The organism is Dyadobacter sp. HNCC25DJ187 (genome assembly GCF_056895255.1).
The window spans coordinates 2536303-2593973 of the sequence record NZ_JBXHAT010000001.1 but is presented as its reverse complement, the minus strand read 5'-3'; the positions used below and the strand labels follow the sequence as shown (position 1 = coordinate 2593973).

General features: G+C 42.5%; 34 protein-coding genes (2 of these 34 only partly in view). 21 read left to right on the top strand and 13 right to left on the bottom strand.

Annotated features, from left to right (window positions below; all coding sequences use genetic code 11):
- The 14 genes from AC1XUE_RS10785 to AC1XUE_RS10720 all read left to right on the top strand — a co-directional run.
- A protein-coding gene (locus AC1XUE_RS10785; protein WP_483355941.1) for a SusC/RagA family TonB-linked outer membrane protein crosses the window boundary here: on the top strand, positions 1-2027 show its 3' portion. The gene continues 1285 nt to the left of window position 1, outside the view; the window shows 2027 of its 3312 coding nt (coding positions 1286-3312); the start codon falls outside the window, past its left edge; its stop codon occupies positions 2025-2027.
- 19 nt (positions 2028-2046) lie between these two features.
- On the top strand, positions 2047-3753 hold the full coding sequence (locus tag AC1XUE_RS10780) for a SusD/RagB family nutrient-binding outer membrane lipoprotein (protein WP_483355940.1): 1707 nt from the start codon (positions 2047-2049) through the stop codon (positions 3751-3753).
- Positions 3754-4047: 294 nt separating this feature from the next.
- Positions 4048-7494: a SusC/RagA family TonB-linked outer membrane protein gene (locus AC1XUE_RS10775; RefSeq protein WP_483355939.1), complete on the top strand. Its 3447-nt coding sequence runs from the start codon at positions 4048-4050 to the stop codon at positions 7492-7494.
- A 28-nt stretch (positions 7495-7522) separates the two neighbouring features.
- Complete coding sequence (locus AC1XUE_RS10770; RefSeq protein WP_483355938.1) at positions 7523-9157, top strand: SusD/RagB family nutrient-binding outer membrane lipoprotein; 1635 nt, start codon at positions 7523-7525, stop codon at positions 9155-9157.
- 200 nt (positions 9158-9357) lie between these two features.
- Positions 9358-10716 (top strand): PhoPQ-activated pathogenicity-related family protein, encoded by a 1359-nt coding sequence (locus AC1XUE_RS10765; RefSeq protein ID WP_483355937.1) that lies wholly within the window; start codon positions 9358-9360, stop codon positions 10714-10716.
- Between the two features lie 46 nt (positions 10717-10762).
- Positions 10763-12541: a purple acid phosphatase family protein gene (locus tag AC1XUE_RS10760; RefSeq protein ID WP_483355936.1), complete on the top strand. Its 1779-nt coding sequence runs from the start codon at positions 10763-10765 to the stop codon at positions 12539-12541.
- Between the two features lie 366 nt (positions 12542-12907).
- Positions 12908-16066, top strand: a complete 3159-nt coding sequence (locus AC1XUE_RS10755) for a SusC/RagA family TonB-linked outer membrane protein (RefSeq protein WP_483355935.1) — start codon at positions 12908-12910, stop codon at positions 16064-16066.
- A 20-nt stretch (positions 16067-16086) separates the two neighbouring features.
- On the top strand, positions 16087-17727 hold the full coding sequence (locus tag AC1XUE_RS10750) for a SusD/RagB family nutrient-binding outer membrane lipoprotein (RefSeq protein ID WP_483355934.1): 1641 nt from the start codon (positions 16087-16089) through the stop codon (positions 17725-17727).
- Positions 17728-17738: 11 nt separating this feature from the next.
- On the top strand, positions 17739-18305 hold the full coding sequence (locus AC1XUE_RS10745) for a hypothetical protein (RefSeq protein ID WP_483355933.1): 567 nt from the start codon (positions 17739-17741) through the stop codon (positions 18303-18305).
- Positions 18306-18538: 233 nt separating this feature from the next.
- Entirely contained in the window at positions 18539-19045 is a 507-nt protein-coding gene (locus AC1XUE_RS10740) for a GbsR/MarR family transcriptional regulator (RefSeq protein WP_483355932.1), read from the top strand.
- A 57-nt stretch (positions 19046-19102) separates the two neighbouring features.
- Positions 19103-19930, top strand: coding sequence for a DCC1-like thiol-disulfide oxidoreductase family protein (locus AC1XUE_RS10735; RefSeq protein ID WP_483355931.1), 828 nt, complete (start codon positions 19103-19105; stop codon positions 19928-19930).
- Positions 19927-20853: a TIGR01777 family oxidoreductase gene (locus AC1XUE_RS10730; protein ID WP_483355930.1), complete on the top strand. Its 927-nt coding sequence runs from the start codon at positions 19927-19929 to the stop codon at positions 20851-20853. The genes AC1XUE_RS10735 and AC1XUE_RS10730 overlap by 4 nt, the downstream gene beginning before the upstream one ends.
- A complete protein-coding gene (locus tag AC1XUE_RS10725) occupies positions 20853-21290 on the top strand; it encodes a hypothetical protein (RefSeq protein WP_483355929.1) in 438 nt (145 codons plus the stop codon). Before AC1XUE_RS10730 ends, AC1XUE_RS10725 begins: the two co-directional genes overlap by 1 nt.
- Positions 21287-22252, top strand: coding sequence for an MBOAT family protein (locus AC1XUE_RS10720; protein ID WP_483355928.1), 966 nt, complete (start codon positions 21287-21289; stop codon positions 22250-22252). The genes AC1XUE_RS10725 and AC1XUE_RS10720 overlap by 4 nt, the downstream gene beginning before the upstream one ends.
- Before the next feature lie 11 nt (positions 22253-22263).
- Here AC1XUE_RS10720 and AC1XUE_RS10715 read toward each other — a convergent pair whose 3' ends face one another.
- From AC1XUE_RS10715 to AC1XUE_RS10700, 4 genes are all read right to left on the bottom strand, one after another.
- A complete protein-coding gene (locus AC1XUE_RS10715; protein WP_483355927.1) occupies positions 22264-22608 on the bottom strand; it encodes a DUF1801 domain-containing protein in 345 nt (114 codons plus the stop codon).
- Positions 22609-22721: 113 nt separating this feature from the next.
- Positions 22722-23156, bottom strand: a complete 435-nt coding sequence (locus tag AC1XUE_RS10710) for a hypothetical protein (RefSeq protein WP_483355926.1) — start codon at positions 23154-23156, stop codon at positions 22722-22724.
- Positions 23153-23836: a tetratricopeptide repeat protein gene (locus AC1XUE_RS10705; RefSeq protein ID WP_483355925.1), complete on the bottom strand. Its 684-nt coding sequence runs from the start codon at positions 23834-23836 to the stop codon at positions 23153-23155. The genes AC1XUE_RS10710 and AC1XUE_RS10705 overlap by 4 nt, the downstream gene beginning before the upstream one ends.
- 53 nt (positions 23837-23889) lie before the next feature.
- On the bottom strand, positions 23890-29889 hold the full coding sequence (locus AC1XUE_RS10700; RefSeq protein WP_483355924.1) for an alpha-2-macroglobulin family protein: 6000 nt from the start codon (positions 29887-29889) through the stop codon (positions 23890-23892).
- 346 nt (positions 29890-30235) lie between these two features.
- Between AC1XUE_RS10700 and AC1XUE_RS10695 the strand changes: the two genes are divergently transcribed.
- A complete protein-coding gene (locus AC1XUE_RS10695; RefSeq protein WP_483355923.1) occupies positions 30236-31309 on the top strand; it encodes an efflux RND transporter periplasmic adaptor subunit in 1074 nt (357 codons plus the stop codon).
- 36 nt (positions 31310-31345) lie between these two features.
- Positions 31346-34447, top strand: coding sequence for an efflux RND transporter permease subunit (locus tag AC1XUE_RS10690; RefSeq protein ID WP_483355922.1), 3102 nt, complete (start codon positions 31346-31348; stop codon positions 34445-34447).
- Positions 34448-34508: 61 nt separating this feature from the next.
- On the opposite strand, the gene AC1XUE_RS10685 is transcribed toward AC1XUE_RS10690, so the two are convergent.
- The 4 genes from AC1XUE_RS10685 to AC1XUE_RS10670 all read right to left on the bottom strand — a co-directional run bounded on the left by AC1XUE_RS10685 (position 34509) and on the right by AC1XUE_RS10670 (position 39022).
- A complete protein-coding gene (locus tag AC1XUE_RS10685; RefSeq protein ID WP_483355921.1) occupies positions 34509-35639 on the bottom strand; it encodes a fatty acid desaturase family protein in 1131 nt (376 codons plus the stop codon).
- A 233-nt stretch (positions 35640-35872) separates the two neighbouring features.
- Positions 35873-37153, bottom strand: a complete 1281-nt coding sequence (gene metK, locus AC1XUE_RS10680; RefSeq protein ID WP_483355920.1) for a methionine adenosyltransferase — start codon at positions 37151-37153, stop codon at positions 35873-35875.
- A gap of 218 nt (positions 37154-37371) precedes the next feature.
- Positions 37372-38250 carry a lipoyl synthase gene (lipA, locus tag AC1XUE_RS10675; RefSeq protein ID WP_483355919.1) on the bottom strand — a complete coding sequence of 293 codons (879 nt, stop codon included), beginning with the start codon at positions 38248-38250 and terminating at the stop codon, positions 37372-37374.
- A 55-nt stretch (positions 38251-38305) separates the two neighbouring features.
- Positions 38306-39022, bottom strand: a complete 717-nt coding sequence (locus AC1XUE_RS10670; RefSeq protein WP_483355918.1) for a hypothetical protein — start codon at positions 39020-39022, stop codon at positions 38306-38308.
- 240 nt (positions 39023-39262) lie between these two features.
- Here AC1XUE_RS10670 and AC1XUE_RS10665 point away from each other — a divergent pair, with 240 nt between their 5' ends.
- Positions 39263-40513 (top strand): 3-deoxy-D-manno-octulosonic acid transferase, encoded by a 1251-nt coding sequence (locus AC1XUE_RS10665; protein WP_483355917.1) that lies wholly within the window; start codon positions 39263-39265, stop codon positions 40511-40513.
- Positions 40514-40550: 37 nt separating this feature from the next.
- Here the strand turns inward: AC1XUE_RS10665 and AC1XUE_RS10660 are convergent, their stop codons facing one another.
- Entirely contained in the window at positions 40551-41777 is a 1227-nt protein-coding gene (locus AC1XUE_RS10660; RefSeq protein WP_483355916.1) for an ROK family transcriptional regulator, read from the bottom strand.
- Positions 41778-42119: 342 nt separating this feature from the next.
- On the opposite strand from AC1XUE_RS10660, the gene rsgA reads away from it, so the two are divergent.
- The gene (gene rsgA / locus AC1XUE_RS10655; RefSeq protein ID WP_483355915.1) at positions 42120-43055 is read left to right on the top strand and encodes a ribosome small subunit-dependent GTPase A; all 936 of its coding nucleotides are present in this window, start codon (positions 42120-42122) and stop codon (positions 43053-43055) included.
- A gap of 2 nt (positions 43056-43057) precedes the next feature.
- Positions 43058-43474: a methylmalonyl-CoA epimerase gene (gene mce, locus AC1XUE_RS10650; protein WP_483355914.1), complete on the top strand. Its 417-nt coding sequence runs from the start codon at positions 43058-43060 to the stop codon at positions 43472-43474.
- 24 nt (positions 43475-43498) lie between these two features.
- On the opposite strand, the gene tamL is transcribed toward mce, so the two are convergent.
- The 4 genes from tamL to AC1XUE_RS10630 form a co-directional block, all read right to left on the bottom strand.
- The gene (gene tamL, locus AC1XUE_RS10645) at positions 43499-45940 is read right to left on the bottom strand and encodes a translocation and assembly module lipoprotein TamL (protein WP_483355913.1); all 2442 of its coding nucleotides are present in this window, start codon (positions 45938-45940) and stop codon (positions 43499-43501) included.
- Positions 45930-50897: a translocation/assembly module TamB domain-containing protein gene (locus tag AC1XUE_RS10640; RefSeq protein WP_483355912.1), complete on the bottom strand. Its 4968-nt coding sequence runs from the start codon at positions 50895-50897 to the stop codon at positions 45930-45932. The genes tamL and AC1XUE_RS10640 overlap by 11 nt, the downstream gene beginning before the upstream one ends.
- A 125-nt stretch (positions 50898-51022) precedes the next feature.
- Positions 51023-51736: a hypothetical protein gene (locus AC1XUE_RS10635; RefSeq protein WP_483355911.1), complete on the bottom strand. Its 714-nt coding sequence runs from the start codon at positions 51734-51736 to the stop codon at positions 51023-51025.
- Between the two features lie 347 nt (positions 51737-52083).
- On the bottom strand, positions 52084-54483 hold the full coding sequence (locus AC1XUE_RS10630; RefSeq protein WP_483355910.1) for a TonB-dependent receptor: 2400 nt from the start codon (positions 54481-54483) through the stop codon (positions 52084-52086).
- 415 nt (positions 54484-54898) lie between these two features.
- Between AC1XUE_RS10630 and AC1XUE_RS10625 the strand changes: the two genes are divergently transcribed.
- Together AC1XUE_RS10625 and AC1XUE_RS10620 are read left to right on the top strand one after the other, a co-directional pair.
- On the top strand, positions 54899-55930 hold the full coding sequence (locus AC1XUE_RS10625; RefSeq protein ID WP_483355909.1) for a quinone-dependent dihydroorotate dehydrogenase: 1032 nt from the start codon (positions 54899-54901) through the stop codon (positions 55928-55930).
- Between the two features lie 50 nt (positions 55931-55980).
- A protein-coding gene (locus AC1XUE_RS10620) for an FtsK/SpoIIIE family DNA translocase (protein WP_483355908.1) crosses the window boundary here: on the top strand, positions 55981-57671 show its 5' portion. 865 nt of this gene lie beyond the right edge of the window; 1691 of the gene's 2556 nt are visible here — the first part of the coding sequence; the start codon lies at positions 55981-55983; the stop codon falls past the right edge of the window.

Genomic DNA, 57671 nt, shown 5'->3' with positions numbered 1-57671 from the left:
GAGCTAACCCTTTGGAAGCGGCTTATCTGTTTTCACATATTGATATACGTGAGTTGAAGGACTATTGGAAACCAGGTGCTGAAGATGTGGCGCAGAGATCCCCGACAAGTGCCGATAACCCGTATTTCCTTGCTTACGGAGTCAATAACGGATTTACACGTGATCGTGCGTTCGGTAATTTGAAACTGGATTGGGAAATCCTCCCGGAACTGACAGCTTTTGCCCGCGTTTCACACGATGTATTTATGGAAAACCGTGAAACCAAAATTCCATTGAGCTATAGCCGCGTTAAAAATGGTGGTTATTTTAACCAGAATTTCTCTCGCCAGGAAACGAACACAGACTTTTTGCTAACGTACAAAAAGAGCATTAAGGATCTGGATTTCAGTGTATCAGGTGGTGGTAATATTATGAGACAGTCGGGAAGAGATATGTTTACCGGCGGTAGCACGCTTACAGTACCAGGTCTCTACAGAGTTTCCAACATACCGGCATTGGCACTTACGTATACCAATGGTTCTGACAAAAAAGAGATTTACAGTATCTACGGAACAGCATCTATTGGTTATAAAAACGCACTTTATCTGGATTTGACTGCGCGTAATGACTGGTCAAGTACACTTCCACGCTCTAATAGATCATATTTTTATCCATCTGCATCTTTGAGCTGGCTGGCCAACTATACCTTCCGTTTGCCGGAAGAGATTTCGCTACTTAAATTCAGAGCTGGCTGGGCACAAGTAGGTAATGATGCAAGTGCATACCAATTGCAGCCAACACTTGCTACGAGTTCTTATGGAAGCACAGTGGTAGGTAGTGTTCCTGCTAATTTGCTCAGTCCGAATCTTAAACCGGAAATCGCAACATCTCAGGAATTTGGTATTGATTTCAACCTGTTTCAGAACCGTTTGAGATTTGAAGGAACCTACTATTACACCGAGAATAAAAACCAGCTTTTGGATATAACCACTGCTGCAGAGTCGGGATATACAGGTCAGAAAGTAAATGCAGGCTTGCTCGCAAGCCGTGGATTTGAGATCATGTTGGGTGGGAGCCCGATTCGTGACAGAAATGGATGGAATTTGGATGTCAATCTGAATTTCACCAGAAACCGTACGAAGATCAAGGCTTTGACCCCTTCTATGGAATACTACCAATTGTGGGATGACAACGGTGGAGGAGCATTTACCTGGGTTGGCGAAGATATAGGAAATCTTTACAGCCGCGGATATGCCAAGGTTGAAGACCCAACTTCCCCTTATTACAAATGGCCTATTCTGAGCGCAAGTGATGGTCAGTGGATCGCATCGAACGATCGTACAGCCCGTGAAAAAGTAGGTAACTTTAATCCTGACTTCATGATGGGTATGCAGTTGAACCTTTCTTACAAGCGCTTCAATCTTGCAGCAAGTTTCGACTGGCGCGCAGGAGGTGAATTCCAGTCATATACCTATCGTTATCTGGAGTCAGATTGGAGAAGTCAGCGTCAGATCGACAACCTGATACCGGGAGGACAATATTCGACTGATGAACTTGTAGCTTTGCTAAAATCAGATCCTGAAAAATACATTATCCCTCAGAATGGAAACTTCCCGCGTGTGGGTGGCCATACAAAAGAAACGGGTGGATTTCCTTTTGATGGTGCCAACGACGGCGCCTTTGTTCCCGGAGTAATCAAAAATGCAGATGGAACGTACACTGAACATTTGGGAGGAGCTGGTACCGTGATAGCGCCTATAACAGATACCTATCCGTGGAGCTATAACAAACAGATTACTTTTGATGCTTCCTTTATCAAACTCAGAGAAATCTCTTTGGGATATAGTATTCCAAATGTAGGACCTTTCCGTAATGCAACGGTATCTGTATTTAGCCGTAACATTATGCTGTGGACAGCCGCAAAAGTGGGAATTGATCCGGAGAGAGCATTCCAGGCCGATGGAGGTAAGTTCAGACAAGGGATAGAGTTACAAAACGTACTGCCATGGACCATGCCGGTAGGTTTTAAGGTAAGCTTCAATCTATAATAGCCAAACTTTTTAACACATGAATATTCTAAAATTAATACCCAAATATACATTGGTGATCGGCCTGGCGATGATGTCGTCATGTAACGACCGGCTGGATGAGGTGAATGTGAACCCGAACGGAGTAGATCTTACAAAAGCGAATCCTAATCTGATTATGCCCACGGTGATGACTGGTGCGGCTATGGAATACCTTAAATTAGGTTATGGAGATGTGGGAGGAGTTGCCCAGCATATCCAGCATGACGGATGGTTTAGCAGCGTGAATTCCTATGACTGGGGACCTCAGGATTGGACAACCTGGTACAACTTGCTGAGAAATAATCAACTGATGCTGGAACGCGCCACAGCGATTGATTCCAAATTTCATATAGGTGTTGCATTGACGATGAAGTCCTTCATTTTTGGTCTGGTTACTGACCTTTGGGGAGACGCCCCATATACGCAAGCGCTTTCAGGAGCCAAATCTAATGGAACAATTACGCCGGTTTATGATAGTCAGGAGGTAATTTACAAGGGAATTATTGAAGATCTGAAACAAGCTTCTGCGCACTTTGCGACGAAGGACAATTCTGCATACCTGGCTAACTACGATGTGTATTATGCTGGTGATCCTGCGAAATGGCAGAAATTTGCAAACAGCCTTCTGTTGAGATACTATATGCGTATCTCCGCGAAGTTGCCGGACGTTGCAAAGGCAGGTGTTGAAGGTATTTACAGTTCAGGTGTTTATATCAAAACGCCGGCTGAGGATGCTGTTATGAATTACCTGGGTACTACAGCAGACTACTCATGGCCGGGTGCTGTGCAATGGGATGCTGAACAAACCAATTTCCGTAGAAAAAAACCGGCGCAAACACTCGTAGCCAAACTTTTAGCTAACAATGATCCCCGCCTTACAGTATGGGTAAATCCGGTTCATGTTCAGTGGGTGGCGGATGAAACGCTTACCACGGCATTGGATGAGTTCATTCGTAAAGATGGCGTAATTCAGACAGGTGTTAAGAGTTTAACTGATATTCAGTTCCAGACTCAGATTAAAGCAGGTGCGAAATTTACCCGCCATTTTAATCCTAAATTATATACAGGAACAGGTACTGACGCTATTAATACAGGGCTTTATGTAGGTATTCCTGCTGGTATGAGACAGCCGGATTTCTATAACCGCAACCCAACTACAGGTCAGGTTGTACAAAATCAGCACGTATCTCAATTGGCAGACGTATACCGAGGAAGCACCGGAGGTATCCTGAAAGCAAGGTTGATGTCGGCATCTGAAACTTCGTTCATTCTTGCTGAAGCTGCTCAGAAAGGCTGGACCGCCGGAACTGCGAAAGAACATTACGAGAACGGTATCAAAAACTCGCTTACAACATGGGGTGTCGACAGCAAGTATGCGACTTATATCGCTGAAAAGAATGTAGCATTCAATAATACGTTGTCGCAGATCATCGATCAAAAATGGATAGCGAGCTGGACTGTAGGAACTGAAGCCTGGTTTGACTTCCGTCGTACTGGTCTACCTGCTCTGGTTCCGGGAAATGCTTCGGATGAGTCGGTACTGCCAGTACGCTTCAACTACGGCGACAATACGCTGAATTTCAATTCGGTGAATGCAGATGCTGCTCTGAATAAGCTGGAAGTGACATCTCATTCAGGACTGAGAGGGAAAAACAGCCAATGGTCTAAGCCGTGGTTGGTACAGGGAACGGGTAAACCCTGGTAATTCAAATAGTTAGTATGTTTTTAAAACTGGCACGCCGAATCACGGCATGCCAGTTTTTTTATATAAACAGTAGTACATTATTGCGAAATAATAGTAATAAGTAAAGTGTTTGAAAGTTTGAATTCTCACCGGGTTCAATCGGGTTTTTTATAGTCGCATAATAGTATGCATACATAACAAAAGCATAATATAAGGAAGTAGGCTCAATAGAACTTCAGAGAGTAAAACTGGTATTGAAATACATCATCAATCACTTTACCGAACGCAATAATCGCTCACTTTTAACTTCACTATATGAGATCACCCGCTACAAACTTTATCAGGCAGATTCCCGGCATTGTTCTGGTTTCTGCGCTGCTCGTTGCTCCTGTTTCCGGTTTACCTCTGAACACAACGAAAATTGGCTTACAAAAAAACGTGCTGGACAGAACGGTTACCGGAACTGTAACCTCTAAATCGGACAACATCGGTATGCCCGGTGTAAATGTTATTCTGAAAGGAACACAAAGAGGAACCACCACCGACGCAGAAGGCAGATACAGTATAGACGTACCAGACGGGAATGCAACACTTATTTTCTCATTCGTGGGCTATCAGGCAACTGAAGCCGCTGTTGGTAACCGCAGTGTAGTGGATGCTTCACTTGCCGTCAGCAGTGAAAACCTGAATGAGGTTGTGGTAACGGCTTTGGGGATCAAAAGAGAAGAGCGCTCACTGGGTTACAACGTGGGGAAGGTTGAGGGCAAGGAGATGACAAAGGTAGTTCAGGAAAATGTTCTTAACTCAATTTCAGGTAGAATTGCTGGTGTAACTGTTAATGCAACAGGGGGAACAGGTTCTTCCGTGAGTATGGTGATTCGCGGTGCTACTTCCCTGAACAGCGACAACCAGCCACTTTTTGTAATAGATGGTGTGCCTATTGCCAACACCCTGAACAACGTGAGCCAGATCGGTAATAACAACCGTGTGGATTATGGGAATGCGATATCCGGTTTAAATCCTGAGGATATTGAGAATATTTCAGTGCTCAAAGGACCTAGTGCAGCGGCATTGTATGGTTCCCGTGCAGGAAATGGTGTGGTACTGATCACTACCAAAAGCGGTAGTAAAAATAAAAGGATGACAGTCTCCATCAATTCAAGTACTGTTTTTGATAAGCCTTATCGTTTTCTGAAATGGCAGACTCAGTTTGGATCCGGGCAGTTTTCAGGTATACCCGCTGATATTTCCGGCAATCCGTATAGCAATCCATTTGGCAAAATAATTGATGAGAGCGTGGGAGGCACAGGCGGAGGAGCACTGGATAAAGGTTATAAGGAAATTCAATGGAATAGTCCAATCGGACCTGATGGTAAAAAGATGCCGTTAGAACTGATTTCCCACGCTAACAATGCCGAAAATTTCCTGCAGACCGGTGTAACCTCGACCAACAACATAGCAATCGCTAACAATACGGATCTGGTTGCTTACCGGATTTCGTATAACAACATGCGTAACAAAGGGATTATCCCCAATACTGACCTGTTCCGCAATACATTAAACCTGAACGTTTCAGCCAAAGTGCATGAGAAAGTGAGATTAAGTACAAACCTTGATCTCAGCAGAAACAACTCGAATAACCGGCCGTCAGGAAATACAGGAAGCAATCCGCTGGAAGCCGTATATGAGCTTTCTCCGCATATAGATGTGCGTGAGATGCAGCAATACTGGATGCCGGGACAGGAAGGTTTGCAACAGCGTACACCCTATAATGGCGTTTTCAATAATCCCTATTTTCTCTCAAAGGAAATCAAAAACAGTTTCGTAAGAGACCGCGTTTTTGGGAATATTAAGGCTGACTATCAGATCACTCCAAAGTTGAGTCTGATGGGTAGAGTAGCGCTGGATACTTATAATGAACAGCGGGAGTCTAAAATTGCAACCAGTTATGTGAGTGATCCGCGCGGGGCTTACGGTCTGATCGGAATCAAAGGACTTGAAACCAATACAGATTTCCTGGCTACGCTGAAGGAAGATATTAAAGATTTCAGCTTCTCGATTTCAGCAGGTGGGAACTATCGCTACCAGACGGGATCAAGTGTTACGAATACTACCAAAGGTGGTACAGGGCCAATCGTTCCGGGTGTTTACACGCTTCAGAATATCCTGCCTGATAATCTGGCCTATTCGAGCAGCTTATCCAAAAGAGGAATATACAGCGTGTTTGGACTCGCCAATATTGGATTTAAGGACATGGTGTTTCTGGATGTAACTGCCAGAAACGATTGGTCGAGTACTTTGCCCAAAGGGAATAATTCCTATTTCTATCCTTCTGCTTCGTTGAGTGTACTGGTGAGCGAAATGTTGCCGGATATCAATGCGCTGAGTCTTTTCAAACTCAGGGGAGGTGTAGCACAGGTAGGTAATGACGCTTCTCCGTATCAGCTTGAAACAACATTAGCCAACGCAGGAACTTGGGGTTCTATTCCACGTTTGTCGGTTCCGAATAACTTGCTGATCAATAATTTGAAACCTGAGATTGCTACTTCTTATGAAGCAGGCGTTGATCTGAATCTTTTTCAGAACAGATTGAGAATGGCGGGAACTTACTATGTGGTGGAAAACAGGAATCAGATTTTAAGTACCAAATTGCCGCCTTCGTCGGGGTATATTGGTAAGAATATCAATGCCGGATTATTGGTAAGTAAAGGTGTAGAATTTTCACTTGGAGGAACACCCATTCAGACTGAAAACCTGAGATGGGATATCAATACGAACATTTCCAGAAACCGTACCCGCATTATGGAACTGGCTGATGATATTCCGTATTTCACATTGTGGTCGGATGCCAAAGGTGGTGCATGGACTTACGTAGGTGAAGAAATCGGTGATATATACGATGCGAAGCTTGTGACTGTTACGGATCAGTCGTCTCCCTATTACGGATATCCTTTGCTCGACAGAAATGGAAAATGGCAGTCTGTTGATGCTATTCAATCCAAAAATAAGATTGGGAATTTCAACCCGAAGTTCATCATGGGTATGCAGACCTCGCTCACTTACAAGGGAGTAAGCCTGAGCCTGTCGTTCGATTGGCGAAATGGTGGTGATTTTGTGTCTCAAACCTATCGCTATGGTGAGGAACATATGCGGTCACAGCTTTTCCTGGATAAGCTCATCAACCCGAATGGTATGAGCGGAGATGAACTTGAAAACTACCTGATTGCAAATCAGGAAACGATGATCAAAGTAAACGGGGGCAATTTCCCTGTAGTGGGCGGGCCTACACCCGACTACGGAAGTTTTCCTGTAAAATACAGCGGGATACCACTTCCTCACGGTGGTGCTTTTGTGCCGGGTGTAATTGCTAATTACGATGCTGCCGGAAATCTGACGGGCTATACCAAAAATCTGGGTGGCTCGGGGACAGTATACCAACCAATCGCAGGTTTGACGACCTGGTCATTTACGAAACCATTTACTTACGATGCTTCTTTTATCAAACTGCGTGAAGTGGCGGTTGGCTATGAACTGCCGACGAGATGGGTGAAGAGAATTGGTTTACAAAATGCAAATGTGTCGGTGTACAGCCGTAACATCATGCTCTGGACTGCAGCCAGGATTGGGATTGATCCTGAAACGGCCTTCCAGGTTGAGTCGGGTGTGCAGGGTAACGGGATGCAGTTTAAGCAAGGAATTGAAAGGTACAATGTAACGCCTTGGGTAATGCCTGTAGGGTTTAAAGTTGGTCTTACTTTCTAATACAAAAGCACATTAAAATTGATTGTTTATGAATCGTTTACATATAAAATCTATTGTTATCGCGATTGTCGGAATTTTCGTGGCTTCCTCGTGCAACGACATCACCGACCTGAATGATAACCCGAATGGCGTGAATCCGCTCACAGCTAATCCGAGCCTGGTGCTTTCGACAGTACTGACCGAAACCGGTCGTGCGATTGTGAATCTGGGTTATCAGGATGCTGCAGGTATTGTACAGCATACACAAAAGGACGGCTGGAGTGGTGGTCATAATGACTATGAGTGGAATCAGGAAAATAGCTGGTCGGGCTATTATGATATCCTTCGTAATAACCAGTACGTGTACGACCGGTCTGTGGAGCTTAATTACGAAATGCATCAGGGAATAGCACTGGTGATGAAATCGATGATTTTCGGATTGATCACAGATTTGTGGGGCGATGCACCGTACACAAATGCTTTAAAAGCCGCCGAAGGAGGGGCAGAGAATACCTTCCCCGCTTTTGATGCTCAGGAGAATATCTATACAGGAATTTTGAATGATTTGGAAAAAGCCAATGTGCTTCTTTCTAAAAATGCTTCGGAATATGCTGCAGTTGGAAGTGCTGATGTCTACTACCAGGGCAATCCTATCAAATGGAGAAAGCTGGCGAATTCATTGAAGCTTCGCTACTACATGCGTTTGTCTGCCAAAAAACCTGATTTTGCCAAAGCGGGCATAGAGGCTATTGTTGCAAATCCTACACAATATCCTATTATCACCGCCGCTGCTGACGATGCTTCCATGGCTTATGCAGGAAATAGCGTTTCAGACTCGTGGCCTGGAGCAGTTCGTTTCGATCCGGATTCCAGCAACTACCGCAGGATAAAAATGTGTGACACTTTCGTGAAATACCTGCAGGCTGTAAAGGATCCGCGTTTGGGTGTATTTGCAAACAAAGTGCAGATTCCATTGGTGGTGGATGCTACCTTGCCAGCCGGAACTGACCGGATCACAGGTGGGAAACGTTACCTGTCTCCGGACAAGGTTGCGGGTACAATTAATACTGATCCTGAATATGTAGGATTACCTGTGGCATTATTGGGAGGGGCTTCGTATAACATGAGTCCTACCGCAGCGCAAGGCGCGCGCAACCCACACGTGTCGTGGGTAAACAGTATGTACATGCAGCCTACAGGAGCTATGCTGAGAGCAAGAATTATGTCTGCTTCGGAAGTGAATTTCATACTGGCAGAGGCTGCACAAAAAGGATGGGCTGCGGGTAATGCTGAAGCGAATTATAAAGCAGCGATTCAGGCTTCTTTTGCAACATGGGGAACGACCACGGGACTGGCAGCATATATGACTCAGCCGCTTGTAGCTTATAACGGAACATTGAAACAAATCATTGAGCAAAAATGGATTGCCAGCTGGACTGCTGCTTCCGAGGCCTGGTTTGACTTCAGGAGAACCGGGTTCCCTGAAATGAAGACAGGTCCGCAAAGCAAAAGAGCAGCTTTGCCGCTTCGTTTTTACTATATGCTTGATGAGCGAAATCTGAATAAAGCCAATGCCGACGCAGCCATCGATAAACTGGAAGTGACCAGGTATTCTGAAGCGGATGGTAAGAACAGCGCATGGTCTAAACCCTGGTTATTGCAGGGGACTACCAAGCCCTGGTAGATGATCCGGTCTGCGCGACCCGGTCTGCACGACGCAGTCGGGCTGAACGGTTGGGACGACTTCTCCCTTAACCGTTCAGCCTCGAAATTGCTTTTTCTATTTAATTATATCTCTAACCGTTCAGCCTTCAATCTTTTTTAATTTAATAACAACCTCTAATCGTTCAGCCTCGCTGCGCGATGCAGACCGGATTTCAGCCCATGAAAACAAAAACTAAAAACCTCGCAATGATCTTGTTGCTATCTGTAGCGACACACTGTTTCAATCTGCAAGCGCAGATAATCACCCCACAAAATGCTTTGGAAAGCTATCTGAATAATGGCGACAAGAGCATGAAATGGGAGTTGAAGGATGAGTACGTCAAAGACAATCAGACGATTTACAACATCCTGCTTACTTCCCAGAAGTGGCGTGAGTTTACCTGGACGCACCAGTTGACTATTATAGTTCCAAAGGAAAACAAGCATAATGCCGCATTGCTGTTTATCACCGGAGGTTCTAATCAGGATGAAATGCCAAAATGGAACAGCAAAAAGGACGATAAGCTTATTGCCTCACTCGCCGGTATTGCCGCTGCCAATAAGGCTATTGTTGTTCAGCTCAGGCAAACTCCTAATCAACCTTTCTTCGGAGATCTTACAGAGGACGCACTAATTTCCTATACCTTACATCAATGGAAAAGAGATAAGGATTACAGTTGGCCACTTTTGTTTCCGATGGTAAAAAGTGCAGTCCGGGCGATGGATGTGGTTCAGGAATTTTCGAAGCAGAAACTGAATCATGAAGTGAAGGAGTTTGTGGTTTCCGGTGCTTCCAAAAGAGGATGGACAACCTGGCTCACTGGTGCCAGCGACAAAAGAGTAGCAGCCATTGCTCCGATGGTGATAGATATATTGAATATGCCGATCAGTCTGGATTACCAGATTAAATCCTGGGGTGACTACAGTATTCAGATCGAAGATTATGTAAAATTAGGAATTCCTCAATCGACCGGGTCCGTAGACGGCGAAGCCATTACAGCGATGATTGACCCCTATTCATACAGATCAAAACTGACGATTCCGAAACTGATTTTCATGGGAACGAACGATGAATATTGGGTCGTGGATAATGTCAAAAACTATTTGAAGAATATACCCGGAGAAAACAGTCTGCACTATGTTCCCAATGCGGGTCACGACCTCGGCGGAGGGCAACAGGCAATGGAGGCTCTGAGCGCCTTTTATGGATCAACCATTAATAAAACACCATTTACTGTTTGCGACTGGAAGCAGTCTGTGGAGAAGAAAAATATACGGCTGGATATTAAGGCGACGTCGGATGCACTGGTGGATGTGATTTTATGGTCGGCTACTTCTCCTGATCAGGATCTGAGAAATGATCAGTGGACAGGCCGTAGTCTGGGTATCAAAAATAAGCCTACAATAAAGGTGGTGGAACCTCTGCCCAAGTCGGGCTTTAAGGCGATGTATGTCGATTTAAAATATAAAAATCAGGCTGGTGCGACTTATACAGAGAGTACCAGGGTTTTTCTGGCCAACGAAAATGAGGTGTTGTGACCTTGTTTTCAATAGTCCCTTTATGATGTAAAGAAGTATTCAAAACATGAAATATATTACCCTGATTTTTAAATACGCCTTTGTTTTTCTGATTTGCCTGTCCTGCAAAAAGAATGCTGCACCGGTTGAAGGAACCGTAAAGGATGTGATTGATAATGCTGTTACGCGGCTTTACAAGCAATTGTCAGCGGCTGAACTTGATACGATTTCGGATGCATACATCCGGCAATTTCTGAGTACGGAGGAGAAGCAGGTCCTTGCTACCAAATTCTGGACATTTGATGTGAATGTACCAGTGACTGTTTCGCTGATGCGCGATACCGATCAGAAAATAGTGCCTTTCTGGATAGAAGACAGCGGATTCAAAAAGACAAATATGTTTGTCAAAAATGAAGAGTATACTTACGAGGTATGGCAACGCAGTTTTGACAAAGGAACAGTTGGCTTGGGTATTAATGGTTTTGATAAACATCGTCCTGTTTATTTTATCGGCGTAGCACCACAAAAGAAGGAAGATAGTCTTCAGGTTTCAAATGTATATCCGGCAGAATATAACCTGTCTGTTATGCAGAAAGGGGCTTTTACCTATCATGACTGGGATGGATTGGTATTAACCGAAGTACCTGCTGAACTTACAGGACAAGTTTTGTTCACAACCGTTCGTGGACGCGCACGTGAAGCACATCTCACAGGTGCTTTCAGAAAAACGAATACGCCGTCGTCCGACAAGCCCGATCAGTTATTGCTAACCTGGAGTGCCGATCCAAAAACTACTGTGAATGTACAGTGGAGAACAGGTATGGATGTGAAGGAAGGCATTGTTAAATATTGGAAAGTCGGTGGAAGTGATACACTCACCACTGCTGCGGGTGTATTTGAAATGGAAGACAGACTGCTTCAGAATGACCGGTATGTCAAAAGGTTCACAGCCAGATTAACAGGACTGACACCAGGTGCCGAATATGGGTATAACGTCGGGGCAAAGGACGGAAGCTGGTCAGAAGTTGAGCGTTTTCATACTGAGTCCAACAAACAAAAGGATTTCTCATTCATCTGGTTTGGTGATACGCATTATTCCAAAGCATGGGGAGATATGGCTCAGCAGGCATTTAAAAGGCATCCCGATGTAGCTTTTTATTCCATAGCAGGCGACCTGGTATCTACAGGCTTGCACCGTAATGAATGGGACGAACTCTGGAACCACTCAGCCGGTGTATTCAGTAAGAGGCCATTGATGCCAATACCTGGTAATCATGATAGTCAGGATGGGCTGGGAGCCTGGATGTACAAGGAAATGTTCAGTCTTCCTGAAAACGGACCTGAAAATTTACCGAAAGAAATGACTTATAGTTTCGTATACGGTAACGCTCATTATCTGATGATTGACGGAACATTACCTGTAAAAGCCCAAACTGCCTGGATAGAGAATCAGCTTAAAAAAAGTAAAGCGACATGGAAGTTTGCCATGTTCCATTTTCCTCCATACAATTTCGTAGAACCCTATGACGAGATTATGCAGGAATGGTGTACGCTGTTTGATAAGTACCACGTGGATATGGTAATGAGCGGGCATATGCATTATTACCTTCGTACGAAACCTATGTTTGCTGGCAAGGCTGTGGAGAAGCCTTCAGATGGAACCATCTATACCATGTCCATCAGTATTCCGGGTAAACAGAAGGAATGGCCAGCCGAAAATTACGCTGTTGTGCGTTATCCTGACGGACCTTTGTATCAGCATATCGTAATCAAAGGGAATAAACTCTTTTATCAGTCACTCGATCCTGATGGGAATATAAAGGATGAGCTGGTGATTGAGAAATAAAGCTCCGTAGTCAAATGTAACAGAAGGGGAGGTGACCGGTTCAGGTTATCTCCCCTTCTGTTTGAAGGGAAGGCAGGGCTATTTGGATGAAGAAGAGTAAACAGCACAATAACAGTTACTTATTGTATTTTATAAGTCAGTGTAATTGCAGTTACAATAATATATAAGTGTCATATTATGTAAAATATTATTCTTGATTATTATGTTAATGTAAAATAAATCATATTAATTAAAATTAAAATCAATATAAAATTTTGTGTTGATAATTCTGTTTTAAAATTGGCTAATTTTTGTAGTCTTAGCGTAGATATTGGTTCTTATTATTGCATAACGGTTATCATAACCAAGAACCTAACTTCTAATTTCATGAGAAAAAATCTACTGCTGAGCTTGCTTATGGTATGCTCCTGCTGGCTAACAGCTTTTGCACAGCAAAAGAAGGTGACGGGGAAAGTCACTTCTGCAGACGACGGGAGTGACCTTCCCGGAGTGTCTGTTATTGTGAAGGGGACTAATGTGGGAACCAACACAAGTTCCGATGGAAGCTATTCCATTGATGTACCACAGGGGGCAACTACCCTTATTTTTAGTTTTGTGGGGAGTGCGACTCAGGAAATTCAGATCGGGTCACGTTCCGTGATTGATGTGACGCTGCTGAATGACACTAAAAGTCTACAGGAAGTGGTTGTGACGGCGCAGGGAATTGCTAGAGAAAAGCGTGCTTTGGGTTATGCCATTGCCAATGTAGACAAGAAACTGATTGAGGACAGACCACAGTCCGATATTGGCCGTACTTTGCAGGGTAAAATTCCCGGAGTTAACATTACGTCTACTTCAGGTGTTTCGGGAACAGGAACCAACATCATCATTCGTGGTTATTCATCTATAACAGGTTCAAATCAGCCTTTATTTGTAGTAGACGGGGTTCCTTTTAACTCCAATACCAATTCCAGAGACGGATTTACAGGCGGTGGACAATCGGCATCAAGCCGATTTCTGGATCTCGATCCGAACAGTATTGAAAATATCAGTGTCCTAAAAGGTTTGGCTGCAACGGTATTGTATGGCGATCAGGGAAGAAACGGTGTGATTCTTGTAACTACAAAAAACGGAACACAGAAAAACAGACCTACCGAGGTTTCCATCGCACAATCCGTTTTCACGAACCAGGCACACCTTCCCAGCTATACTGACGTTTACGCAGGTGGGTTCAACCAGGCTCCGGGATATTTTTTTAGTAACTGGGGCCCTCGTTTTGATGAAGTCCCTGTGGGTTCACAACTTCACCCATTCACGTACCTGACAAATACATCGCTGAAAAATGCTTTTCCGGAACTGGTAGGTACGGTTTATGACTTCCGTCCTTACAGCGACAATGTGGAGAAGTTTTTTCGTAAAGGATTAATCTCAAACTCTTCACTGAACATTTCCGGTGGTGGTGAAAAGGTAAGCTACAATGCATCTGTAGGTTATAACAACGAGCAGGGATATATTCCTGGCAACAATCTGAAAAAGCTGAATATTGGTATGGGAATCAATGCGCAGCTGAGTAAGAAAGTCAGTCTGATTACATCATTCAATTTTGCTAATACGGATCAGATATCGCCTCCACTGAGTGCCGGACAGGGAAATAATACTTTAAATGGTTTTCCTTCCATTATGGCTAACGTGATGTATACGCCGCTGAGCGTAGACTTATGGGGAATGCCATTCGAAAGCCCGATAGACAACAGGAGTGTATACTTCCGCAGTGGAAATGACATCCCTAATCCGCGTTGGATGCTGAAATATTACAGCAATACAGGTAAAGTAAATCGTTTGTTCAATTCAACTTCACTTCGTGCTGAACTGACCAAAGATCTGACGCTTTTGTACCGTGTCGGACTGGATACTTACACTGAAAATCAGGAATACAAATACAACAAGGGTGGTGTTGATTTTGTAAATGGCTGGTATAGCACCAACGACATTACCAACACGATCTGGGATAACAGCGTAATCCTGTCTTATAATAAGCAAGTGAGCGAAAAATTCAGTTTTTCTGGAAAAGTGGGTGGTAATCTGCGTAATGACAGATTTCGTAGTGTGGCTACAACCAGCGAGAACCAATTGGCTTTCGGTCTGATGCGTCATTCTAATTTTATTTCTACAATTGCAAGAAACTCAGAGACTGAAGAAACCAGAATGGGTGTTTACGGCGAATTGACTGCTGATGTAAGCAATTATCTTTTTTTGAATGTCGCTGGCCGTCACGACTGGACTTCAACTGTAGAAAGAGACAACCGAACGATATTCTATCCATCAGGTAGTGTTTCCTTCGTACCCACTTCTGCCATTCCGGCCCTGGAGTCGAGTGTGCTGAATTATCTTAAACTAAGAGCTGGTGTAGGTACCTCTGCAGGTTTCCCCAGCCCATACAGAACCAGAAATATTCTGAACCAGGTTGCGAGAGGATTTGTGGATAAGGCCGGTAATGTTTCATCGACACATTCTGTAAACGATGAATTAGGTAATCCGAACCTTAAACCTGAACTGCTGACGGAGTATGAATTTGGTTTTGAAGCAAAGTTGTTCAACAACAAGATTGGTGCAGATTTTACAATCTACCGCCGTGACACGCGAAACCTGATTACCAGAACTCCCCTCGATCCTTCAACAGGATATACGTCTACAACCATCAACGTAGGTAAGTTACGTAACGACGGAATTGAATTGGGTCTTACTGCGACGCCTATCTCCGGCGAACGTTTCAGCTGGGATCTGAATCTGAACTATACCCGTAACAAGCCTTTGGTTAAAGAACTGGGCGGCGGTTTGAATGAGGTGCAGGTGACTGGTTTCGGTGGTGGTTTGGGTAATTACGCTATTCCGGGCGAACCCTTCAATATTATCAAAGGAACCGCTATCCGTCGAGATGAAGCAGGTAACCCAATCATTGCCAGCAACGGTTATTTGCTGCAGGAAGCTTCTCCACGTGTTTTAGGAGATCCAAATCCAGCCTTTACAACAGCGTTGATCAATACTTTCAACTACAGAGGATTCAGTCTTTCAGTGATGCTTGATTACCGTCATGGTGGTGCTATGTACTCAACCACTGCCGGTTCGCTGTTGGGACGTGGCCTTACAAAGGATCTGGATATTGATCGTGCGCAAGGATACATTTTCCCGGGTGTAACGCAGGAGGGGGTACCAAATACGACACAGATCACGTCATCAAATGTCTACTTCGACAACTATTATTTCTTCGGAGATGAAGGTCGTATGTACGATGGTTCGACGATCCGTTTGCGTGAAGCTTCTATTTCGTATTCTATTCCTAAATCGTTACTTGCCAAAACGCCTTTCAAATCGGCATCACTTTCTTTCTCAGGCAACAACCTGTGGTATAAAGCATTGCACTTTGAAAAACACCTGAACTTCGATACAGATAACCTGGGTCTGGGCGTGGGTAACGGGCTGGGTTTTGAGTTCCTGACAGGCCCTAGTTCCAGAAGACTGGGCGGAACGCTGAGAGTATCATTTTAACAGCAACTTACTGAATCATTATGATAAGGAAATTTAAATTGATGTGCCTCGCCATGTTCGCGTTGTGTGTCACGTCCTGTAAGCTCGACTTGCTGGATAACCCCAATGAGGTAACGACGAGCAATACCAATGTCAACTTTTTGCTCAATCGCATCCAGTTGAACTATGCTACATTTTTCAATAGTACCTCTAACATTGGTATGCGTCTTACCAGGATGCTTAATCAAGGCTCTGCTTTGTATGAAAATGCCTATGCTCCTGACGGTACTGATGCACTTTGGTCCAATTCGTATGCAAATATTCTGATAGACATACAGACATTGCTCCCGCTGGCTGAATCGTCCAATCTAAATATGCATGCCGGAATGGCCCGAGTGATTCGTGCTTACACACTGGCAACGCTGGTCGATTATTATGGAGATGTTCCATTGTCGCAAGCGCTTAGTTCATCTAACTTTAATCCTGGTCTTGATGGTGCCGCTTCGGTATATTCAGCTGCGATGAAGGACCTTGATGATGCTATTGTGAACTTTGCAGCTACTTCGGCAGCGGCACCCAATGACTTCTTTTACGGTGCAAATGCGGATAGCTGGACGCGTGCTGCCAAGACGATCAAGCTGAAACTGCTTTTCACAAAGAGACTTACAGACAACACAGCTGCCGCAGCTATTAACGCGCTCATTGCTGAAGATAAACTGATTAAAGACGGAACTCAGAATTTCTCTTTTAAATTCGGGACCTCGCTTACCAATCCGGACAGCCGTCATCCACGCTACGCCAGTCAGTATTCACCAACTGGTGGCGGAGATTATCAGGCTAACTTTTACATGTGGCATTTGTATGCAGGCAAAGGTTTTCCTGATCCCCGCATCCGCTTCTACATGTATCGCCAGACGATTACCAATACGACCACTACGAATGAGCTAAGCTGTATCAACAACCAGAAGCCTTCGCATTATGCCAACGATATGGTATTCTGTGTGCCTACTTCTGTGGGATATTGGGGGCGTGATCACCTGAGCAACGAAGGTATACCGCCAGATGGTCTGCGCCGCACTGCATGGGGTTTGTATCCTGCAGGAGGTTTGTATGACAATGACGCGGGGCGTCCGGTAGGGCAGGGAGTAGGTGCAGGTGGAGGCGGTATTCACCCGATCATGATGTCATCTTTTGTAGACTTTATGCTTGCTGAGTCCGCTTTGACGATCAGCACGACAGGTAACCCAAGAACTTTGCTGGAATCGGCAATAAGAAAATCAATGGCAGATGTAAGAGGTTTCGCTACTGCTACCATTGAGAACGCGTCTATTACGGCATTTGAAACCAGCAAATCAATCGTGTGGGCTCAGGAAGTGAATCAGTATGTAACTAAAGTACTTTCATTGTACGATGCAGCTGCCACAAACGATGCAAAACTGGATGTGATCGCACGTGAATACTGGCTTGCACTTTATGGAAATGGTGTGGAGGCTTACAATATGTATCGCCGTACCGGAAAACCATCTAAAATGCAGCCTGCTTTGGAAGCGAGTCCCGGTGCATTTGTACGCTCTCTGCTCTATCCCGCAGCTGTTGTAAACAGAAACAACGCGATTACACAAAAGAGCAGTATTGCTCAGCCGGTATTTTGGGATAATAATCCTGCAACACTGACTTTTTAACCTCAATCTATATGAAAAAGATATTTATAGCATTCATGTTGTTGGGTGTAATGTCCTGCAAAACTGAATTGATTGATAAAATAGACGTTTTCTCTTTGGAAACAGGTGCATATATGCGAACAGTGGCTCCGTGGCCCCTGAATGTGGCAAATGGCATTGTGTATTCGAAGGCCGCACTGGCATCTGGAAGTGTAAAATTGACGCTCGAAGCCGTTGATCCTCAGCAAGGATCACTATTTAGTGCATACGACCTGACCGTGAGATTTATTGACAATACTACCGCCAACGGTAATGCATCAAAACCTTACATAGCATTGGATTCTTACCCTGCATCCAGTTTTACAAAGGATGTGGTTACAGGATATCCGCGCAGAGAAATGACATTGACGGCAAGTGAACTGATGTCCAAACTGGGACTGACTGCTGCGGATGTTGCCGCGGGCGATGTGTTTGAAGTACATGCTGTTATGAAACTGGCTGATGGACGTAGCTTCACCGACACCAATTCGGGTTCTGAGATCAAAGGAGGTGCCTATTACAAATCACCGTTCTTTTACCGTATTACGGTGAATCCCTGACTTTATAATACTCATACTTGTATTTTGTTAAATCGTCCCGGTTTTTTACCAGGGCGATTTTTTTATAAAATTTTGCCGGAATCAGGAGGATTGAACGGACTGCTGTGCGGCGTGATCAGGTTCTGATCTCTGTGAGTAGCCAGAAATAAAGTAGGAATACCAGCATCAAAAATTAAATTTAAAATAAACTTTCAGTATTGATTGAAAGTTTAAAAACTTATTTATCTTTGTCTATGGAATTGACAGAAGCAAAGCAAAAATTCATAGAGGCTTGGGGCAAATTAGGATCGGAATGGGGGATTAACCGTACGATGGCTCAGATCCATGCTTTGCTGCTTATTTCGCCGGAAGCACTCACAACAGAGGAAATTATGGAAACGCTGAGTATTTCCAGAGGAAATGCGAACATGACACTCCGGGATCTGATCGGCTGGGGATTGATCGAAAAACAGCATCGGGCTGGAGAAAGAAAAGAATATTTTTATGCTGATAAAGATACCTGGAACATTGCAAGACAGGTAGCGAAAGAAAGACGTAAACGTGAGCTCGACCCTGTGCTCAAAGTGTTGGAAGAAATAAGTAAAGTAGAGGGTGATCCTAATGATCCGGAGTTTGCCACATTCACGAAATCTGTAGGAGACATTAATAAGCTGGCAAAAAACGTAGATAAAACATTGGATACGATGCTGAAAGCTGAAGAAAGCTGGTTTTGGGGTTCTATTTTCAAAATGTTTAAGTAGGACCTATTTTTTTGATTAAAAGTTTCATTATTTTCTGAAAGTTCAATAACTCATTAGATGGAAATTTTAAAAGATCATCAAATACTTTTTGATGCAGAATGTCCTATGTGCAAGCTGTATACAAAAGCGATTGTGCATGCAGGGATATTAGAGCAGGACGGACGGGTTGCCTATCAGGAAGTAACGGAAGAATCCTGTCCTATGGTGGACCGCCAGCGTGCAGTGAATGAGATTGCACTGATTAACCATAGAACGGGTGAAGTTACTTATGGAATTCAAAGTATATTCAAGGTAATCTCTGTAGCGCTGCCAGGTTTACGAGTTCTGTTTTCCTTCAAACCGTTCATATGGTTGATGACGAAGGTGTATGCATTTATTTCTTACAACCGAAGAGTAATTATCCCAGCTCCCGTCAATTCTGACCGTTTTCAACTGCAGCCAACCTTTCGTTTAGGATATCGTATACTGTATATCGTTATAACGTTGCTGATCGTTGGCTCTATTCTGTCAGACTATACTCCGTTGTTGAATCCGATTATTCCACAGGGAGAAAATTACCGGGAGTATATCATTTGTGGTGGACAAATACTTTTTCAGGCTATTATAATCATCCTGGTTAAGAAAGATGAAATCTGGAGTTATCTGGGAAACATGATGACCGTTTCATTTGCCGGGGCATTGCTGCTCTTACCGTTAATCTGGATTTCAAAATTAGTGGTGGTAAGTCCGGTAATAGGTGCAGGTTGGTTTCTTGTGGTGGCCGGACTGATGCTGTTGGAACATATCCGGAGGTGTAAGCTTTTGGGCTTGGGCTGGGTTATGACTCTTACCTGGGTTGGTTATCGCCTTTTTATATTGCTACTCATCAATCTTGATATATTATGAAGTATAGAAAAATAGTTCTGGCAGGAGGTAGCGGCTACCTCGGTCGGGTATTGACTGATTATTACAAAGGGAAAGCCGAAGAAATTGTAATACTAGGTCGTAAAATATCAGGAGTACATGGAAATGTGAGGACGGTTGTCTGGGATGGACTCACGGAATCAGATTGGATTGAAACACTTGAGAACGCCGATTTACTTATCAATTTGTGTGGGAAAAATGTCAATTGTCGTTACACCGAAGCCAATCAAAAAGCAATTATTGGCTCGCGAACAGTACCTACCCGATTACTTGGGCAAGCCATTCAAAAGTTGAGACATCCACCAAAACTTTGGATAAATGTCACTTCCGCTACAATTTACCGCCATGCAGAAGACCGTCCGCAGGATGAGGAAAATGGTGATATCGGTTATGGATTTTCTATTGATGTATGCCAAAAGTGGGAAGAAACTTTTTTCGAAATGACTACTCCGGATACAAGAAAGATAGCTTTACGGATGGGAATTGTGCTAGGTAGGTCAGATGGTGCTTTCCCCCGTTTGCTGAATTTGGTGAAGTATGGATTGGGCGGGCAACAAGGAGATGGCGAACAATATGTATCCTGGATTCATGAGCAGGACGCTGCAAAGTGTACGGAATGGCTTTTGAGTCAGGACGATCTGGAAGGGATTGTCAATTGTACGGCGCCATACCCTTTGAAAAACAAGGACTTCATGAAAACCATCCGCAATGCGTTTGGCATTTCTATTGGCCTCCCTTCTCCTGCCTGGTTGCTGGGACTTGGTGCCTGGCTGATTGGAACTGAAACAGAGCTTATTTTAAAAAGCAGATGGGTAGTACCTACCAGGCTTCTTACCCACGGATACCAGTTTTTGTTCCCAAAGGCAGACCATGCCATTAAAGACATTTTAAGTCTGCGACTGTGATGATCAATCCCTTATTTACCTACCTGCCCGCCAGTTTGTTTCTGGCTGGCCTGGCTCAACTCGTGCTTGTAGCAGGCAGCGTCGCTATCCCTAACGTACTTGGCTGGAATAAGGAACTGGCCAGGGTACAGCCTCTGATCAGACAAATGTTCTGGACTTATGCAGCCTATATTCTGGTGATAAACTTTTGCTTCGGGTCATTGTCCGTAGTGGCGGTAGACGAGTTGATGAACAAATCTTTTCTGGCACAGGTCATCACTGGTTTTATAGCTGTCTACTGGATTTCAAGGGTGCTGGTGCAATTCTTCTATTTTGATCGTTCGGGCTTCCCAGCAGGCGTTTTAAATCAACTGGCTGAAGTGGTGCTGACTTGTCTGTTTATAGCGTTGGCAGTCATTTATAGTCTGGTATTATACTTTAATCTGAATATTTTATGATAGTTCAGAACCTGCTTTATCTGACTGGTATTAACATCGCGATCATTTGCTTGGGATACTGGTTTGCCCATAAAAAACTGATTTCGGCAAGTTGGCTTTTGTGTCTTTTTTGTGGCTTTTTGATCCATTTCGTTTTTCTGTCAGCACCGGCAACGATTCGGATGTTTGCGCTGATCACTACGGTTTTTATGGGAATGAAAGTTATTACTGCCGCGGTAGAGATCCGAAATAAGCCTTTTACTTTGACGTTCCCGCAATGGCTGGCTTTCTGCATCACATGGGCAGGAATGAGGGCCGGGATTTTTAAAACTGCTGGTTGTTCTTCGCTGCCGGGGGCGAAGAGGATGATCGTACACGGAATCCTTAAAGTGATGGCCGGAGTTTCCTTGGTTGTGGTTGCGCATTACCTGGCGCCTGTCGAAATGAATGCCTCTCTTCAATATTTCCTGATTACATCTGCACTATTGATTGCATTCAGCCTGACGCTCCATTTCGGGATATTGGCCATCAGTGCGGGTGTATGGCGTTACTTTGGAGTGGATACCTATTTGCTTTTTAATGAACCGTTGAAATCCGGAACACTGAATGATTTCTGGAGCCGGCGCTGGAACATAGCGTTCAGTGAGATGACATCCATTGCAGTGTTTCGCCCATTGAAGCAAAAAAATGGAGCCATACCTGCATTGCTATTGGCTTTTATGTTTTCCGGAGTATTGCATGAAATGGCCATCAGCGTTCCTGTAAATAAGGGATACGGATTACCGATGGCCTACTTTGTGATTCAGGGAGTGGCGGTTGCGCTGGAAAAATTTCTGATAACGAAGAATATAATCCGCGCAGGGAATACTGTCATTGATAAGATATGGCTATTCAGCTGGCTGGTGATACCTCTGCCATTGCTGTTCCATAAACCATTTATTACAGGAATTATCTGGCCATTGGCCGGACTACATGTACCCTGATCAACTCCTGGTTATAAAGCTTCGCTAGCCTGTTTGAGTCTTGAAGCGAGTATAGCGTAATCTACTTCGGTCCCTTGTGTAATTGTGGCTGTTTTTCTGTCAGGACTGCTTGTGGACTTAAAAAAGCCCTTGATATCTTCCAGTTCTGTGGCATTGAAGATCATAAAAGAGACTTTGTCTTTTGCCACAGAAATAACCGCAGCGTAATGACCATTTTTGAGATAATGTGGTTTGCCATATTGCATCCGTTCCTGTGCATCCGGGATGGTTTCAAAAACCACTTTACGAAGTGATTCGCAAATTTCGACTTGCCATGTGGGCAATTTCTGAATGTACTGTGATACTTCCTCGTTCATGTTATGGGTTAGTTTTGTGATATGCAAATATGAAGGTAATACAGCAGATCTACAGGTGCCATTGACGACAAAATAAGGTGGTATATGAGACAACGAAATCTCTGGTGTCGCTTCTACCTTCTTTTAACCAGCTGGGTTTTGATAATACCACTGGAATAAATATACAGCGTTCTAATTTTTACATTTTTGCCGGTAATGGGCATGATACCAACGTGCGCATCTTCAAAAACAGGCTCGTGTGTGAAATGAACATAAAGAGAATCAGAGGTGGAATCACCTAAATGCCAGTCGGTGAAGCCATGTCCGTATAATGCATTTACAGTATGTCTGTCTGCAGATATAAGATCAAGCTCTGATTTCGGCCAGAAACCCTTTTCGTAACGATAATCCATAACCATCTGTCCGAATTCGTGAGGAGGCCGAACTTTATTTTTAAGCTTTCTGACATTCAGTGGTAAATTGATTCCATGTTTGTTAATGCAGGAGAATTGACCTAAAAGAATAAGTGTGAGCAAAAGAAAATAAAGAATATTGTTCAAAAATTTCATTTACAAGTCTCTTTTAATGCATCCGTATAAGCAGCTCTAATCGGTTTCCCTCCGAGCTGCTTGCATAGATTATAATATTTTAATGCGTTCTCACAGTCTTTCTGAGTGAAGTAGGCCACAGAAAGCTTGTAGGTAGTGTTCTGGTCAGTACTGTCTATTGAATAGGATTCAGAAAATAGCGCAATAGCCATATTGGCAGCGTTCACATCTGAATTTTCATAATAGTCGCCCATGAAAATTGTCGCTTTGTCCGTCAACAGCCGTGGATTTCTTGGATTTAAAGTAAGACCTTCATTATATTGTTCTAACGCTTTTTGTTTGTCACTGAAATGAAAGTAAACAGAGCCCCATCCCCAAAAGACATCTTCATTGTCAGGGTCTAGTAGCCATGCCTGGTTAAACCTATACATAGCAGTTTTAACATCTCCTGCATACAAATAGTTAAAACCGGTGTTGATTAAAAATTCAGATGCCTTGCGCCTGCTGCCTTCCTGAGCAATATAACTATCAATCAATTCCTGATCTGCTTGTTTTTGCTTGTCGGATTTGGGTTGATTACCATACTTAGGTATTAATCTGATATTTCTTTTAGCTTCACGGTTCCATTCTTTATAACTCATTTCCTGAGCAGAAGAAGAGAAAATAACCAGTGTAGCAAGAAATCCAAGAATGTACTTCATTTTTATAATCATCGTTACAAAGATGCAAATTTTGCATAAAGAATGAGGATGAATTACTTCACCTCAATCCTCACACCCTCACTGTGCGCCGTGAACTCAGGAGCATACATACACTGGATGGTTGTCATGCCATTGCTGAAATTTCCTTCGTGCGTCACAAAAAGGGGATATTCGAATACATAGGTTCCTTTTCGTAGTGAATTGAAGAAGAAATTGGTAGCTGCATCTTTGGTGCTTTCATAATAGCCAAGTCCGCCTTGCCACTTGTATCCACTCAATACATTTACAGGTTCTAACGACGACGCCCGCATGTCTTTCATGTGGACGTATTCCATGTCTCTGTCTACGCGAAGCTCAATCCTTACTTTGATTTTGTCTCCAACTTTCAATCCCTTGCTTTTTTCAACGGGTGTAAGTACCGGGCCGGTATCCGAATTTTTCTCTACAAATAGCTTTTTCTCAATTTTAAGAGGTGTTTCGGCAAAGGTGATTTTGTCCAGATCTTCAAAATATTGCCAGTATACTGCTCCCCAGCTCGTGGTCAGTTTTCCTTTATCAGCCTTAGAAAGACTTACCCTGATATTTCCCATTTCGGGCTTCACTTCTTCGGCTTCTATCGTTTTTTTGAAGTAACCTGTTCCTGCCTGCTGATTTTCATCTGTAGATTGTATAGTGGTATTCCCAAGTTGTATAGATGTTTCCGGACTTGTGGATAGCCATTCTGTTCCCTGCAATAATAGGGCGTAACATGCTTCAGCAGTAGCCTTTGTGCTTTCCCAGCGATTGGTTTGTTTGTTTTTCAAAAGCCATGTTCTCAGATCGTCCACCGTTTTGGTATCATTGCCTGCTTCCTGAAAAGCTTCGATCAGTAACGCCTGGCGTTCGATAGGATTCTCATGCCACCACCAGCTTCGCGTGCTTTTCCAATACATGCCCAACTCTTCATTGCGGACTGCTGTTTCACCAAGTGATTTTAGAATTGCCTTTGGTGTAGCATTGTCCTTCGCGCGGTGTGAGGCAAGCGCAATCATGCCCTGCATGTATTTATTCTGCTTGGTCCAGGTTGTTCGTGAACGTTCGGTAAAAAAATCGACCGCTTTCCGCGATGTTTCAGCAATTTTGTAATCCGGGAAGAAGCTACGCATGTACAGATATTGAACTGCAACGGCGCCCGGCATATAATCCTTTGTATTCGCTTTAGTCCGAATTAGCTCATCATAATCATTCTTGATTTTTAGATCCAGATAGGGTATAGCTTTGTCCAATAGCTGTTTCAGAGCAGCTGACTGATCCTTATTTATGGCCTTCAGTTTATGCAAATGACCTATTCCTGACACGATATACTGTGTCATATAACGATCATCCGGTCCACCTTTGAACCACACAAAACCACCATTTGCACTTTGCATTTGCTTTACTTTTTCAAGATTCAGGCTCATTTCTCGGCTCATTCTGATCAGGTCAAAAAGCAAGGCAATATTTCGTTTCTGTTCCGATTCTGATTTTCCTTCAAGTACCCAGGGCGTTTCCTCCAGTAATACGGATTTCAACTCCTCATTCTTCTGCAGATTGCTCAATAGTGCCGTGGTGTCAGCAGTTCGCCAGTTTTCAAACACTTTCGCAATCTTTGGTGAGCTATTGGCAATATGAGCTGCAAGCGCGTTGGCATAATAGCGGTTCCAGGTTTGTTCCGCACAGTCATACGGATATTCCATCAGATAAGGCAATGCCTGTAAAGCATACCAGACAGGATTACTGGTATATTCTATGGTCAGCGAATGGTTAGTCAAGGTGGATGATTTGCCCGAATTGATCAGTTTTTCAAACTTGAATGTTTTACTCTCTGTTCCGCGCACAGTAAGTGGCAAACTTTCCGTTACCAGCATTCTGTTGGGCAAAACAGGCAGTACATTTTCTTCGCCATCCGATACAGAACCTGCTTTTGCAGTAATTCGCCAGGTTACTGTTTGAGTGAAATTCTTTGGAACTGAAACAGGAAATTGTACCGCAGTACTCTGCTTAGGCTGCGCCGTAAATGGTAAACTTGTTACCGTGTTGCCAAATAAATCGTCAATTGGTGAATCGGTTTCCGTGTCAAACAATTGGAAGGTAACTGTTCCGGTCAGGACTTTATCTGTCAGGTTGGCAATTTTAGAGCTGAATTCTATTTGATCTCCTTCGCGTAAAAACCGGGGAGCGTTAGGCTGCACCATCAGGTCTTTTTGAGTAACGATCTCTTTACTGCTATATCCAAACGCCAGGTCTTTACTATGTGTTAAGGCCTGAAATTTCCAGCGCGTTAGTGCTTCCGGCAAAGTGAACGAAAACTCGATGTCCCCCGCTTCATTGGTATGCAGATCGGGTAGCCAGAAAGCGGTCTCATTAAAGTTCTTTCGAATCTGTGGTGTTTTGATAGAAGCGGATGCCTCTGGCTGGTCTGTTTCAGGAGCTTCTTCATCCTTTTTGACAGCAACAGCACCTGTTAAACTTACTTTTTGCTGCACACCGTAGCCTACTACAACTACTTCATTTAAAGCTTTTTCGTCTGCCGCAAAACCTGCCTGGGCTGGTGCTGCTTGCAGTACCGAACCTCTTGCCATTCTGTTCACACCACTAAGCCGGATATTGCTACCTGTATTGGCAGGCTCTATAAGCCGGTCATATATTTTGTCATAAGTTTTATATTTTGCGCCCTGTGCGCTAAACACATTTGCATTTCCAAACCCAAAATTTTCATTTGAACTCCAGAACTGGTGGTTGTCATACATGGGCCATACGTTTGGTTTTACCCAATTATGCGAGTAAAACTGATCCAGAGAAGCGTCGTACATACTCGCTAGCATCTCAGCGGCGACCTTATCCTTTTCATAGCCGCTTATTTTTACCTTCCATTTTTCTTCGCTGCCCGGAAGCGTTTTTTCTCTGAATGTAGCATATTCAATTTGCAGGTCTTTGTTCGTCCACGGAACATTAATTTTATCATTGAATTCGTAAAACCGATTGTGCTTTACAAACATGTAAGTTAATCCGTAGCCGCCGCGGTCCTCTTCTGTTGCTGTAAAGTCAAAGCTGCGTTTTTCTTTATTAAGCTTCAAAAATGAATAATCAGTGTTTTGCAGAGTTGAGATTTTGGTTAAGCCATGTACAATAAAAAGATTGTCTGCCGATGTACCCAGTTTCACAGTAGTTTTTTGTCCGGGTTCAATTGGTTTACTTCCTTCGGTCCACAGGTATTTGGTGTCGGAGAGTTGTCTACTGCCCGGATCGGTGAGTTCGATGTTGGTTAAGAGTTTTACTTCTTCTCCGTTTTTATCCTTAGTCTGTATCTCAATCTGATAGAAACCAGGAGCTAGTTTGTTATTGATGCTGAACTTCTTTCCGGCGGTAATGGAGTCACTTTTTTCGAAAGCAATTTTTTCTTTCAACCATGTGGTTGTATCGGTTTCATTATCGTGTTCATCAAATGGAAAGTTTTTGATATACTCCGCTTTGGTCATCACAAACTGATCCGGACGACTCCAGTAACGACGGCGGATCAATCGCTGCTCCGCTTTGAGTTTGTTAATTTTGACTGATACATACGCAGGAACGAATTCACCATTGGTATTTTCTGGTTTGATATCCAGTATTTTCAGACTGTCGGCCGGAAGTGTTGAAGGCAAATTCAAATGCAGTAAAATAGATTTGTAGCTAACAGAAACCGATTTCTCCGCACTTCGGGTTTCCCCGTTGGAGTCTGTTACATCGGCGTAAACAGTGTAGTTAAAAATCGGATCCAGTTTTTTGTCAATCGTTAAATCAGGAATAGCAGGAAATGTAATACTGAATTTTCCGTTGATATCAGTAACCGTTTCCCCATGGCTGATTTCCATCGGAGTTTGTCGGGGGAAATAGCCCCGCTTCATAAACCAGGGATACATAAAGCGCGGAGTGCGGACTACACGATAGCTGACAGTTGCTCCACTGATCGTATTCCCTGCATAAGCATTTGCGTTTCCATTGATCTTTATGCTGTCATTGACCTGATAGGTCATCTTTACAGGTTCGTAATCAACATAAAATTTGGGCCGTTTGTATTCTTCTACCCGGAAGTTGAAATGGTGTTTTTGGGCAACAACGATTGTAAATTCACCATTTAAAACGCCCTGGGGTAACTGAAATTTACCAGAAAATGTACCATATTCATTGGTTGTCGCCGATACCTTTGAAACTTCTTCTCTGTTGGCATTCTGAAGAACAACACTGAATTCTTCATTGGCAATTACCTGATCTTTTCCGGCTGCAATGCCTTTGTAGTGAACGGTTTGCCCGGGACGGTAAATACTTCTGTCCGTGAAAACAAAAAAACGGGCTTCTTCTATTTGCTTAACAGGACCGTAACTGTAATATTTGTAAATCAACTTGTCGTCGAAAAGCTGGTCTTTTTTATGACTGATTTCAAGCCGGAAATTTTGATTCCCTTTTTTATTCGGTTCATCTTTTCTTTTGAAAAAACCGTTTTGATCCGTTATAAATGCTTCGCCTTTCTGAAAGGTATATTTGTAAGTTGAATTATTATAGATCTGATTCCAGACCTGCACATTTGCTCCCACCAAAGGCTGGCCGCTGGTACGGTCCAGTACAAAAAAATCATTACCCCGGCTCATATAGCTGATGTTGGATACATTGAACAGTATGGAACCCATTGCCGATTTACTGTCGCTGAAGTTTTCTGATGTGGACGCCACCAGAAAGTATTCGCCAATAGGCAACGCATCTACTTTTACTTCTACCTCATGTTTCTGATGGTCTTTGGTATCCGGTAACGCCTGTTTCCAGCTGCGGACGGAGGGAGCACCAGCCAACGAAGAGCGGAAAGTATTATTCCGATCATTCTGTAGTTCTGTTTTTAATTTATCGGTGGCTTTAACTAACCTGAAATAAAGCTGATCGACATTGGTGTAATTTACCAAGGCACGAAAGGGAGCATCCGGTACATTTACATTTTCAACCTGAAACTGAAAGTTTTTTTCGCGAATGGTATTCAGCGCATTGAACGCATTGATACCTCCTTCCGTATCCGGATTTTGTTTTAAAATTTTTTCAAAGATCGCGCTCGCTTTAATTCTTTCAAGGCGATTGGTCGTATCCGTATGTGCATCGTATTTTCTTCCTTTTTCTTCATGCCACAGCCCGGTCAGATACCAGGCTTGTGCCGCAGCTGGCGTTGAGGCATACTGTTCTGCCAGATGATTCATGGATATATAGTACAACTGATCGGTGTCTGGATGAACAGACTTTCTCTTCACAAATTGTAATCTTTCGATATCAGCGTCAATTAAAGCGTCAGGCTCATTGTCATGCGCATGAAAAGCGAGCAATTGCTGATAAATGATCAAAGCCTTGTATTCCAGAGACGTAGCATCCCTGGTTTCGAATTTACCGTGAATAAAATCTGCTGCAGGGTCAAATGCTGACGCCGTATTGATTTCAAAAGCGTAAGCGGGCTTTTTGATATCCCTTTCATTCGAAGAGAAGTACTCCAACGCTTTAAAAGCCAGCAGGTCAAACAGTGTTGGTCGTAGCTTCCTGACATTCCCCTTTGTGATGATCGCATCATAGTTTTCAAGCTTTGTTTGTTGTAAAAGCTTTTCATCTTTCAGAGAAAGAAGATACAACTCGCTGATCTTACTATGGAAATCTTCTACACCCCATGTTGTGATGTCGTCCTTCTTAAAGTCAACCGTCTGGGTACGTTGGTAAAGCCGCCAGCGGTTATTTTGATAGTATTGGTAATAGGATGTGGCCAGTAGGCTTGTCAATATGGACTTTGCTGGTTCGCGGATTTCCATTCTTTCCTTTTCCAGTTCAGCTATGGATAGTACTGCATTGTTTTCGCGATTTTCATTTTGCAGATTGGCCATGTATACGGCTGCTTTGATCAGTTCGCCGGACTGGGTTTCCTTCTTTGCAGACTGATAGATCTTTTTTACCTCTTCCAATGCTGACTTCGGAAGGTTTTTGCTGATGTGCTCTTCCACCAATTTCCATTCTTTGCTGTAAGGGTTAGCCAAATTTTGAGCATTTATGTTATTTGACAGGAAATAAAGCAACAAAAAAATTACAAGGTTAGTACAAATTGGCTTTAATTTCATGGCTTTTGAATGATGATGTATCTGATAACTTAAAGGAGTATTTTAGGAAAGAAATGGTTGAAATATAGTAAAAATAAATATTGTCAGCTCCTGTCAGATTCTGGCTGGCTGCGATGAGAAACGAATGATAAACGGAAATTAATGAATAGTTAAAGTAAAAAAGTAACCCGTTGCCCCTTTGCTCAATATGATCTATCTTTAAAGAGGTTATATTCAGAAGTATATTTATCTAAGTGCAAATTATAGAATTCAGTTTTAACTTTTTATGCGTACAATTTTATTGATCGGGGCAATTATCATCGCATTGGTGATTGGTAAGCTTTATGTATTTCCGAAGGAGGAAAATGTGAAAGCAGAAGGAGCTTCGGCAAAGTCGGGAGTTGGAAAGGGAGGAATACCCGTGGATGTATACGTGATCGGCAGGGAGGCACTGGAGAATCAGGTTTTTGCTTCCGGAACAGTACTTCCCAATGAAGAAGTGAACCTGATGGCCGAAATAGCAGGGCGGCTGGTGCAGTTGGAAATCAAGGAGGGAGCTTACGTGCAAAAAGGGCAGCTCATTGCAAAAATCAACGATAGAGAGTTAAAAGCGCAGTTACAAAGGATAGATTATAATCAGGATCTGGCCAGAAAGGTGGAAGAACGACAAAAGAAACTGTTGAAAGTAGAGGCGATTAATCTGGAAGAATATGATATTACAAATAACAATATTCGGGTGCTCGATGCGGACAAAGAAATTATAGCCTCGCAATTGGAAAAGACCGAGATCAGAGCACCTTTCAGCGGGCGTATCGGCCTGAAGAATATCAGTGTCGGAGCCTATGTTGCTCCCGGAACGCCCATCGCGAGTATCATTCAGAGCAACCCTGTGAAAATTGATTTCGCTGTTCCGGAAAAATATTCTCCCGATATTAAAAATGGGAATGTAGTACGGTTTTATCTTGATGGTGATCCATCTACATACAATGCCAAAGTAATTGCGATTGACCCGAAAGTAGACGAAAGCCTGAGAACGCTGAAAATCAGAGCGACTGCTCCAAATCCTCAGGGAAGGTTTGTGCCGGGTATGTTTGTAAAAGTAATGGCGAATCTGGATGCCAATAATACAGCGATGATGATTCCGACGGAAGCCATTGTGCCGGTTTTGAAAGGGAAAAAGGTATTTGTAGTTAAAAATGGAAAAGCGGTGGAGGCGATGGTAAAAACAGGAGTACGTACGGATAAGAAAATTCAGGTGGTAGAGGGCCTTCAACCTGGAGATTCGTTGATTGTATCCGGTATTATTGCTTTGAAACCTGATATACGAGTTCGTATAAATGCTGCAGTTGTTGTTCCCTAACTTCACGAACTCCTTAACTACTCTAACTTCTCGAAAATGAGTATATCAACACTTTCTATCAAACGCCCGGTATTGGCCATCGTGATGAATCTGCTCATCATCTTGTTTGGCTTTTTGGGTTACACTTATCTAGGAATGCGGGAATTCCCGTCAATAGACCCACCGGTGGTTTCGATTCGTACCAGCTACACCGGTGCTAATGCTGATATTATTGAATCGCAGATTACCGAACCGCTAGAAAAACAGTTGAACAGTATTGAAGGAATCAAGTCGATTAATTCAACAAGTAGCCAGGGAACAAGTCAGATCACTGTCGAATTTGATATTGGTGTGAATATGGAGCGTGCTGCCAACGATGTAAGAGACAAAGTTGGATCTGCGTCGCGCACGCTGCCTTTGGATATTGATGGTCCTCCGGTGGTAAGTAAAGCGGATGCTAATTCTGAACCAATTATTGTACTGACGTTCAAAAGCGATACCCGGTCTCATCTTGAGGTAAGTGATTATGCAGAAAATGTAATTGCACAACGCCTGCAGACGATCGAAGGCGTCAGTGAAATCCGCATTTTTGGTCAGAAAAAATACTCCATGCGGATATGGATGGATCCTATCAAAATGGCATCACTGGGCATTACGACTCAGGATGTGAAAGCTGCTTTGGATAAAGAAAATGTGGAACTGCCGAGCGGGAAACTGGCAGGAGATAACACAGAACTGACTGTGAAAACGATTGGGCGTTTCCGTACTGTTGAAGATTTTAATGATATGATCGTTAAAAACGCCACCACGCAAACAATCCATTTGAGAGATATCGGGTTTGCTCAGCTAGGTCCGGAGAATGAGGAGACTATTCTGCGTCTCAATAATATTCCAATGATTGGTCTGGCTATATCGCCTATGCCCGGAGCCAACTACATCAACATTGCAGAAGAAGTAAATAAGCGGATGGCAGAAATTAAAAAGGAACTGCCCAAAGATTATGAGCTCGATACGCTGATTGACAACACCATATTTGTAGAGCGTTCCATCGAAGAGGTGGGAGAGACTTTATTAATTGCCATCGTACTGGTGGTGTTGATTATATATCTTTTTTTCAGAGATTGGCTTATTGCATTCCGACCGCTTATTGATATACCCGTTTCGCTGATCGGAACTTTCTTTGTGATGTATATTATGGGCTTTTCGATCAATGTACTCACATTACTTGCCATTGTACTTGCCACCGGTCTTGTTGTAGATGATGGGATTGTGGTGACTGAGAATATCTTCAAAAAAATTGAGGAAGGAATGAAACCTGTTGAAGCTGCCATTAAAGGAGCAAATGAGATTATGTTTGCAGTCATCTCTACTTCTATCACGCTGGCATCGGTGTTTCTTCCTGTAATTTTTATGCAGGGCTTTGTAGGTAAGCTTTTCAGAGAGTTTGGTATCGTGATCTCGGCGGCTGTATTAATTTCCGCTTTCGTATCGCTTACGCTAACTCCTATGCTGAATGCTTATCTGGTGCGTAAAAACGATAAAAAGAGTTGGTTTTACGAAAAGACTGAGCCTTTTTTCGTTCGTATTACTGAAAGCTACGGAGCAGCGCTGGCGCAGTTTCTCAAAATGAGATGGATGGCGCTTCCTTTGGTAGGTGTTACGCTTGGGATGATTTATTTCTTTGGAAAAAACCTGCAATCTGAGCTTGCTCCCCTTGATGACCGGAACTGGTTCAGGATCAATATGACTGCGCCTGAAGGCTCATCATTTGAGTTCACAGATCGCTATGTACAGCAGGTTGGCAACATGCTGATGGATTCCATGCCCGGAAGAAAAGGACTGATGCTCATAACATCTCCCGGTAACTCAGGGTTGGGTGCGGCCAATACCGGGAGTGGACGTATTGCGTTGGTAGATAAAAAGAACAGAGTGGAAACTCAGCAAGAGATTGCGGATTACGTCAATAGCAAACTCAAACAAATGCCCGATGCCAAATCATTTGTGGTACAGCAACAGACGATTTCAGTGGATTCGCGTGGTGGACTGCCTATTCAATATGTATTACAAGCACCGGATTTTGAAAAGCTGAGAGAATATTTGCCGAAATTTATGGAAGAGGCAGCCAATGATCCGACTTTCGCTATTACAGATGTAAATCTAAAATTTAGTAAGCCGGAGCTGCAGATTTCTATTGATCGGGAGAAGGCCAAATCTTTGGGAGTATCGGTTCAGGATGTCGCTCAAACCATGCAGCTTGCCTTTGCCGGACAACGGTTTGGTTATTTCACTATGAACGGTCGTCAATATCAGGTGATCGGACAGTACGACAGAATGAATCGGGATGAGCCGCTGGATTTGAAAAGTATGTTCGTACGAACCAGCAACGGAAGTATGGTTCAATTGGATAATATCGTGAAGGCCGAAGAAGAAAGCAGTCCTCCGCAACTTTTTCATTATAACCGTTATATGAGTGCGACTGTGCAGGCAGCACTTGCTCCGGGGAAAACGATTGGAGACGGAATAGCGGCTATGGACAGAATCAGGGACAAGCTGAAAGATGAATCGATACAGACTGCATTAAGCGGATCTTCCAGAGATTATGCCGAAAGTTCGTCCAATACGATGTTCTCATTTTTTCTGGCACTCATCCTGATATACTTTATCCTGGCAGCGCAGTTTGAAAGTTTTATAGATCCGTTCATTATTATGATTACGGTACCGCTGGCCATTGGCGGAGCAGTATTTTCACTTTGGTTTTTTGATCAGACACTCAATATATTCAGTCAGATCGGCATGATCATGCTCATAGGGCTGGTGACCAAAAACGGAATCCTGATCGTAGAATTCGCGAATCAGCTCAGAGAAAAAGGGATGGGAATCCGGGAAGCTGCCTTGGAAGCTGCGACCTTGCGGTTCAGACCTATATTGATGACAAGTCTGGCTACCGTTTTAGGTGCATTGCCTATTGCCATGGCGTTGGGATCTGCTGGTCGAAGCCGGATGTCGATGGGTATCGTCATTATGGGGGGACTTTTGTTCTCGCTCGTTCTTACGCTTTATGTGATTCCGGCGATTTATACATTTCTGTCAAGAGAAAAGAATTACGACAATATGAAAATGATTGATCGTATTGCAAAAGAAAGTGAGATGGCGGAGTAGCTGCCATCTCACTTTCAAAATTGTTTTAACTCGTACTGATATTCGTTTAGAAACTCGTCATTTAAGCAGGAACAGCCACTTCTTGTTGAGGAGCAAATACTGCCGGAGGAAAAGGATATCCCATACTCCGAAGCATGCGGACGTGTGAACCAAGAGCCGATATAAAGTCAGTTTTGGCATTGTATTCGTATCCGAATTCCTGTGCTGTTGCCCGTACTATGGGAGAGATTTCATGATAATGAATATGGGAAATAGAAGGGAATAAATGGTGCTCTATCTGATAGTCCAATCCTCCTATATACCACGATAAAAGTCTGTTTTTTCCTGCAAAATTTGATGTTGTCTGAAGTTGATGTACTGCCCAGGCATTTTCCAAACCACCTGTATGATCGGGTGTCGGCTGATGCACGCCTTCCACAACGTGCGCCATTTGAAATACTGTACTCAATATAAGTCCTGATGTAAAGTGCATAGCCAGAAATCCGATAACCCACTGCCCGAAAGTAATAGGAAGGAAATACATCGGTAGTGCAAATATAAATAATACGTAAGCTATCTTGCTGATAATGAGAATGACAAGTTCTTTTCCAGGGAAACGCTTGGTCATGCCTGATTCAGACATCTTATTGAACAAGGAAATTTCCTTAAAGTCTTTCCATAAAAATGAGATGGTCATCAGACTGTAAAGAAAGAAGGCATATATATGCTGAAAACGGTGGATCGACTTGTACTTTTCCTGAAAAGATAATCGTAGCAGGAATTTTCCTGTGATATCCTCATCTACTTCATGAATATTCGTGTAGGTATGATGCAGTCTGTTATGTTGCACTTCCCAGTTATATGCATTGCCGCCGAGCAGATAGATGGATGCCCCGAAGAATTTGTTCAAAATCTTTGACGTAGACAGCGAGCCGTGAATTGCATCATGCATCACTGACATACCCACGCCGGCCACACCCAAGCCCATGACAATGGTTAATCCGAGATTCACAAGATTTGAAAAATTTCCGGAAAGAATTAATGCGTAAGGAATCAAATAAAGACCCAACATGAACAAAGCCTTGTATTGAATGCCTTTTCCACCGGATTTACAAATATCATTGGATGAAAAGTGTTGATCAACTCTTTGGCGAAGGACGGGAAAAAAACTTGACTTGTCTTTGTTAGAAAATTTAATCTTCTGATACTGCATATATGAGTGGCAAATGTAGGAAGCCAACAAGAAGATTTTCTTCTTTCAACCTATACTGAAACGGTTTCGGCCTCGATTTATTAGCCAAAAGTATATATTAATTTTATTCGGTCAGTAAGTTATTTTATAATTTACCTATAAATCCCAATAATATTATGAAAATCTGGAAATAGCCATAAAAAAAGTAGGCCGACATTTATCGGCCTACTTTGGAACGTATAGTTTCGTAATTTTTACAGACTAAATTTGGCTTTGATCTGATCTGCAAAATCAAGTTTTTCCCAAGTGAAAAGTTCTACTTCCACTTCCTTTTCTTCTCCGTTGGCGGCTCTGAAAGATTTTTTCACAATCTCATTCTTACGTCCCATGTGTCCGTAAGCAGCCGTTTCAGAATAGATCGGATTACGTAATTTCAGTCTTTGTTCGATTGCATATGGACGCATGTCAAAAATCTCGCCGATCTTCTCAGCGATAGCGCCGTCATGATCAGATACTTTGGCTGTTCCGTAAGTATTAACATACAATCCGCATGGCTTTGCAACACCAATTGCATATGAAACCTGAACTAACACCTCATCGCATAGTCCGGAAGCCACCATATTTTTAGCTATATGACGTGTTGCATAAGCAGCCGATCTATCTACTTTGGAAGGATCCTTACCAGAGAAAGCACCACCACCGTGTGCTCCTTTTCCACCATATGTATCTACGATGATCTTACGGCCGGTAAGACCTGTATCACCATGTGGCCCACCAATTACAAATTTTCCGGTAGGATTGATATGATGTGTAATGTCTTCTGTGAACAGCGCCTGGATTTCAGGAGACAATTTTTCTTTTACACGGGCAATAACGATGTTGATAACATCTTCTTTGATTTTTGCCAGCATGTTTTCCTCTGTATCGAAATCATCGTGCTGAGTAGAAACGACTATGGTGTCAATACGGAGAGGCACATTGTCATCGCTGTACTCGATCGTTACCTGCGATTTAGCATCCGGGCGTAGGTATGAGATCAGTTGGGGCTCGTTATTTCTGATATATGACATTTCCTGGAGAATCTTGTGTGCAAGATCCAGGGCAAGTGGCATATAGTTCTCGGTTTCACGGGTTGCGTAGCCAAACATCATTCCCTGATCACCAGCTCCTTGTGCATTGGCCTTGTCTTCAAAGCTCTGTCCTGCTGCAGCACGGTCAACACCCTGATTGATATCTTCACTCTGATCATGAATAGCGGAAAGAATACCACATGAATTGGCTTCAAACATATATTCACTTTTCGTGTAACCAATTTTCTTAATTACCTCGCGCGTGATTTTTTGTACATCCAGATATGTATTGGTTTTTACTTCACCGGCCAACACAACTTGTCCTGTTGTTACAAGCGTTTCGCAAGCAACTTTACTATTAGTATCCCAAGCCAGGAAGTTATCAATTAAAGCATCTGATATCTGATCTGCAATTTTATCGGGATGTCCTTCGGAAACGGACTCCGAGGTAAATAAATATGGCATAAAAATTGAATTTTTAAGATGTTATAAGCTGTCAAGTGCTGTTTCTTCACTCAGACAGTTTGAGTTGTAAAATTGAATTTTTTTAAGAAATTAACCAAATTTTATATTTGGAAAAGTTGTTGGCTTCCTATTTGTAATTTAGCCTTTTCAAAAAGCAAAAAAATATAAAGCCTTGCTTCCGGAAAGAAGCAAGGCTTTAACATAAGGTTTGTCAGAAATCAGATGGGCACATTTACGTGTCTCTCAGCATGGTAGCTGGATCTTACCAGTGGTCCCGATTCAACATATTTAAGACCCCGCTTGAGTCCTTCTTCCCGGTAATTGTCGAACATTTCGGGCGTAATCCATTCGATTACTTCATGGTGCATTTTAGTCGGTTGAAGATATTGTCCCAGCGTAAGGATGTCCAGGCCATTTTCTACCAGATCATCAATTGCTTTGTAAACTTCATCCTGCGTTTCTCCAAGTCCGAGCATGATACCTGATTTGGTACGCTGACCATACGCTTTGGTCCGTTTGATCTGCTCAAGACTTCGTGCATATTTCGCCTGAGGACGTACTGAACGATATAAGCGCTCCACCGTCTCCATGTTGTGAGAAACAACTTCCTGTCCGCCTTCGATCATACGGATCAGTGCATCCCAATTGTTTTTTACGTCAGGAATCAGCGTTTCAATTGTTGTCTCCGGTGTATTTTGTTTTACCTGAACAACGGTCTGATACCATATTTCTGCTCCGCGATCCTTCAGTTCATCTCTGTTTACAGAAGTGAGTACAGCATGTTTTACTTGCATCAATTTGATCGCTTCAGCCACGCGGCGTGGTTCATCGGCATCATACTCATTAGGACGACCTGTTGCTACTGCACAAAAACTGCAGCTACGCGTACATACATTTCCTAATATCATAAATGTAGCGGTTCCTGCACCCCAGCACTCGCCCATATTCGGGCAGCTGCCACTCTCACATATGGTATGTAACTTGTAATTGTCCACCAACTGGCGAACTTTCCGGAATTCAGGCCCGGCCGGAAGCTTCACTCTCAACCAATCGGGTCTTTTTTTACGTTCCGAAGGAATAACTGGTAATTCAATCATGGTTATATAAATACTGACATAGAGTTAGTGTCCCTAGTCGGTTAGGTACTTCAAATTATTTCTTTTTGCTGCCAAAGTATAGTGTCAGATAGCCCGATGTGAAAACACTCTTGTTTTCTGCAAAAAACATAAGCTCTGGCCTTCTGGTAAACGCTTCACCCAAAAAACCGATTTCAACACCAGTTACACTTTCCCTGAATGCACTGAGTTCAAAGCTTAGCGCAGCCTTAATATGTGCACCTGGAATTACTTTTGTCTGACCAAAACCCTGGAAAAAACCTAAAACACGGTTCTCAACAGCGCCATTGGCACTTCTTAACTGTTGTACATATGGTTTTTCAAGACCAAGAGTAGGTCCTGCTGCGAAAATAGCACTGATAGAAATCCCTTCGTCTTCGTGTCTGTTGAATAGTGTAATTTCTCGTCCGTACTCGGGTCGGAGAGCAAAAAGGTAATTCCGCTTACCATATATAATTCGGGAACCGGTAGTGAAATTCTGCTCTGCCAACTCCTTAGGATGTTTGACATTGACGAGTTCAACTGCCAGATAGCGGTATTGGTTTTTCCCAAACAATTTTGACGATAAGGCTGATGATTGTCTGAAGACAAATCCGCCCAGAATTCCGGAATTAGTGTTCGTGGTGAGTCCGGCAGATGTAAAAGTTCTGTAAGTATCTTCGTTATCTTCAATCTTTGGTTTCCGCTGAGCATACAAATCCATTGATACAACGATCAGGGCTAATGAAGTAAGTAAAAGTCTAACACGAATCATATAGTTGTATATCTCAGTGACTATTAGCAATACAAAGTAAAGAGGGTGAATATACTAATTATTGATATATACTCACCGCTCCGCCACCAGTTTAACGGTTTTTTGTACATTTATGTTCTTATTGTTAACAATAAAAATCTTCGTAAGATCTTTACAAAGTTTAACACTTAAATATTATCCGAAAAATATTACCTGTATCTAAGGTCATTAATTTTTTGGCTACATCAAATCATCAATCCATTGACAGCATTTTTGTATCAGTTTTTCATTCTCATACTTCAGCTGGGGATGCATATAGCTTCATCATTCAGCGGTAAGATCCGAAAAGGTGTAGAAGGCAGGGCAAATTTACTTTCCAGGTTGGATCAGTCATTTGCGGGACTTGCAAATGGAAGATCGGTTGTATGGTTTCATGCTGCTTCATTGGGAGAGTTTGAGCAGGGAAGACCGGTTATGGAAGCTTTTAGAGCAAATTATCCTGACTACTTTATAGTACTGACTTTCTTTTCTCCTTCAGGGTATGAAGTAAGAAAAAACTATTCAGGTGCAGATTATATCTGTTACCTTCCTCATGATACAAAGGCGAACGCCCGGGAATTTATACGTATCATAAATCCACGTATTACCTTTTTTATAAAATATGAATTCTGGTATAACTATCTGAAAGAACTAAAAAAGGAAGACAGATCTGTTTACTCATTTTCTGCGATTTTTCGTCAGAATCAGTTTTTTTTTAAATGGTATGGCAGTTTTTACAGAAATCTGCTTAATTACTTTGATCACATTTTTGTACAGAATGAAGAATCGGTAAGGCTGTTGCAAAGTATACGGATTCCGAATTGCTCTGTTGCAGGTGATACCAGGTTTGATCGGGTTTCTGCTATTGCCGGCCAAGCCAGAGAATTGCCTCAAATGGCAGAGTTTGTAAATGGATTACCTTGTCTTGTTGCAGGATCAGCATGGGAGTCAGATATGCAGGTGTTGATTCCAGCTGTTAATACGCTGGGTAAACGTCTGAAAATGATTATCGCTCCTCATGAAATCAAGATGGACGAAATAGCGAATTGGCGTAAAGAGTTAAACGGCAGTTCTGTTCTTCATTCTGAATTTGTAAAAGGAATAAACACAGATGCTGACTATCTGTTTATTGATAATATTGGTATGCTATCTTCACTTTACAGATATGGAACAATGGCTTACATCGGAGGATCTTTTGGCAACGGTTTGCACAATATCCTGGAGGCGGCCACATTTGGTCTGCCGGTCATGTTCGGAAACAAAGGCTATCATAAATTTCAGGAAGCCAAGGAACTTATTGCAGAGGGTGGCGCTGTAGCTGTGGCTGATGCGGGTCAGGTAACAATATTGATTCAGAAGTGGTACGATACGCAGGTGAGCGTATCAGTAGGGGATATCAGTCGTAAATATGTAGAGAATCGAGTGGGAGCAACAAGCGTTGTGATGACAGAAGTGATAAAAAAACTAGGTTGATAGCAGACAAACATTGCCTGTTATCAACCTTAAAATCTTAATTGGAAAATTCTCTTGTAATCAGATGTTCAAACAGATATGCTTGTGTTCCGAATAAACGTGCATTAGCGCCCAGTTTGGAAATATGAATGGATAACGAATTTTTGAAGTCGGAGAGACAATACTTATTGATTGCCTGCTCTATCGGATTGGATATGAATGGTCCGGCCTCTGCGAGCATTCCCCCTACAATAATTACTTCAGGATTGAATAAGTGTACAGCAGTAGCCAGTCCTTTTCCCAGCTCAGTACCCACCACACTTAACAGATCAATAGATAGTTCATCACCGGAGTGGACCGCTTCAATGATATGTGATGTGTCCAGTTTATTAAGATCATTGTCAACAATTTGAGAAAGAATTGTAGCTCGCCCGTTCTGTATTTCTTCCTTTGCCTGCCTGATCAGCGCCATCGCCGATGAAACGGTGTCAAGGCATCCTATTTTTCCACAATGACATAGCATACCGTCAGGTTTAACCTGAATGTGCCCGAGTTCTCCTGCAAAACCCGAAGTGCCATGAAACACCTCTCCATTTACAATAATGCCTAAACCAACTCCCCAGTCAATATTAATGGTGAGTACCTGCGATTTATTTACAGCAAAGCCAAACCGATGTTCACCAATAGTGGTTGCTTTCGTATCATTGAAAAGATAAGTGGGCAGATTAAAGTGAGCTCCTATATAACCAGACAGTGAGGTGCCACCCGGAGTAAGATTCGGGTAAGTCAGGTTAATGCCATGTAATGAATTGATCAACCCGGGCATGGCCAAGCCAATACCCCATAAGCTGGAGATCGATATATTATTGAAACTCAAAAAGTCGTGTGCAGCTTCGAAGAGTGTCTCTAAAAACTCCGCTGAATCATCCAGTCTGATGTCAACTTTTCGTTTGGTGATTAGCTTGTTGTGTAAATTAAAAATAACGAACTGTGTATCATGGCGGTTGATATCCATGATCAGTGTCAGATATTTGTCAGGGTTCAAGCCGTATAACACGGGCGGCCTGCCTGCTCTGGCAGGGCCAGTACCAGCTTCAACAATCCATCCATCACGTATCAATTCATTGACGATACCCGTTGCAGATGGAATGCTGGCATGGAACATACGTGCCATTTTATTAATTGACGTGTCACCAGAGTTATACAGGTGAAGCAACAGGTTGCTTCTGACACGGTTCTTACGAATATCTATTACGGAATTTGCTTCCTCAGCAATTAGGTTCATAAACGGTTACACAAATCATTTTCATTCATTAAATATACTGCTATTATTAATATTTCTTAATAATCATCATGTTTAATAAATTTAATATGATAATTACATAAATAAAACGATTTAGCAACACCTTGAGAGATAGATGATCTCTTATATAACAATTGGCTCTTCCCGCATTTACCAATACGAGGGGGGACACGTGTTTTATAAGATAGTCAAGACTGTGAGAAAAGACACATCCCTAGTGAAAACTACTATATACGGTCATGAAGAATGTTTTTTATTCTCACGGATTCCTGATAAGCTCAAACTTCTGCTATATTCGTAATTGCTTAAAATTGAATTGAAAGAATGCAGTTACAAAAAGGATTGGTATTACGGTCGACAGGTTCCTGGTATGAGGTAAGAGATACCAGTGATGCACATATATGGCAATGCAGGCTCAAAGGGAAATTTAAAAATTTGGGACTGAAAGTTACTAATCCATTGGCTGTAGGTGATTATGTGATGTTTGAAGTTGAAAATGAAACGGAAAATTTCGGCATTATTCATGAAATATTGCCTCGGGAAAATTATGTAATACGGAGCTCTGTGCATAAGACAGCGCATGCACATTTGCTTGCTGCTAATGTAGATCAGGCCATTTTAATTGCAACATTGATTTTTCCTCGTACATCGCTTGGTTTTATAGACAGGTTCCTTGTCGCCATTGAATCGTTCCGTATTCCCGGTGTAATTGTATTTAATAAACAAGATTTGCTGAATGAGGATATACGCGATTTTCAGCAGCAACTCATGGATTTATACGATGGCCTGGGATATACCTGTCTGGCTACGGATGCATTACATTATCAAGGTGTACAGGAGTTGAAAGACTTGCTGAAAGGAAAAGTATCTCTGTTTTCAGGTCATTCCGGTGTTGGTAAGTCTACGTTGGTAAACGCGATCTCGCCGGGTCTTTCTATCAAGACACAGGAAGTATCAACATTTGCGAATAAAGGGGTACATACCACAACATTTGCTGAAATGTTCGAATTAGAAAAGGATACATTTATCATTGATTCGCCGGGGATCAAGGAATTGGGTCTGGCAGATATGAAACCTGAAGAAATAAGCCATTATTTCCCAGAAATGAGAAGCCTGCTGAATGAATGTCGTTTTAACAACTGTCAGCATATCAATGAACCCGGATGTGCTGTGAAAGATGCTGTTCAGGAAGGTAACATTGCATTCAGCAGATATGAAAGCTATCTGAGTATGGTGGGTGGAGGGGATAACCGTAAGTAAATATGCTGCTGCACATTGAACATATCGGCATAGCGGTTAAGGATCTGGACAGGTCTGAAAAATTGTATTCACGCCTTTTTAATGTGCAGCCTTATAAGCGAGAGACGGTTACCTCAGAATCGGTATTCGCTTCGTTTCTCAGGGTAAAGGATATGAAGATAGAACTTCTGCAGTCGACGGACCCTGATGGTGTTATTGCCAGATTTATAGAAAAGAAAGGAGAAGGATTTCATCATATTGCCTACGAGGTAGATGATATTCTTGCTGAAATGGAAAGACTAACAAAAGAAGGTTTTGTCTTATTAAATGATGTGCCAAAGCGGGGAGCAGATAATAAACTGGTTTGCTTTTTACATCCTCAATCAGCGAATGGGCTCCTGGTAGAGCTCTGTCAGGAAATCAACCAGGAGCGTGTTTAAGGGACCAGGAGCGTGTTTAAGGGATTAGAATGGTAATCCCACAGCAATATTCAATATCAGGTTTTCTCTTCTCCACGCGCGGCTTCCGAAATTGATTTCTTTAAATACCCATGGATTTTTATAAACGACCGGAGCATCCGGATCAAAAGGAGCGTCCGGATCGGATGCTACTGGTGTATTGGTATACCAGGGTTTACGGAATGGTGTAGCCAGATCCAGGCGGAATATAAGGAATGAGAAGTCCAAGCGAAGACCTAAACCTCCACCAACAGCTACCTGATTCAGGAAAGTGCTTTTATCAAAAACAGACTCAGGCCCGTATCCCTGACCAGCATCCCCCTTATAAGACCAGATATTACCGGCATCTACAAAGACAGCACCATTGATAATATCCGTGAATTTCATCCTGACTTCCGTGTTGAATTCAAGACGGATATCGCCGAAAGAGTTGTAACCTAATAATCTCACTGTTGCCGTGTCTGAATTGTATGCACCAGGACCTAAGGCGCGTGCCCGGAAAGCACGTAACCCTACACTACCACCACCGAAGTACTGCTTGAATTGCGGTAATTGCATATTTCTTGAATTACCATATGGAATCCCGACACCTGCGACAAAGCGGTTGGCCCATTTGACTCTGGAATTGATGGTTCTGAAATAGCGTACTTCACCGTCAAATTTGGCAAACTGAAGTATAGGAGCACCTAAGAAGCTTTTGGCTCCGGTCAAGTCAGCAGAGTCTTTTTTTCCGAGTAAACTTAAAAGATTTCCTCCCCAATCCAAGCCTCCAATCAGCACAAACTGATTTTTACTGAATGGCCTGGTTTGTGGTCTGAAAGTTACATTATAGTTGGAACCCATAATAAGGAATTTCTGATCCACTAATCTGTAATATCTGTCAACTTCAAGTGGCGGAAGTATCTCGGCAATGTTTCCTAATAATTCAGTGTTTACATTACTCGGCATTACATAGTTGATAGCAATAGGCGTTAAAGTATGCTCCAGCCTGGAGTTTTTGCTCCATACATACGACCAGTCAGCCCGAATAGAGGTCGACGTAAAAAATCCTCTTTGTACCCTGTTCTCATAGTTCAGGGCCAATATGGTTTTAGGCAAAATTTCACTTTTTTCAGGTCGTATTCTCGAAAAGGGAATCACGAAACGAGGAAAGGATAAGCTCGCCTGGGCACCATACCTGATAAATTCGTTTCCTACTCTGTTTGGGTTTTCAACTCTGTTGCCACCCAGTTGCAAGTCAAAACCATAATACGCACTGAGACTGAGGATTTCCGCACCTTTGAAAAAGTTGCGGTTTTTCCAGTTCAAGGCTAATTCCATCCCACCAAGATTATTGGACTTGGTGCTGGCACTTATCGTGGTCTGTAACGATTTTTTCTTCATCGGAGCCAGATCGTAACGTACATCCAGTAATGCAGAGTCAGATCTTGGAACCAGCTCAAAAGTATTTTTTACAAATTTGAAATTCTGGAAATTGACAAGTCTTCTTACCGAAACGTCATGCATTCTATTGGTATACAAATCACCTTTTCTGAAGCCTATAGCATCATAAAAAATTCTTCGTTTATAAAGCCTGCCTGGGTCTGTCACATTGATTCCTCTCCGAAGCGGCTGCCGTATAGCCATACTATCGGTAGTTTCTGTCTCTTTCGTTCCTGTATTTACAAAAATGTTATTGATGTAATATTGCTTAAGAGCGGTTTGAGCTGTCTCTTTTTTTACTTCTAGATAAATATTTACCTGTTGCGGACCTAAAGTAGAATCCTGTCTTCCTATAGTAGAATCCACCTTTGCAATGAGATAGTCAGGATTAAAATAATAGTATCCCTTTCCCTTTAATTCCTGATCAATACGCGTTCTTTCTGCTTCCACAATGTCCAGACGGATAGGATCTCCTTTTCGCAGATAAGTTTTTTTCCTGGCTTCAATGAGGTCTTTGTTAAATGTGGAGCTATTCGGCACCACGTACCGGATCTCATTGATGAAATACCTTGGCATTACATAGGCTTCATATTCAGCAGTTGCAGTCCTTTTTTTCGAAACTTTCAGATTACCCTTAGCAGATGACCGGTAGTAACCTTCATTGTCCATATAACCTACCATATTGGCGGCATTGATATCCAGCAAACGTTGCGTTGCAAATACAGGGGGCTCGCCTAATTTGTCTCTGAACCAACTTTTCAGGCCTCCTTCATTTTTGGGTTCACCGATGAAATAATGAAACCAGACTTTCCATGGAAAGCCGAACAGTGTTTTATTAGGCGTAGGTTTGATGATGGATTCAAGCCCGCTAGCCAAACCGGAGACGTTCGGCTTAGTAATTGTATCAGGTTGTACTTTTACATTATTTCCTACATAGAGACTTTGCCCTTCCGGTACATATTTTTGAACCGAACAGCTGCTCAACGCAATACAAATAACAAAGAAGGCTAATATACTAATTCTCATTTTTCTGCTTTTGGAATATTTCACGGAACAAATCGTAGTCTGCCGTCACAATAAAACTAACACCTGTTTCGATAATGAAACCTTCAAGAATAGATTGATATTGATTTTTCCGGTAACCGCGGAAAAGATAACGTCCATCTTTGCTCAGGGAGTAATCAAGTGCGATGTTGTCAAAAACCTGTGATGAACTCGGCGTCTGGCTCTTGCTTTCAAGTTCAAAGTTTTTGCCCACCGATATTTTAAGCCGATCACCCATAAATGCCTTACTAAGACCAACGTTTAAGTCGGTGCGGGCACCAGCCGCCTGATCAGTCGAAGAATTCAGATCAAGATCCAGATTTACCCCTTTTACTAAGTCTGAAGCCAGGTTGTTTAACTGGTCACTTAAAAGCTGGCTTACACTCTGCCTCGCTATCGCTTCAGCACTTGAACCAATATTGAATCCGGAAGAAGCCTGATCAGTAATAAATCGGTTGGTAATCAGAAGTGAAAATGCCTGCTTGTTCATTTCTGAAGGGCTGTTTTTCATATCATTCCAGAATGTTTGAGAAGTAATATCTCTCTGTACATTCTGGCTCACCTCTTCATTCGGTACCACGTTAAATACGATACTTGGAGACGACAGGTTTCCGGTGATGATGATCTGCACATCGATAGGTATTTTTCTGTCTCCTTTGTAATTGTTATCAATTGAACCCGGATCCACCATTACCTCGTACACAGCAGTAATGTTCAAGTCTGCCTTCATAGGATCCCCGGTCCAAATGAGGCTGCTGCCTTTAGCAATTTTAAACTGCCTTTTAAGAATCTGTAGTGTAAGGTCATAAGATCCTTCACTCACGTCGTAAGCACCGATCAGATATAGCTGGCCGTTAGGTGCAATTCCCGTGTTGAGTTTGGCATTTCCTTTGAGTTGAATATTGTCGCCGTTGAGTTCGTCGATTACTACCTTAAACTCAGACTTATCATCTACATCAATATCCAGTGTTATTTCAGAAGCAAAATCAACCATAATCGGTTGCGCAATTGCTGAATCTGCTTTTGCAACCTGAGTTGAATCACTCATGTCCACAAACTGAATGATACCTTTGCTGGCATCACCTGTTTCCGTTGCTTCATTAATCATGACGAAGGTAATATCGCTACCCGGATCGACCTTCACATTTCCATCTACAACAGATTTACTTCCTTTCCCTTTCACAGTAAGATTTGCATCAATTGTAGCTTTACCAAAGAACATTTCATTTTGTTTCTGGGTAGAGTTCAGAACTGTGAAATTCTTGGCACCAATGGTCAGATTGTAACCTACATCCGGCAAAGTCGCAATATTGACATTACCGTTGATTTTCATTTCCTGTTTCAGAGAATCGGCAATAACAAAATTGTTAAAATTAATATTCTGCCCATTGAAGTTAATCTTCTGATTGTTCAAAGAGTATCTCGAACCAAGCTGCGCAACGTTGAAGGCCACATTGTCGAAGTTTACTGCACCATTAAGTTTCGGTGAAGAGGCAGACCCCGTTATTTTTGCTGACCCGGTAAGATTACCAGTTGCTTTCTGTAACTGACCAAAGCTGAATGCCTCAACAGTTTCTCCGCTTAGCTTCTTCAGATCCATGTTGAAATTCAGGGCATTATTTTCGTCCTGGAGGTTGTAGCTTCCGCCTATACGAATGTCATTTTTATCACTTACCAGTGCCATGGCTACCCGAATCAGATTTTCTGTTTCATTGGTTGACTTCAAACTCAGATTACCCACCGGAATCTGCATGGCTGCCAGGTTGTCAATGGTAAGCTCACCGGTATAAACAGGTGAAGTCATATAATCACTTAAAAGTATTTTTCCTTTTAGTAATCCTGTAGCCATGGTTGAATCGCGTGTTGCGATGGCGATCATGGGCCCAATTTCAATGTCATTGATCTCGACATCGAGCGGGCTATTCGGCTCAGGTGTAGTTGAGTTGATTTTAAGTGATTGCTTTCCGTCTCTGATCACCAGATTATTGATGTAAAGGCTGTCCGTAGCATATTGTACATATCCGGAAGTATCAGTTTCCCAATTGCGGTAATTAAGCAATAGATTATCACGTAGATTAAGTCTGTATTTATTGTCAGCCACGAGTAAATCTCCTTTCAACGCGTGCTGTTCTGCAAGTACTGAGTCTCTGACGGTAAAGTCAAATTTGATATCGTTGTTGACAATATCGCTTTCCAAAGAAGCATTCTGCATACGGAATCCCCCTGTATTCACTAACCCGATGGTGGTATTTAGTGAAGCGTTTTGCTGTAGGTTACTGAATTTAAGATTAATTCTTTCCGTACGGATACTATCAAATTCTACAACAGGGATATTCAGTGTTGCTACAATTGATGAATCCTGCTGGTTATCAACTTTGGCCTGGAAACGAATCGGATTAAGGTCGGTCAGCTTAGGGGCAACAATTTTAAATACCGGGTGATTTATGACTGTTGCGTCCAATGTGAAATTGGTGGGCTTTGTAATCTCGTTATAGGTGAGGTTAGGCGCTTTAAAGTTCTTACCTATTTCAGTGAAAAGGACATCGGCCAGTTCTGTATATACAAATTCACCTTCCATTCTTGCTTTCAGGAAAGGCGAGTCGATGATCGCTTGTCGCTGACCACTCGAATCTGTCAGGCTCATGGCGATTTCTGAAATCCCAACTGGTTTGTTGTGGTGGGTAAGAACAAGGTCTGCGATATTGACACTTCCAAGTGGATTTTCCGGATTGGTTGAGGGCATATCTACCTTAATATCTCCTTTAATCTGTAAAGAATCGGCATACAGATTCAGGGCAGTCAGGTCAAGGTGGTTGATATTCACATCCCCTCTAACTGACGGAAATTCTTTGGATAAATCAGCCTGTCCGTCTACACTGACTTTGATGTTACGATCATCCATATTCGCTGTAATTCCAGCCAAACCTTTGTCAACGCTAGCCCTGAGCGTTAAGTTTTTATAGACATATCCCTTCAAATCGGCACTCTGAATTGTTCCGTTCAAGTTGGCCATCATGGTTTTGGGATCATATCCTACACCATTGAAATCTGTTGTAAGTGTAAGTTTACCCATTTCCTCGGGTGGTTGCTTCATCAACTTACCCAAATCGAAGTCCTGGAAGCTAAGTGTGCCGTCATATTCAGCCCTGATGCTATCCGTAATGTTTTTCAGATTTCCGGCAAAAGTGCCTACTCCAAAAGACGTATTTATTGTCGTGTTCATAGACAGGTTCGCCATTGACCCATTTATTTTTCCCGAAATATTAATGGTTTCAGGCAGTTCAATGGATGCGGGTAGCGCGCTGTCAGGCATCATTTTAAGTAAATCCTGTTTTGTGGAAGATAGCTCTCCGATAGTTACATCCATGGCGAGCTTGTCAGCATCAGGTAGTCCTCTTATTCTTCCATCAAGATTTAAAACAGTGCCATCAAGCATACTGAATTTTGCTTTTGAAATAAGCATGTCGTCAACGGAACCTGTTACAAGTCCACTTCCTTTCAGCACGCCGTTAGGCTCTTTGCTGAAAGGCGGAGTTGTGGCAAGATCTGGTGCAAGCATCAGCAAATCTGCAAAAGCTACGCGGCTATCCGTGAGTTTAAGCCTGATCTTTACTTTGGCAATGTCATTGGTGAGCTGATCTAAATTATTATATCGAAGTACAAGCTCATCCCGTAGTGTGGTATTAGGGGTCTTTAGGAGGAGGTTTTTTAAGTAGGTTTGTTGGCTGCCATAGGCAAAGTTAGTCCTGAATTCATCGATTCTAAACCCACTTTTATCTCTAAACGATCCTGATTTTAAAGCACCTGCAATGTTTTCCGGTGAGAAAATAAATTCTTCCAGGGCAATGTTCAGATTTTTGATGTCAAGGTGTGCATAGTCCAGTCCTTTTGGAATACTGGGCGAATTGAAGTCATCGTAGCGCAGATTGTTATTAACCAGATTGATACTTCCTACTTTCACATTCCAGCCAGGTGCTTCTCCGGAAGTTTTAGCTGCTTCTTCGGGCGTGGTTGTAGCTTTATCAATTTCGTTGCCTACTTTTTTGGCACCACTTGTTGCCTTTTTTGCAAATTCAGCATAGGCAGTCATGTTCTCCAGATTGATAGCGTCTATATCTACCTGCTGGCTGCCCATATAGATCGTTTTAACCCTTCCTTCCAGTTTGCCCACGGTCACACCATTCTTGAGCCCTGAGGTTTCATCCGTAAATACCCAGTCGAACTGTCGAATATCTATATCTCCCAGTTTGAGATCAAGTGAATCGGCGGGATTGGTTGGAGTAGTAGTTGTATCTGTTTGAAGAGCGGCATACATTCTGAGCTTTGCCCCGCTGTTTAGTAGTGTTACTTTAGTTGGATGATATTGTGACAGGGATGGGTTAAACTTGTCGAATTGTACTGAAGCAGAATCAATTTTAGCTTCAGCATCAGTTCCTATAACAGCATCCCGATATGATAACTGCACATTTTTAAGTGATATCATATCCAACCGCATTTCTATCGGCTTAGAGGTAGTATCCACCGGGGTAGGTTCATCAGAGCCGGCGAAGGCATCTGCTATAAACTGAAAATTAAAAACGGTATCGGGAAGTGTGCGATAAATATTTGCTGTGATACCTTCTAACTCTACTTTGTTTACTCCGATATTACCTTTGATTAAGCTGTACATGTCAATATCAACGTACAGTCTCTTTCCATATAATAGTGTATCACCTTTTTGGTCGGCAAAATAGACACCTTCCAGCATGATCCAGTCGGGTACATCGAAACGCACCTTTTCTATGTTCAGATTCGTTTTAAGTTTTTTTCTAAGGTAGGAATTGGCTTGGTCAGTCAGGAAATTTTGTCCGGCGGGAGTCTGAATACCCCATATAAGAACACCTATCAGAATTAATATCGTCAGGAGAATGACCGCCAAAACTTTTAATACCTTTTTCATTCCTTAGAGTTAAACCTGATACATGTATTCGTACCGGGCAATTTGCAAACTTGTTAAGCTAAAAAAACTGGATAGTTATGATTGAGATAACTATCCAGCAATAAAGTTTTATATTGTTTTATAAACTAGCGCTTGAATACCTCAGGCGCAATAGATTGATTTACAGCTAAACTGGATGTAACTGTAACAGGCTTTTTGTCTGAACTATTCACCTGCACAATCTTTGTCGGATAACTTATTCCATATGCCGACTTCGTGTAATTAGAGTAGGTTGATATCGTTTCGATTCCACCTATAGTCTCTCGCTGACGAACAAGCAAACCTGTGGCTGCATCGAAATAAAGGTTGTATTTTACTCCTTTTCCCTGCATTTCAACATGGTTGGTCGTCACACCATTTACTGCTTCTGTACCTACAGTTGTTGCAATGAACCCTCTTTTTTGATAATCCTTGAAAGAAGCAAGATTCTCATAGATTTCCGATCTCATATTTTCCTGTTCTGCCTGACTAAGATCCTTCACATCTATTTTGTTACCAATAGGAACTTTAATCCACCCTTCGTTGGGTTTTACTCCATACTCAAAATTACGTCTCATGATCACTTTTGACTTGTAAATGGACTGATCAGGAATCGACACGGATACATTTGCCTCAAAAGGAGCGGCGGATGCCGATGTGTAGTTGCGTTTAAGCGTGTAAGATTTTACACCATTCCATAATTCGATTCCGCCGGTTGCCTTATAATAGTTGGCAAAAATAGAATCCGCTGGCAATTTTTGCCCGAATGAGAATGTATGTATCATGAGCAGAGCTGCTGCAATACTAAAAAGCTTTTTCATGTTAATTGTGTTTTTAATGAATTTGTACAATAGTAATACGAATTGCGGCATAGGAAGTCATTTCCAAAACCTTTTTTTAGAGTACCGGAATTGCACAAAGTTTAAAAAAACATGATTATCTTAACTTTTGTTAACGTTATCGATATCTGTGACAAAAATTGTTCCATTATACCCTGTGTAAAAGTAAAGCTACAACATAACATCAATTGACCTGGTGAGTTAAATATAGAAATAAGTAATTATCGGTGACTTATTATGAGTAGTGAGGTAACAAAAAAGAGAATGCCATGAAAGCATTCTCTTTTTTTATATAATAATAGCAGTAAAATACAGAGATAGTCATGTGTCTAGGCTCCACTGCCGTTTCCGGTAGATATTTTACCAAATCTGTAGTTAAAACTAAGGTTGACAAGTCTATTGGTCTGTTGCCATAGCGAATTTTGAGAATAAGTAGCTGTACTCAACTGACTCTTATATGCTCTGGACAGAAATACATCCTGAATATTAAATGAAACTGTGGCTTTTTTTTCCAGAACATCCTTTCTAATCCCCATATTGGCGATGAATACGCCTTCACGTGTTCCCTGCGCTATAGCTCTCGGACCTTCATAATTAATATAAGCTGATGCACGGAAGTCCATAGGAAGTTTTATAAAAGCGTTGAGATTTCCGGAATAGCTCCAGGTACGGTTGTCGATTTGTGCCATTTGAGAAACTACCTCTGTTCTGAATACGCGGCCGCTTCCGTTGATCTTAAGAATTTCCCATACTGTTTTAGAAAAATCGGTTTCTACTCCATACGACATTTCTCTTCCTACATTGTCATAACGTGTAAGAGAAACTCCGTTCTCGTCAATTGTTCTGATACGTGTGATGGCATTGTCGGAATAGTCCATAAATAATGAAGGTCCCCAACCTCCTGCGGTCTCGTAGTTGGAATAGCCGAGTTCGGCTTTATGCGTAAATTCAGGTCTTAGTTCAGGATTTCCTGTTTGTACGTTGCGTGGATCTGATAGGTCAGTGAAAGGATTCAGCCAGTTTGCTTCCGGACGTTGTACTCTCCGGCTGTAGTTTAGTTTGAACTGGGAAGCATCATTCAATTTTCTGGTCAATGCCAGAGACGGAATCAGTGTCAGGAAATGGACATTGAAAGATTGATTAATATTTACCTGATTGATATTTTGATTGTAATCAGTAAGACGAACACCAGCACGAACTCCCCATAAACCAGATTTTTGGCTGAATGTCATAAAACCCGTGTAAGTCTGGTCTTTGTAAGAAAATACATTACTCAGAGCAGAACTGAACTCAAATTGCTGCGTTTCCTGATTCAGATTGTAGAATCCATTTACATTGTCGTTGGAACTGAGCCTTGAACGGATCCCCATTTCAAGTGTGCCTTTTGCCGAGATTGGCCATGTGTAATCAGAATTCAGAAAAAGAGATTTACGTTGATTATCTCTCAGGTTTTTCTGAAACCTGTCAAGGCTGTCTATGTTGCTTTCCTGATCGAAATAGGAGTCATTATCTGAGCTGCCTAATGAATAGTTGGCTGTAAAGGAGAATGCCTGGTTTTCTTTACTGAATTTTTTGCGGTAGTCGAGACTCATGTTCATACTTTCACCATTACCGCTGCCATTATTGATTCTGGTAAATTCTTCCAGAACAGACCCGTCAGTTAATGTAGTGCGATTAAGTATGTCAGATTTATTCCCGTTTCGGTTACGCGAATAATTCACACCTACTTCAAGTGTATTTTTACTATCGAAGTCATAATTGATGCCAACCCGCCCGAATACGCTTTTATTATTGTTATTACCCGTTCCGGTTTGTTCAAGAAATGTTGGTACTTCTGAAATAAAGTTTTCTCTGCTCAAAGTACGCTTATTGTAGCGATTGGTCGACTGGGCATTCAAGGCAGTTGTCAGTCCGAATTTGCCAGCCTTGTAATTGATGTTACCCGAAGCACTATGGTTATTCTTGTTTCCTAAACTAAGTCGGGTACTTCCGTTTGTTCCACGTATTTTTATTTTTTTAGTGATGATATCAATAACTCCGGAAGCGCCTTCTCCCTCATATTTTGCGGAAGGAGTTGTCATTACTTCAATGCGTTCTATAAGATTGGCAGGGAAAGACTGTAGAATCGTTGGCAGATCATTGCCATATAAGTTAGATGGTTTCCCGTCGATCAGTACCACTACGTTGCCTTTTCCTCTAACCTGGGGATTTCCGTTTTCATCCAGTGATACCGCAGGAAGTTTTTCCATGAGATCACTTACGCTGTTGCTTGAGGCAAGCAGGTCCTGACCAATATTTATGACTTTTTTATCTATGTCGTCAACGATCATACTTTTTTCAGCTGTAACCGTTACTTCATTCAGTCTTTGAGCAGCTGAACTCATTTTGATTGTGCCGAGATCCAGTACATTGGCTTCTGTGGCAACATTAACTCCCGGCATATAAAGCGTTTCAAAGCCGATGTTCGTTACACGTAGGATATACTTGCCCGGTTTTACGCTCGTAATGGTGAATATACCATCCAGATCAGCCACGGCACCGAATGCGAGTGATGAGTCTTTGGAAGCCAGAAGAGCAACGGTGGCAAAACTGACACCTTCACTGTTGGATGCTTCAACAATTTTCCCCAACAGCTTTCCACCGTCCAATGATCTGGCGGAAGAGACTGATAGCATGCTGCTTAAAATGAAGAATATGGCAAGGTGAAGAAGAAAAGGTTTACTTTTCACGATAATAGATAAGTTATGTTAGGGATTAGGATATAATGCTTTGCAGGGTAGTCCTGAGTGCTGCATGGTAAACTGGACAAATCATTTATGATTTTACCGTTATGCAGACAAACGGACATTTTATGCAATTTAATATATAAATTGGTAAAAAGGCTAAAAAAGGCGTATTTATAACTGCTCAATTGACTTTAAAACTTTTTTTTAATGTTATGCGGGCACGCAGGATTATCATTATTCCGTTTACATACCAGGTAAGTTGGTAATACCTGCGAAGGGGATTCTTCAAAAAACGTGTAGTTATAGGAAGGAGATATCATCAAAAGGAGTATCGGGATGAGTAGAAGTTGTGTCATGATGTGAAAATAAAAATCTAGTATCAACTTATCCCTTTCTACAAACCTTCTATTTTTGCAACATGTATAAGATTCTTGTTGCGCCTTTCCTTTTTTTGTTTGATGCCGAGCGGGTACATCACTTTGTATGTGAAGTACTGGATTTTGCTTTCAAAATTCCGTTCGTACCTCAAATCCTTCGGTCGATGTATACCTACGAGCATCCTGATCTTGTTCAGGAAGTGGCAGGTTTACGCTTTCGTAACCCGGTAGGGCTTGCTGCTGGTTTTGATAAAAATGCAGAAATGGTTGATCAACTGGAGGCGCTTGGTTTTGGATTTATTGAAATAGGAACGCTTACGCCCAAGGCACAACCAGGAAATGATAAACCACGTTTGTTTCGTCTCAAATCGGATAAGGCTCTTATTAACAGAATGGGTTTTAACAATAAGGGAGTAGAAGTGGCTGCTGCTAAATTGCGCACCCGTAAATCAAAAATTCTGGTAGGCGGGAATATAGGAAAGAATAAAAATACACCCAACGAAGATGCATTGAGCGATTACCTGATCTGCTTTCGTGAATTGTTCGAGGTAGTAGATTATTTCGTTGTAAATGTCAGCTCACCCAATACACCAGGACTAAGGGAATTACAAGAAAAGGAACCTCTTACAGCCTTATTGGGAGAGCTTCAAAAGAAGAATAAAGAAAGGTTTACGCCAAAGCCTATATTTTTGAAAATAGCACCGGATCTGACGAACAGTCAGCTTGATGATATCATTGATATCGTAAAAACAAGTGGTATCGCTGGTGTGATTGCAACCAATACGACCATCAGCAGAGAGAATCTGAAAACATCAGCTTCTGAAATTGCCAGAATGGGCGCCGGGGGGCTAAGCGGTGGACCTTTGGCCCATAGAGCAACTGAGGTAATCAGTTACCTTTGTACAAAGTCTGGCAATGCTTTTCCGGTGATCGGGGTAGGTGGTATCGCATCACCTGAGCAGGCTTTGGAAAAACGTAGGGCAGGTGCAAGTCTTATACAATTGTATACAGGCTTTATTTATGAAGGACCTGGACTGGCCAGCCGTATCTGTAAAGCGATGGTAGCCCGTTGAACGCTTCGTTTTAGTTGAAATTTCACTTCGCACATTACAAGTCTATTTAGATGGCAGTTAACAAACCCCGGGGAAATACACAGAGGCAGCAGGAGCAAAAGGCCGCGGGTTCACGTCTTCGTTTTTCGATAGACTGGGATGGGATTTTTGCCAGCCCGAAAAGTACGCTGGCATGGGGTATCTTTTTTATGGTGCTTGGCCTTATCATGGAGGTATCTTTTATCTCTTATATATTTACTGGTATTACAGACCAGAGTGTGGTAGACGGTATCAGAGAAGAATCTATACGTGACGCCGGCCGGCAAACACGGAATGTGTTAGGTGTGCTGGGCGCTACTATTTCTCATATATTCGTTTATCGCTGGTTTGGTATCAGCGCTATACTATTGCCGGTTATTGCGGTTTTAGGAGGTTGGAAAATTGCTTTTGGAAAAGAACCTTATTCTCTGAGTCGTAAAACAAAGGAGGTTATCTTCTTCCTGATCTGGGGAAGTGTGCTTATGGGCTATGTGGTACTGATGAGTAACCAGGAAAGTAGTCTCAGCTTTGTTTCCGGTGGAATGGGTTATACTGTTAATGTTTTCCTGTTCGATTGGCTTAAATGGGGAAGTATTATTCCGATCATTTTTGCGCTGTTCCTTTTTGCAGTTTATTTCTACGATTTCAGAGATACCATTGAACAGTGGCAGGTAAAAAATGCGGCTCCGGAGCCAATTCCTGTTGAGGTGAATGACGATGCTATTGTGTCTGGAGAACCTGCATTTGAACAAGCCAAGGCTGTGAAGCCGGAGGAACCGAAGTATGTATCAGTTGTAAATGATACCTATGACGATATAGAAGAAGAAAAGGAAGAGGTGATAGAAGAGGAAGAATCGGCTGTAGCAGAAGCTGAAGAAGTGGTTCCTGCGACTGGTTCAGCTGTAGAACCTGTTATGCTTTCTGTAGAACCTGTTTTAGTCACATCTCAGCCGCCCAGGGTTTTATCGCCGGGTGTGTTGGAACTGGAGGTGGAGGATACAATGGTGAAGGAGCCGGAAGTATTTGTAGAAGAAGCAGAAGACGTGAATGCCTCTATTTTGCGGGAATTTGGTCAGTATGATCCTACATTAGACTTGCCTTCGTACCAGTTTCCGGATGTATCTCTGATGAATGAGGTCGTGGAAAATGCACATGAAAAGGTTTCTCACGATGAGCTGGAAGGAAATAAAACCCGTATTGTAGATACGTTGGGAAGCTATGGGATTAATATTTCCAAAATTAAAGCAACCATCGGACCCACCGTAACATTGTATGAAATTATACCTGAAGCAGGTGTCCGTATTTCCAAAATAAAGAACCTTGAGGGCGATATTGCACTTAGTCTTGCTGCATTGGGAATACGTATTATTGCGCCTATGCCCGGCCGTGGAACAATCGGTATCGAGGTGCCTAATAAGAATCGGGAAACGGTTTTTATTCGTTCTGTATTGTCCAATGAACGTTTCCAGAAGTCTACATACGACTTGCCGGTGATCCTGGGGAAAACGATTTCAAACGAAATCCATATCGCCGATCTGGCAAAGATGCCTCACTTACTGATGGCAGGGGCTACCGGACAAGGAAAGTCGGTGGGATTGAACGTTATACTTGCTTCACTTATTTATAAAAAGCATCCGGCAGAATTGAAATTTGTACTCGTCGATCCTAAAAAGGTAGAACTTACCCTTTTCAATAAACTCGAAAGGCACTTCCTTGCGAAGTT

What these genes read in the sequence shown, in the direction of transcription:
- AC1XUE_RS10660 (WP_483355916.1), bottom strand. Translation starts at nt 41,777, where the DNA reads ATGAACCTAATTGCTGAGGAAGCAAATTCCGTAATAGATATTCGTAAG.
- AC1XUE_RS10670 (WP_483355918.1), bottom strand. Translation starts at nt 39,022, where the DNA reads ATGATTCGTGTTAGACTTTTACTTACTTCATTAGCCCTGATCGTTGTA.
- AC1XUE_RS10635 (WP_483355911.1), bottom strand. Translation starts at nt 51,736, where the DNA reads ATGAAAAAGCTTTTTAGTATTGCAGCAGCTCTGCTCATGATACATACA.
- AC1XUE_RS10715 (WP_483355927.1), bottom strand. Translation starts at nt 22,608, where the DNA reads ATGAACGAGGAAGTATCACAGTACATTCAGAAATTGCCCACATGGCAA.
- rsgA (WP_483355915.1), top strand. Translation starts at nt 42,120, where the DNA reads ATGCAGTTACAAAAAGGATTGGTATTACGGTCGACAGGTTCCTGGTAT.
- AC1XUE_RS10685 (WP_483355921.1), bottom strand. Translation starts at nt 35,639, where the DNA reads ATGCAGTATCAGAAGATTAAATTTTCTAACAAAGACAAGTCAAGTTTT.
- mce (WP_483355914.1), top strand. Translation starts at nt 43,058, where the DNA reads ATGCTGCTGCACATTGAACATATCGGCATAGCGGTTAAGGATCTGGAC.
- AC1XUE_RS10640 (WP_483355912.1), bottom strand. Translation starts at nt 50,897, where the DNA reads ATGAAAAAGGTATTAAAAGTTTTGGCGGTCATTCTCCTGACGATATTA.
- AC1XUE_RS10625 (WP_483355909.1), top strand. Translation starts at nt 54,899, where the DNA reads ATGTATAAGATTCTTGTTGCGCCTTTCCTTTTTTTGTTTGATGCCGAG.
- tamL (WP_483355913.1), bottom strand. Translation starts at nt 45,940, where the DNA reads ATGAGAATTAGTATATTAGCCTTCTTTGTTATTTGTATTGCGTTGAGC.
- AC1XUE_RS10695 (WP_483355923.1), top strand. Translation starts at nt 30,236, where the DNA reads ATGCGTACAATTTTATTGATCGGGGCAATTATCATCGCATTGGTGATT.
- AC1XUE_RS10705 (WP_483355925.1), bottom strand. Translation starts at nt 23,836, where the DNA reads ATGAAGTACATTCTTGGATTTCTTGCTACACTGGTTATTTTCTCTTCT.
- AC1XUE_RS10760 (WP_483355936.1), top strand. Translation starts at nt 10,763, where the DNA reads ATGAAATATATTACCCTGATTTTTAAATACGCCTTTGTTTTTCTGATT.
- AC1XUE_RS10745 (WP_483355933.1), top strand. Translation starts at nt 17,739, where the DNA reads ATGAAAAAGATATTTATAGCATTCATGTTGTTGGGTGTAATGTCCTGC.
- AC1XUE_RS10730 (WP_483355930.1), top strand. Translation starts at nt 19,927, where the DNA reads ATGAAGTATAGAAAAATAGTTCTGGCAGGAGGTAGCGGCTACCTCGGT.
- AC1XUE_RS10770 (WP_483355938.1), top strand. Translation starts at nt 7,523, where the DNA reads ATGAATCGTTTACATATAAAATCTATTGTTATCGCGATTGTCGGAATT.
- lipA (WP_483355919.1), bottom strand. Translation starts at nt 38,250, where the DNA reads ATGATTGAATTACCAGTTATTCCTTCGGAACGTAAAAAAAGACCCGAT.
- AC1XUE_RS10735 (WP_483355931.1), top strand. Translation starts at nt 19,103, where the DNA reads ATGGAAATTTTAAAAGATCATCAAATACTTTTTGATGCAGAATGTCCT.
- metK (WP_483355920.1), bottom strand. Translation starts at nt 37,153, where the DNA reads ATGCCATATTTATTTACCTCGGAGTCCGTTTCCGAAGGACATCCCGAT.
- AC1XUE_RS10775 (WP_483355939.1), top strand. Translation starts at nt 4,048, where the DNA reads ATGAGATCACCCGCTACAAACTTTATCAGGCAGATTCCCGGCATTGTT.
- AC1XUE_RS10740 (WP_483355932.1), top strand. Translation starts at nt 18,539, where the DNA reads ATGGAATTGACAGAAGCAAAGCAAAAATTCATAGAGGCTTGGGGCAAA.
- AC1XUE_RS10710 (WP_483355926.1), bottom strand. Translation starts at nt 23,156, where the DNA reads ATGAAATTTTTGAACAATATTCTTTATTTTCTTTTGCTCACACTTATT.
- AC1XUE_RS10750 (WP_483355934.1), top strand. Translation starts at nt 16,087, where the DNA reads ATGATAAGGAAATTTAAATTGATGTGCCTCGCCATGTTCGCGTTGTGT.
- AC1XUE_RS10780 (WP_483355940.1), top strand. Translation starts at nt 2,047, where the DNA reads ATGAATATTCTAAAATTAATACCCAAATATACATTGGTGATCGGCCTG.
- AC1XUE_RS10755 (WP_483355935.1), top strand. Translation starts at nt 12,908, where the DNA reads ATGAGAAAAAATCTACTGCTGAGCTTGCTTATGGTATGCTCCTGCTGG.
- AC1XUE_RS10725 (WP_483355929.1), top strand. Translation starts at nt 20,853, where the DNA reads ATGATCAATCCCTTATTTACCTACCTGCCCGCCAGTTTGTTTCTGGCT.
- AC1XUE_RS10690 (WP_483355922.1), top strand. Translation starts at nt 31,346, where the DNA reads ATGAGTATATCAACACTTTCTATCAAACGCCCGGTATTGGCCATCGTG.
- AC1XUE_RS10720 (WP_483355928.1), top strand. Translation starts at nt 21,287, where the DNA reads ATGATAGTTCAGAACCTGCTTTATCTGACTGGTATTAACATCGCGATC.
- AC1XUE_RS10765 (WP_483355937.1), top strand. Translation starts at nt 9,358, where the DNA reads ATGAAAACAAAAACTAAAAACCTCGCAATGATCTTGTTGCTATCTGTA.